This is a genomic window from Flavobacterium pectinovorum, from assembly GCF_022802975.1.
GTDB classification, from domain to species: Bacteria; Bacteroidota; Bacteroidia; order Flavobacteriales; family Flavobacteriaceae; genus Flavobacterium; species Flavobacterium pectinovorum_B.
On record NZ_JAFEVZ010000006.1, the window covers coordinates 115,343 to 173,013 of the forward strand.

46 protein-coding genes and 1 tRNA gene (2 of these 47 running past the window's edge) are annotated in these 57,671 nt (G+C 35.0%); 30 read left to right on the plus strand and 17 right to left on the minus strand.

Annotation, left to right across the window (positions count from 1 at the left end; all coding sequences use genetic code 11):
• The 4 genes from FLV_RS10545 to FLV_RS10560 all read left to right on the plus strand — a co-directional run.
• Positions 1-922, plus strand: the end of a protein-coding gene (locus FLV_RS10545) for a SusC/RagA family TonB-linked outer membrane protein (RefSeq protein ID WP_243233715.1). Its footprint begins 2,060 nt before the window's first position; 922 of the gene's 2,982 nt are visible here — the last part of the coding sequence; the start codon falls outside the window, past its left edge; it ends in the stop codon at positions 920-922.
• A 37-nt stretch (positions 923-959) separates the two neighbouring features.
• Positions 960-2,567, plus strand: a complete 1,608-nt coding sequence (locus FLV_RS10550) for a RagB/SusD family nutrient uptake outer membrane protein (RefSeq protein ID WP_243233717.1) — start codon at positions 960-962, stop codon at positions 2,565-2,567.
• Positions 2,568-2,589: 22 nt separating this feature from the next.
• Entirely contained in the window at positions 2,590-3,354 is a 765-nt protein-coding gene (locus FLV_RS10555; protein WP_243233722.1) for a SusE domain-containing protein, read from the plus strand.
• A 72-nt stretch (positions 3,355-3,426) separates the two neighbouring features.
• The gene (locus FLV_RS10560; RefSeq protein WP_243233726.1) at positions 3,427-6,300 is read left to right on the plus strand and encodes an alpha-amylase family glycosyl hydrolase; all 2,874 of its coding nucleotides are present in this window, start codon (positions 3,427-3,429) and stop codon (positions 6,298-6,300) included.
• Positions 6,301-6,375: 75 nt separating this feature from the next.
• Here FLV_RS10560 and FLV_RS10565 read toward each other — a convergent pair whose 3' ends face one another.
• From FLV_RS10565 to trxA, 6 genes are all read right to left on the minus strand, one after another.
• A complete protein-coding gene (locus tag FLV_RS10565; protein WP_243233730.1) occupies positions 6,376-6,597 on the minus strand; it encodes a DUF6814 family protein in 222 nt (73 codons plus the stop codon).
• A gap of 11 nt (positions 6,598-6,608) precedes the next feature.
• Entirely contained in the window at positions 6,609-8,105 is a 1,497-nt protein-coding gene (locus FLV_RS10570; RefSeq protein ID WP_243233731.1) for an MFS transporter, read from the minus strand.
• A gap of 451 nt (positions 8,106-8,556) precedes the next feature.
• A tRNA-Asp gene (locus FLV_RS10575) sits at positions 8,557-8,630 on the minus strand.
• 86 nt (positions 8,631-8,716) lie between these two features.
• Entirely contained in the window at positions 8,717-9,643 is a 927-nt protein-coding gene (locus tag FLV_RS10580; protein ID WP_243233734.1) for a DUF58 domain-containing protein, read from the minus strand.
• Positions 9,640-12,213, minus strand: coding sequence for a M1 family metallopeptidase (locus FLV_RS10585; RefSeq protein WP_243233735.1), 2,574 nt, complete (start codon positions 12,211-12,213; stop codon positions 9,640-9,642). Before FLV_RS10585 ends, FLV_RS10580 begins: the two co-directional genes overlap by 4 nt.
• Positions 12,214-12,528: 315 nt before the next feature.
• Positions 12,529-12,846, minus strand: a complete 318-nt coding sequence (gene trxA, locus FLV_RS10590) for a thioredoxin (RefSeq protein ID WP_007805142.1) — start codon at positions 12,844-12,846, stop codon at positions 12,529-12,531.
• A gap of 262 nt (positions 12,847-13,108) precedes the next feature.
• On the opposite strand from trxA, the gene FLV_RS10595 reads away from it, so the two are divergent.
• The 4 genes from FLV_RS10595 to FLV_RS10610 all read left to right on the plus strand — a co-directional run bounded on the left by FLV_RS10595 (position 13,109) and on the right by FLV_RS10610 (position 17,716).
• Positions 13,109-15,562, plus strand: coding sequence for an AsmA family protein (locus tag FLV_RS10595; RefSeq protein ID WP_243233736.1), 2,454 nt, complete (start codon positions 13,109-13,111; stop codon positions 15,560-15,562).
• A 398-nt stretch (positions 15,563-15,960) separates the two neighbouring features.
• Positions 15,961-16,434, plus strand: coding sequence for a hypothetical protein (locus tag FLV_RS10600; RefSeq protein WP_243233737.1), 474 nt, complete (start codon positions 15,961-15,963; stop codon positions 16,432-16,434).
• 68 nt (positions 16,435-16,502) lie between these two features.
• Complete coding sequence (locus FLV_RS10605) at positions 16,503-17,288, plus strand: HNH endonuclease (protein WP_243233738.1); 786 nt, start codon at positions 16,503-16,505, stop codon at positions 17,286-17,288.
• A 113-nt stretch (positions 17,289-17,401) separates the two neighbouring features.
• On the plus strand, positions 17,402-17,716 hold the full coding sequence (locus tag FLV_RS10610; protein ID WP_243233739.1) for an HPF/RaiA family ribosome-associated protein: 315 nt from the start codon (positions 17,402-17,404) through the stop codon (positions 17,714-17,716).
• A gap of 137 nt (positions 17,717-17,853) precedes the next feature.
• Here the strand turns inward: FLV_RS10610 and FLV_RS10615 are convergent, their stop codons facing one another.
• Positions 17,854-18,534 carry a hypothetical protein gene (locus tag FLV_RS10615; RefSeq protein ID WP_243233740.1) on the minus strand — a complete coding sequence of 227 codons (681 nt, stop codon included), beginning with the start codon at positions 18,532-18,534 and terminating at the stop codon, positions 17,854-17,856.
• Between the two features lie 485 nt (positions 18,535-19,019).
• On the opposite strand from FLV_RS10615, the gene FLV_RS10620 reads away from it, so the two are divergent.
• From FLV_RS10620 to FLV_RS10640, 5 genes are all read left to right on the plus strand, one after another.
• Positions 19,020-19,511, plus strand: a complete 492-nt coding sequence (locus tag FLV_RS10620; protein ID WP_243233741.1) for a nuclear transport factor 2 family protein — start codon at positions 19,020-19,022, stop codon at positions 19,509-19,511.
• A 262-nt stretch (positions 19,512-19,773) separates the two neighbouring features.
• Positions 19,774-21,153 carry an ammonium transporter gene (locus FLV_RS10625; RefSeq protein ID WP_243233742.1) on the plus strand — a complete coding sequence of 460 codons (1,380 nt, stop codon included), beginning with the start codon at positions 19,774-19,776 and terminating at the stop codon, positions 21,151-21,153.
• Positions 21,154-21,275: 122 nt separating this feature from the next.
• Positions 21,276-21,953, plus strand: coding sequence for a tRNA (guanosine(46)-N7)-methyltransferase TrmB (gene trmB / locus FLV_RS10630; protein ID WP_243233743.1), 678 nt, complete (start codon positions 21,276-21,278; stop codon positions 21,951-21,953).
• 40 nt (positions 21,954-21,993) lie between these two features.
• The gene (locus tag FLV_RS10635; protein ID WP_243233744.1) at positions 21,994-22,632 is read left to right on the plus strand and encodes a LysE family transporter; all 639 of its coding nucleotides are present in this window, start codon (positions 21,994-21,996) and stop codon (positions 22,630-22,632) included.
• Positions 22,633-22,749: 117 nt separating this feature from the next.
• Positions 22,750-23,076, plus strand: a complete 327-nt coding sequence (locus tag FLV_RS10640; RefSeq protein ID WP_243233745.1) for an MGMT family protein — start codon at positions 22,750-22,752, stop codon at positions 23,074-23,076.
• A gap of 1 nt (position 23,077) precedes the next feature.
• On the opposite strand, the gene FLV_RS10645 is transcribed toward FLV_RS10640, so the two are convergent.
• The 3 genes from FLV_RS10645 to FLV_RS10655 all read right to left on the minus strand — a co-directional run bounded on the left by FLV_RS10645 (position 23,078) and on the right by FLV_RS10655 (position 27,335).
• On the minus strand, positions 23,078-24,289 hold the full coding sequence (locus FLV_RS10645; RefSeq protein ID WP_243233746.1) for a L,D-transpeptidase family protein: 1,212 nt from the start codon (positions 24,287-24,289) through the stop codon (positions 23,078-23,080).
• A 245-nt stretch (positions 24,290-24,534) separates the two neighbouring features.
• A complete protein-coding gene (locus FLV_RS10650) occupies positions 24,535-25,860 on the minus strand; it encodes a sensor histidine kinase (protein ID WP_243233747.1) in 1,326 nt (441 codons plus the stop codon).
• A 131-nt stretch (positions 25,861-25,991) separates the two neighbouring features.
• Positions 25,992-27,335 (minus strand): sigma-54-dependent transcriptional regulator, encoded by a 1,344-nt coding sequence (locus FLV_RS10655; protein ID WP_243233748.1) that lies wholly within the window; start codon positions 27,333-27,335, stop codon positions 25,992-25,994.
• Between the two features lie 156 nt (positions 27,336-27,491).
• On the opposite strand from FLV_RS10655, the gene FLV_RS10660 reads away from it, so the two are divergent.
• The 7 genes from FLV_RS10660 to FLV_RS10690 all read left to right on the plus strand — a co-directional run bounded on the left by FLV_RS10660 (position 27,492) and on the right by FLV_RS10690 (position 34,950).
• Positions 27,492-28,736, plus strand: coding sequence for an efflux RND transporter periplasmic adaptor subunit (locus FLV_RS10660; protein WP_243233994.1), 1,245 nt, complete (start codon positions 27,492-27,494; stop codon positions 28,734-28,736).
• Positions 28,737-28,880: 144 nt separating this feature from the next.
• Entirely contained in the window at positions 28,881-29,588 is a 708-nt protein-coding gene (locus FLV_RS10665) for an ABC transporter ATP-binding protein (protein ID WP_243233749.1), read from the plus strand.
• Between the two features lie 121 nt (positions 29,589-29,709).
• Complete coding sequence (locus FLV_RS10670; RefSeq protein WP_243233750.1) at positions 29,710-32,142, plus strand: ABC transporter permease; 2,433 nt, start codon at positions 29,710-29,712, stop codon at positions 32,140-32,142.
• 258 nt (positions 32,143-32,400) lie between these two features.
• Entirely contained in the window at positions 32,401-33,531 is a 1,131-nt protein-coding gene (locus FLV_RS10675) for an Mrp/NBP35 family ATP-binding protein (protein ID WP_243233751.1), read from the plus strand.
• Positions 33,532-33,629: 98 nt separating this feature from the next.
• Positions 33,630-33,869, plus strand: a complete 240-nt coding sequence (locus tag FLV_RS10680; protein ID WP_017494691.1) for a NifU family protein — start codon at positions 33,630-33,632, stop codon at positions 33,867-33,869.
• A 215-nt stretch (positions 33,870-34,084) separates the two neighbouring features.
• Positions 34,085-34,567 carry a hypothetical protein gene (locus FLV_RS10685; protein ID WP_243233752.1) on the plus strand — a complete coding sequence of 161 codons (483 nt, stop codon included), beginning with the start codon at positions 34,085-34,087 and terminating at the stop codon, positions 34,565-34,567.
• A gap of 65 nt (positions 34,568-34,632) precedes the next feature.
• Entirely contained in the window at positions 34,633-34,950 is a 318-nt protein-coding gene (locus tag FLV_RS10690; protein WP_007805184.1) for a 2Fe-2S iron-sulfur cluster-binding protein, read from the plus strand.
• 52 nt (positions 34,951-35,002) lie between these two features.
• Here the strand turns inward: FLV_RS10690 and FLV_RS10695 are convergent, their stop codons facing one another.
• The 4 genes from FLV_RS10695 to FLV_RS10710 form a co-directional block, all read right to left on the minus strand.
• Positions 35,003-35,404 carry an SMI1/KNR4 family protein gene (locus FLV_RS10695; protein ID WP_243233753.1) on the minus strand — a complete coding sequence of 134 codons (402 nt, stop codon included), beginning with the start codon at positions 35,402-35,404 and terminating at the stop codon, positions 35,003-35,005.
• Between the two features lie 107 nt (positions 35,405-35,511).
• Positions 35,512-36,501: an aspartate-semialdehyde dehydrogenase gene (locus FLV_RS10700; protein ID WP_243233754.1), complete on the minus strand. Its 990-nt coding sequence runs from the start codon at positions 36,499-36,501 to the stop codon at positions 35,512-35,514.
• 174 nt (positions 36,502-36,675) lie between these two features.
• Positions 36,676-37,056, minus strand: a complete 381-nt coding sequence (gene mscL, locus FLV_RS10705) for a large conductance mechanosensitive channel protein MscL (RefSeq protein ID WP_243233755.1) — start codon at positions 37,054-37,056, stop codon at positions 36,676-36,678.
• Positions 37,057-37,137: 81 nt separating this feature from the next.
• Positions 37,138-39,606, minus strand: a complete 2,469-nt coding sequence (locus FLV_RS10710) for a bifunctional UDP-N-acetylmuramoyl-tripeptide:D-alanyl-D-alanine ligase/alanine racemase (RefSeq protein ID WP_243233756.1) — start codon at positions 39,604-39,606, stop codon at positions 37,138-37,140.
• A gap of 131 nt (positions 39,607-39,737) precedes the next feature.
• On the opposite strand from FLV_RS10710, the gene FLV_RS10715 reads away from it, so the two are divergent.
• Entirely contained in the window at positions 39,738-40,343 is a 606-nt protein-coding gene (locus tag FLV_RS10715) for a hypothetical protein (RefSeq protein WP_243233757.1), read from the plus strand.
• Here FLV_RS10715 and FLV_RS10720 read toward each other — a convergent pair.
• A complete protein-coding gene (locus FLV_RS10720; protein ID WP_243233758.1) occupies positions 40,338-41,039 on the minus strand; it encodes a porin family protein in 702 nt (233 codons plus the stop codon). The two genes, FLV_RS10715 and FLV_RS10720, sit on opposite strands and share 6 nt — an antisense overlap.
• Before the next feature lie 209 nt (positions 41,040-41,248).
• Between FLV_RS10720 and FLV_RS10725 the strand changes: the two genes are divergently transcribed.
• From FLV_RS10725 to FLV_RS10740, 4 genes are all read left to right on the plus strand, one after another.
• Entirely contained in the window at positions 41,249-41,602 is a 354-nt protein-coding gene (locus tag FLV_RS10725; protein ID WP_243233759.1) for a hypothetical protein, read from the plus strand.
• Between the two features lie 150 nt (positions 41,603-41,752).
• A complete protein-coding gene (locus FLV_RS10730; RefSeq protein WP_243233760.1) occupies positions 41,753-43,960 on the plus strand; it encodes a TonB-dependent receptor in 2,208 nt (735 codons plus the stop codon).
• Positions 43,961-44,086: 126 nt separating this feature from the next.
• Complete coding sequence (locus FLV_RS10735; RefSeq protein ID WP_410745958.1) at positions 44,087-46,174, plus strand: prolyl oligopeptidase family serine peptidase; 2,088 nt, start codon at positions 44,087-44,089, stop codon at positions 46,172-46,174.
• Between the two features lie 404 nt (positions 46,175-46,578).
• A complete protein-coding gene (locus tag FLV_RS10740; protein WP_243233762.1) occupies positions 46,579-47,571 on the plus strand; it encodes a Gfo/Idh/MocA family protein in 993 nt (330 codons plus the stop codon).
• A 187-nt stretch (positions 47,572-47,758) separates the two neighbouring features.
• On the opposite strand, the gene FLV_RS10745 is transcribed toward FLV_RS10740, so the two are convergent.
• Positions 47,759-48,709, minus strand: a complete 951-nt coding sequence (locus FLV_RS10745; RefSeq protein WP_243233763.1) for an outer membrane beta-barrel protein — start codon at positions 48,707-48,709, stop codon at positions 47,759-47,761.
• A 175-nt stretch (positions 48,710-48,884) separates the two neighbouring features.
• Entirely contained in the window at positions 48,885-53,423 is a 4,539-nt protein-coding gene (dnaE, locus tag FLV_RS10750) for a DNA polymerase III subunit alpha (RefSeq protein ID WP_243233764.1), read from the minus strand.
• A 659-nt stretch (positions 53,424-54,082) separates the two neighbouring features.
• On the opposite strand from dnaE, the gene leuC reads away from it, so the two are divergent.
• The 5 genes from leuC to FLV_RS10775 form a co-directional block, all read left to right on the plus strand.
• The gene (leuC, locus tag FLV_RS10755; protein WP_243233765.1) at positions 54,083-55,477 is read left to right on the plus strand and encodes a 3-isopropylmalate dehydratase large subunit; all 1,395 of its coding nucleotides are present in this window, start codon (positions 54,083-54,085) and stop codon (positions 55,475-55,477) included.
• Between the two features lie 74 nt (positions 55,478-55,551).
• Positions 55,552-55,911, plus strand: a complete 360-nt coding sequence (locus FLV_RS10760; protein WP_243233766.1) for a four helix bundle protein — start codon at positions 55,552-55,554, stop codon at positions 55,909-55,911.
• Between the two features lie 56 nt (positions 55,912-55,967).
• Positions 55,968-56,564 (plus strand): 3-isopropylmalate dehydratase small subunit, encoded by a 597-nt coding sequence (leuD, locus tag FLV_RS10765; protein WP_243233767.1) that lies wholly within the window; start codon positions 55,968-55,970, stop codon positions 56,562-56,564.
• 106 nt (positions 56,565-56,670) lie between these two features.
• On the plus strand, positions 56,671-57,462 hold the full coding sequence (locus FLV_RS10770; protein WP_243233768.1) for a methyltransferase domain-containing protein: 792 nt from the start codon (positions 56,671-56,673) through the stop codon (positions 57,460-57,462).
• A 51-nt stretch (positions 57,463-57,513) separates the two neighbouring features.
• A protein-coding gene (locus FLV_RS10775; RefSeq protein ID WP_243233769.1) for an alpha-isopropylmalate synthase regulatory domain-containing protein crosses the window boundary here: on the plus strand, positions 57,514-57,671 show its start. The gene runs 1,363 nt beyond the window's last position; only the first 158 of its 1,521 coding nucleotides appear in the window; it begins with the start codon at positions 57,514-57,516; its stop codon lies off the right edge, out of view.

Sequence of the window (57,671 nt, forward strand, 5' to 3'; positions counted from 1 at the left end):
AAACGACAGAATAACTGGAACAGTTAACTATTTTGACAAAAAATCAAGTGATCTTTTGGCAGAAATTCCGGTTCCTGACGGAGCAAATATTAGAAATCAGGGATACAATAATATTGGTAGTGTAAGAACAAGAGGTATTGAGTTTAATCTTCAATCTGATATTATTAAAAATGACAACTTAAACTGGAATCTTGCCGTGAATGCAACTTATATTGATCAGAAGATCGATGACTTAGGTGTTACTGTTCCGGGATTTCAAGGTTATATCGTTGGTGATGTAATTGCCGGAGGTACAGGGAATCAGGTATTAATAAATTCTGAGGGATTTACCCCAAACTCGTTTTTTGTATTTGAGCAGTTATATGATGCTAATAAAAAACCGATACAAGGTGCTTATGCAGATAGAAATGGAGACGGAGCTATTACAGATGCTGACCGTTATAAATTTCACAAACCTGCTGCAGATTATACATTCGGATTATTTTCTACTTTAAATTACAAAAAGTTTGATTTCACAATGAACTGGAGAGCTAGTTTAGGAAACTACATTTATGATAACGTAAGTTCTGACAAAGGATATGTAGAAGCAGGATTAAGAAGACAATCTGATTTATCTAACATTACTACTGATTACTACAACACAGGATTTACGACGGAAAGTAATTCAAATGGAACACAACGTAACTATTCAAATTATTATGTAAAAGATGCTTCATTCATCAAATTAGACAACATTGTCTTTGGATACACTTTTGATAAAACATTGCTAAAAGCTGCTTCATTAAGATTTACAGCAGGAGTTCAAAATGTTTTTGTTCTTACAAAATACAATGGTTTGGATCCTGAGAAATTCAATGGTATAGACAACAATGTTTATCCAAGAGCCCGAACTTTCTTGTTTGGAGTAAATGCAAATTTCTAATAGTACATTGAAAAACAAAATTTTAAAAACAAATAAAATGAAAATATCATTTAAATATATATCTTATTTTCTCCTATTGATTTTAGGATTAAATATGACACTTACTTCGTGTACCGACGATTTGAATGTGACTCCTACAGATGATGATGAATTCCTTTCTGAAACTTTCTTTAAAGATCCTCAATCATACAAACAGGTATTAGCAAAACTTTATGCGGGTTTGTATGTTGGAGGTAATGATGGAGATGGAGCGCCAGATATTTTTGGTCTTGGCGGTGATTTTAGCAGTTATTTACGATTACTATTTGTAACTCAGGAATTCCCGACTGATGAGGCTATTGTAGCCTGGAATGACGATGGACTGCCTGCTTTAAATGGTCAGACATGGAGCCCTAGTAATCAATTTCTATACGGAATTTTCTCAAGAGCTTTTTATCAGATTAGTGTTTCAAATGAATTCTTAAGACAAACTACAGATGAAAAATTAGCAGAAAGAGGAGTTGACGCAAATTTGAAAGCCGAGATTGCCGCTTTTAAAGCTGAAGCCCGTTTCTTAAGAGCATTTTCATATTATAATTTAATGGATTTATTTGGAAATGTGCCTATTACTACAGAAGCAGATCCTGTAGGTCTATTCTATCCTGTACAAAAATCAAGAGCTGAAGTTTTTGCCTTTATTGAGTCCGAATTGAAAGATATCGACAACACTCTGGTTGCTTCAAAAGCAAATGAATATGGGAGAGTTGATAAAACTGCAGCGAAATTTTTATTGGCACAGATTTATTTAAATTCAAAAGTTTATACAGGAACTGAAAGAAACAATGATGCTGCTACAGTCTGTAACGATATTATAACAGGCTCTGGATATACTTTTGCCGATGTTCCTTATCGCTATTTATTTTCTGCTGATAATGACAGGAATGGCGCTCAAAGCGAAGTTATTTTTCCAATTATTGGAGATGGCGTTGCAATCAGAGCTACTGGTGGTGGTATGAGTTTTATTTTGCATGCTTCTATTGGAGGAAAAATGAATGCCGGCGATCAGGGAATGAACGGAGGCTGGTCAGGTATCAGAACAAGACCAGAGTTTGTTAAATTATTTCCGGATGAAACAGCAACTGCTGATAAAAGAGGAACTTTCTTTACCGACGGGCAAACTTTAGATATTGCTAACTATGGAGTATTTAGTAACGGATATGCTGTTAGAAAATATACAAATGTAAATTCTGATGGTTCTGCCGCACAAAAAACAGATATTCCGGATACCGATTTTCCAATGTTCAGATTATCAGATGTGTATTTAATGTATGCCGAAGCAACTGTAAGAGGAGCAGCTTCAGGAAACTTAGCTACTGCGACTGGCTATATCAATAAAATTAGAACAAGAGCGGGAACAAGCACTATTTCATCTTCAGATCTAACCCTTAATTTTATTTTAGACGAAAGAGGAAGAGAATTATTTTGGGAATGCCACAGAAGAACAGATTTGATTCGTTTTGGCAAATTCACAGGAGGATCTAAAATATGGCAATGGAAAGGCGGCGTTAAAAATGGCAGTGGTACAGACTCATACAGAGATTTAATGCCTATTCCTTCACGAACTATTCAGGCAAACCCTACTTTAAAACAAAATACAGGATACTAACTAACCTTAAAAAAATAATAAAATGAAAAATCTAAATAAAATTTTAATTGCATTTATCAGCATTTTAGCTGTTTCATGTTCAGGCGACGATGTAGAAAGCAGACCAGTAGTCGAATCAGCAACTGCTCCGGTATTACTAAGCCCTAAATCAGATTTTAATATTGTCCTTGAACTGGCTAACGCAGCTGGTCTTGCTACTACCTTTGTCTGGGATGATGCACAATATGAAGGAAGTGCAACTGTTGTTAATTATAATATAGAAATAGCAAAAGCAGGAACTAACTTTGAATCACCAACTGTTGCAAGTACAACTACAGATAAATTTAAAAATTTTACTGTTGGAGAATTAAATGCCGCTGCTTTAAATATTGGTTTGGCACCTTTTGTTGAAGGTCAGATTGATGTTCGCATCAAATCCACTGTTGGAGCTGTTGGATCAATTCCTCAAATATCTAATTCTTATACAATCAAAGTTACTCCTTATCCAGCATGGGACAACTGGGGTATAATTGGTAGTGCAACAGCCGCAACAACAGGTGGTGACGGCTGGGCAACGGATGCGAATTTAGATTATAATACAGCTACTAAAAAATATTCAATCACGATGAACTTAGCTGTTGGTGAAATCAAATTTAGATTAGATGATGGATGGACAACAAATTACGGAGATAATGGAAATGATGGAACTTTAGATGCAGGCGGATCGAATATTCCAATTGCAACAGCAGGAAACTACACTATTGTTGTTGATTTCATTGCAAAAAATTACACCATTACAAAAAATTAGTAATTTTTGATTAAGGAAAAAGGCTATCTGCGGGTAGCCTTTTTTTAATTAAACTATCTAACCACAATCCTTATGACAAAAACTATACTATTTCTTTTCTTTTTACTTTCAGGCGTAGTTTTTGCACAACAGCAAACCGTAACCTCTTCAATAAGTCCTAATCCTTTTGAAGAAACAAACGCCATTACCATTACTATTAATGGAAAGAGTATTAATGAGACTACGTGGGGTATTGCCGCAACTCACGAATTATACATGTGGGCATGGGCTTTTGACATCAATGACACCACCGCAAAAGGAACACCAAATAATGGTTCATGGACAGCTTCAAGCGCTGCCAGTATGTTTACTTATGACGCCGGGACAGATACGTACACCAAAACTATAACTCCGGCCACTTATTACAATGCATCCGGAATTGGCAGAATTGGTTTTTTGGTAAAAACAAAAGACGGAACCGGAGATAAAAAATCGCAGGATATTTTGGTAGAAGTAGGTATTTTTCAGGTTACACTTACTGCGCCGTTAGAAAACAGTTCGACCATTGTAGCATCAGGGGCTAATTTTAACATTACTGCTACAAATACCAATGGTGTTGCGAGTTATGTATTAAAATCTAATGGAAATACGATTAACACCAATGCAAGTACATCCAGCTACTCATTTAATCACACCAATATTACTACAAATCAGAGTTATGAATTATTGGTAACACAGGGAGTAACAACAATTTCAAAAAAGTTTTCGGTTATTGTTAATCCTAATACAGTTTCAGAAACTATGCCTGCTGTTCTAGTTGATGGGATCAATTATAACACAGGCGATGCTACAAAAGCGACTTTAGTTCTGGATGCACCTTTAAAAGATTTTGTTTACGTTGCCGGAAGTTTTAACAACTGGCAGCCTTCATCGGCGTATGCCATGAAAAAAGACCCGACTTCCGGGAAATTTTGGCTTGAATTATCAGGACTGGTTTCGGGAGTGAATAATACGTTTCAATATTGGGTAGGAGATACTACACCATTGGCCAATTCGCCTTCATTGGTTAAAGTGGCAGATCCCTATTCTACCTTGGTCCTATCTCCTTATGATGACGGTTCGATTCCTATCCTAAATTATCCAAACATGCCGGCTTATCCATCAGGACAGCAATTTGAAGTAACTGTTTTAAAAACCGGACAAACACCATACAACTGGCAAGTAACCAATTTTACAAAGCCTGAAAAAGATAAATTGGTAGTGTATGAAGTTTTGGTTCGCGATTTTGATGCCAACAGAAATTATCAAAGCCTGATTGACAGAATTGATTATTTTAAAAATTTAAAGATAAACGCTATCGAATTAATGCCTGTAATGGAGTTTGAAGGAAATGAAAGCTGGGGTTACAACACTTCCTTCCATATGGCTCTGGATAAATTCTACGGAACTTCGGATAAGTTGAAAGAATTAATCGATTTATGTCACCAAAACGGAATCGCAGTTATTCTGGATATAGCCCTAAATCACGCTTTCGGAAGAAATCCGATGGTAAGAATGTGGATGAACGATCCTGACGGCGACGGTTTCGGATCACCAACTAACGAAAACCCTTATTTTAATACTACTGCAAGACACAGTTATAATGTTGGTGAAGATTTTAATCATCAGTCCATCAGAACTCAAAATTATGTGAAGCGTGTTGTAAAACAATGGGTTGAAGAATATAAAATTGATGGTTTACGTTGGGATTTAACCAAAGGGTTTACGCAAAATTGTACGGCTTCAGATGAAACCTGTACGAATGCTTATCAACAGGATAGGGTTGATGTTTTAAAATCATACGCAGATTATTCATGGAGTCTGGATCCTACACATTATACTATTTTCGAACATTTAGGAACTGATTTGGAAGAGCAGCAATGGGCAAATTACAAAATTGCAGAATCTCCAAGCAAAGGAATCATGATGTGGGGTAATCTGAATAATGCTTATAATGAATTATCTATGGGATATACAAGTAATATCTCAAGAATGACAAGTTCAAGCCGCGGATTTTCTGCAAATCGATTAATAGGTTACGCAGAAAGTCATGACGAAGAACGCCTGATGTATAAAAATATTCAATACGGAAATTCAACAAATTCAACACACAATGTAAAAACAGTTAGTACTGCTTTATCAAGAATGTCAGCTATTGGTGCCGTTTCATTATTAGTTCCGGGACCAAAAATGATCTGGCACTTTGGAGATCTGGGTTGGGATTCTTCTATTTTTACATGTAATAACGGAACTGTAAATGATGCTTCGGCTACTATTTCAGGAGACTGTAAATTAGATACGAAACCACAGCCTCAGTGGACCGGAAATTGGCTGGCAAATTCAGACAGAAGTAAAATTTACAATGACTGGGCAAAAATGATTACCTTAAAAACAAAAGAGCCTGTGTTCTCAGGGACTGCAACAATGGCAAATACGAGTTCTTTGTATCCAAACATTAAAATTACCAATACAGCTTTAAATTCTACTCAACTCAAAGATGTATTGATTATAGCCAATTTTAATGTAACGCCTCAAAATATTGCTACCGGTTTTTCATATCCGGGGACGTGGTATAATTTGATGGATAATTCTACAATAAATGTTACAGATGTAAATGCTATAATAAGTATTCCGGCAGGTGAATTCAGAATTTACGGAAATAAACAGGCTAGTTTAGCCATTGAAGATTTTGAAAAAGGGAATTCAGTGAGTTTGTATCCAAATCCTGTCTCAAATTATTTTACATTAAATATTATTTCTAAAAAAATTGAAATTTATACCATTACAGGTCAGCTGACAAAGAGCTTTACAAATAATGAAAATTTAGATTTTCAATATAATGTAAACGATTTAAAACCGGGCTTATATATTGTAAAAGCACTTGATAATAATAATGAAGTACAAATAATAAAGTTTATTAAAAAGTAATATTGGTAGATTAGTTAGTTAGTAAGACAAAAGGCTGTTCGTAATGAGCAGCCTTTTGTTGTATTGGTTAGATAGTTATTCTTTATCATATTCTCCCGTCAACGAAAAGTAACCGAAAACTCCCAGTCCCAAAACAATTAACGGAGTCAAAATAAACAGGATAATAATCCCAAAGACTAAATCTTCTTGCTGGTCGGATAAAAATTTTGGCAGACCAAATTCAAAAACACAAAAATAGGCAGCAGCAATTGCTAATACGATCCACAGAATTCCCAAGGCTCTTTTTATAAAATTCATTTTTCAGCAGATTAAAGGTGAGAGTTTTTATTTTTATTATCGATATAAATCATTCCAATTACAAAGCAAATCGAGGCAATAACTATCGGATACCAAAGTCCGTCAAGATAAAAATCGTTTTTGCCAGAATTCTTGGCGTGTGTTACAAAATAGGTTGAAATTGCGGGAAGCAAACCACCGAAAATTCCGTTTCCAACATGATACGGCAACGACATTGAAGTGTAACGAATTTTAACCGGAAACATTTCCACCAAAAAGGCAGCAATTGGACCATAAACCATCGTAACGAATAATACCTGAATAAATACTAAGAAAATCAGACTCCATTCATCACTCGAGTTAATAGTCACAGAGGTAGTAACCTGAGCGTCTTTTTTAGCAGCGAAATGCGTCTTTTTTTCAATTGAAACTGTCCCATCAGTAAATTCTTTATGAGTCGTGTAAACAGAATCTTTAGCAGTAGTTAATTCAACCGTAGTTCTTGTATTTTCTGTAATTTCAGTTTTTAGAGCAGTATCTGTTGTGGTGTACATTGCCTTATAAATAGGCCTGTAGAGCAAAATAGCAAGCAGCATTCCACCCATCATAATATATTTTCTTCCTATCTTATCACTTAGCCATCCAAATACAATAAAAAATGGAGTTCCTAATAAAAGTGCAATCCCTAATAAAGTATCAACCTGTGAAGAATCTATGTTCATTACCGTTTTCATGAAACTCATGGCGTAAAATTGTCCGGTATACCAAACAACACCCTGCCCCATTGTGGCACCAAATAAAGCAAGTAATACAAACTTTAAATTATACCGGTTTCCAAAACTTTCTTTTAACGGACTCGCACTTGTAGTTCCTTCTTTTTTTGCTTTTGCAAATTCAGGAGATTCGTCCATATTTTTTCGAATTAAATACGAAACGCCTACCATTACTATCGAAACCCAAAACGGAACACGCCATCCCCAGGTATCAAAATCTTCAGCTGAAAGAACTGTTTTTGTCGCCAGAATTACCATCAATGAAATAAATAGTCCAACCGTTGCAGTAGTCTGAATCCAGGAAGTCCAATAGCCTCGCTGTCCTTTCGGAGCATGTTCTGCAACGTATGTAGCTGCTCCTCCATATTCTCCACCTAATGCAAGTCCTTGTAATAAGCGTAAAATCAAAACCAATAAAGGCGCTAAAAAGCCAATTGTTTCATAACTCGGAATACAGCCTATTAAAAAAGTAGAACCACCCATTAATAACAAAGTAGCCATAAAAGTATATTTACGACCGATAATATCACCAAGTCTTCCAAAAAATAAAGCTCCAAAAGGACGAACTACAAATCCTGCGGCAAAAGTTGCCAATGTTGATAAAAATGCTGCGGTAGGATTGTCACTGGGGAAAAATTTTGTTGAAATCACAACGGCTAAACTTCCAAAAATATAGAAATCATACCATTCAATCATAGTTCCCATAGAAGAGGCCGAAATTACTTTCCAGATACCTTTTGTAGATGTTTTACTCATAAACTGCAAATAATGTAATTGATAATAAACAAATAATTAAAATATTTTTTTACGAATATAAAAGATATTTATTTATTCGACTGATACTTTTTTAACAAAAGCACATTAATTGTTTATTTTACACTTTTAGAGAATGTGAAGTCTCAAACAAAGGATATAAAAAAAGGATTAACCGCAAAGTTCGCAAGGCTAAAAACAAAAGGTTCGCAAAGTTATAATAAAACTCTGCGAACCTTTTGCCTAAATCTTAGCGTTCCTTGAGGTTAAAAAAAAATTGAATGCCGAATTGCTTTAAATCAAAAAAGCCATCCACAAAAGTGGAAAGCTTTTCATTGGTTTAACTACTAAACCAGCTACGAGTTACAAAGTCGTAGCAAACAACACAACTAATCTTAGATACCGTATTTGGGCAAAAAAGCCTTTCCGTTAAGAAAGGCTTCTCCCAATATTGCGGTCTGGACGGGACTCGAACCCGCGACCCCATGCGTGACAGGCATGTATTCTAACCAACTGAACTACCAAACCTCTGCGTTATTGCGGTTGCAAAGATAGTACAGAATTTCATTTCTGCAAGCGTTTTTATAAAAAAATTTTAATATAATTTAAAATTACTATCCAAAGTTTTGTTTTTCAACTAAATATGTAGTCAATATTTTTCCGAAATTATCGCCAACATTGACCGGAACGTACTTAATCTTGTTCTTTGCACACGTTAAAGCCAGATTTTTAAAGTAGGCTTCTGCCCTTTTTTCATATTCCAGCTTTACATTATCGGCAAAAATCGATACTTCTTCGCCTGATTCTAAATCGATAAACTTTCTTGGCGTGTTATCGAAGTCAAATTTCAGCTCGGTTTCGTGATCGACTACGTGAAATAAAACGACTTTATGTTTATTGTGTTTTAAATGCTGCAGCGCATTAAACAGCTTTTCATCATCTTCTGACTGAAACATATCGGTAAACAGAATAATCATCGAACGGCGGTGCATTTTCTCTGCGATCTGATGCAGATATGTAATCGTGTCCGTGCTTTTTTTGACTTTTGGCTGTTCTAATAATTGTTCCAGTTTATTCAAAAGCATTCTGTGGTGGCGATCACTTCCTTTTTCGGGAGCGTAATATTCATAACTGTTTGAAAAAACACTTAAACCTACGGCATCACGTTGTTTCTTTAAAATATTCATCAAAACCGCCGATGCCAAAACCGCAAAACCAATCTTTTTTTCATAAAATGGCTGATTCGATTTCAGTTCAGGATAATGCATCGACGAGGAATTATCGACAATAAGATGACAACGTAAATTGGTTTCTTCCTCAAAACGTTTCGTATACAGACGATCTGTTTTGGCAAATAATTTCCAATCGATATGTTTCGTGCTTTCTCCTGCGTTATAGACTTTATGCTCGGCAAATTCAGCCGAAAACCCATGAAAAGGACTTTTGTGCATTCCGGATATAAAACCTTCCACAACCTGATTCGCCAGCATTTCTAGATGCTGAAAACTGGAGACTTTCTCTATTTCCGATTCGATTTTCATTCGGTTTCTTTTTTAATATTTTGGGCTCGATATAAAGCGTCTGTTGCCTGAAATAATTTTCGTTTTAATATCGGACTAAAATTAGGGTTTTCTTTTAAGAAACGCTGCACTTCATCAAAAGCATATTTAGAAGAATATCTTCCAACTGTATTATTCAGCCAGTCTTTCGGAAAGAAAATATCCCCCGTTCGCTGAATTTCATCTGTCAAATCTAATGAAAACCGAATATATTTCTGCGCACTTTCCTGACGCAGCGGATGATGGATATTAGCCAAACCAACCGAAACCCAGGATTCTTTTTCGCGGTTTTTATCATCTTTCAAAGACTCCACAAAAGCATCACGAACCGATTCTTCCTGTGATAAGGACGGAAGCAAAAACTCAAATCGTTTTAGTTTATCGGGATTTGTTATCATGGTTCTGGTTTTTTCTAAAATTTCATTGGCAATATAAACTTTAAAAATAGCCAGATTCATAGCTATATTGGTGTAATCGTCTTCGTTTAACTTCAAATTTGGAATAATCTTTTCTTTCGCCCAAATTTCATATAATTTTTCTTTTCCGGAATCTGAGTATGCAATTGAACTGTATAAATTAAACAATGTCTTTTTAATATTGCTTGGCAAATCTGTTTGCAAACTGTAGTAAAGCACACCTTCTAGTTGTTCGTGAGCTTTTATTCGTTGTTTGTCTGTTAGAAACTTCCAAAAAACAGCACTGGTTTGATTAGCAATTATTTTTAAAACTAATTCATTTGTTTCAACTTGAACCCCATTCAAAAAAACAGCAAAAACATAACTTGGATGATGATTTCCTGCCAACATATTTTCGTATAAATTTACATAAGCAGAAGCTCTTGCTAAATCATCTTTTAAACTTGAAATTGTATTCAGATTATTTACCCCAACCGGAAACACACCGTATCCAAAACCATTATAATTATACATAATCTTCAATGGTTTTTTTAATCCTTCAAGTTGTTTCAAAAGAAGATTTTGATTTTTAAGATTAACTTCTACTACCTTAACTTCTTTAGCGTAAACCAAACCTATCTGAAAAGTCTGAGGCCATATATTTACCGATTTATCTTCGGCCTGTTGAAAGATTTCAAAGCTCTTAATTCGGTTCTTTTCGTCATATTCTATTTTATCTGTTATAATCGGTCTTCCGGATTGATTGACCCATACTTCGCTCCATTTTTTCATATCCAGAGGCGTTTCGGTATCAAGAATTTCTACCAGATTATTCCAGTCGGCATTGTCGTTGGCGTATTTTTTAATGTATTTTTCAATTCCCTTCCGAAAAGCTTCCTTCCCCATCGAAGCTTCCAGCTGACGCATCATTATAGGTGCTTTGTTATAAATAATACTTCCGTAAAGCGAGCCGGCGTCTTTCAAATTGGCCAGATGCTGTTTTATCGGATGTGTACCCAAAGAACGGTCTTCCGCGTAAGCGCTTGGATAATGCGCTGTAAAAAACTGCAGATTATGATTGACTTTCGGAAAAATCGGATTCATAATTTTGTCTGCCATAAAGTTGGCAAAAACCTCTTTCATCCAAACGTCGTCAAACCATTTCATCGTCACCAGATCGCCAAACCACATGTGCGAAGTTTCATGTGCAATCAGTTTTGCACGGTCTAATTTCTCGCTGTCGGTTGCGCTGTTATCCAGAAACAAAGTCGATTCGCGGTACTGAATTGCACCAACATGTTCCATTCCGCCATATTGAAAAACCGGAATTGAAGCAAAATCCAATTTCTGAAAAGGGAATTTATAGCTCGTATATTTTTCTAAAAAATTTAAAGACTGCTGGTGCAGATTGAAAATCGTATCCCTACTGCTCTCTAATTTACCTTTATCATTTTCACGGTATAAAAAAGTCATTTCCAAACCCGGTTTCTGTGTCACACTATTAAATTTCCCGGCTACGAACGAAAATAAATACGTACTCATTTTATCTGATTGTCCAAAAGTGTACGAAGTAAAATCGCCTTTTTCAACAGTCTCTTTTACATCGGCTCCAGCCAAAACCTTCCAGTCTTTTGGAACTGTCAAACTCAATTTGTAAGTCGCTTTTATATCCGGCTGATCAAAACACGGAAATAATGTACTTGCACGGTCCGGAACTAATAAAGTGTATAAAAAATCATCATTTCGGTTTAAAGATAAATTTCCGGCGATAAACGAAATTGCAATCGTGTTTTTCCCTGAAACCAAACTTTCAACAGGAATCACAATATGTCCTTTTTCATGAACAATGGCGATACTTTTTCCGTTTGCTGAAACTGATTTTATATTTGAATTTTTCTCTTTAAAATCTAAAAGCAAAGGCTGACTCAAATCAGACAAATTCAAATTTAAAGTCAATTGAGAATCGATGTTCTCTCTTTTCTGATTTGGGATTTCGAATAAAAGCTTATAATTCACATCAGAGATTTGATGTTTTCGAAAAATGGCCAGCTGTTCAGAAACACCATTTTCTAAAAGAACACTTTCCTTTTGTTTTGATTGGGAAAAACCGGATGTAAGAATTGTAAAAAAGCAGAGAAAGCAGTAGAAAATTTTCATTTTTAAAGGAATATTAAGATTCGTAAAAATAAAAAAAAGGATTGGTTTTAGGAGGTCTCTATACAAAAGTTTGTCACGATCCAAACGCTAGCGACAGGGTGAAACAAATCTATATGCTAAATTTTTCACGCAGATTTTAAAAAGATCTAAGCAGATGAACGCAGATTACTATAGCTGATATCTAAATTAAATCTGCTTTAATCTGCAAAATCTGCGTGAAACAAAATCATTTTAATCTGGAGCAAACTTAATCCATAGCAATAAAAAAGGTCTGACTTTCGTCAGACCTTTTTTATATAAATCATAATCTTACGATTACAACAAAGCGTCTAAGCTGTCTGCGTAGGTTTGTTTCGGAGCAACTCCTACTTGTTTTCCTACTACTTCACCGTTATGAAAGACCAAAACGGTTGGAATGTTACGCACACCATATTTTGCAGCGAATTCCTGGTTTGCATCAACATCAACTTTTCCAACAACTACTTTACCTTCGTATTCGCTGCTTAATTCATCAATGATTGGACCAACCATTCTACAAGGACCACACCATGCTGCCCAAAAATCTACCATTACCGGTTTATCTGATTTCAAAACTACTTCATCAAAAGTAGCATCTGTGATTGCTAATGCCATAATATTTTATTTTAAGATTATCCCTTTGTTTTTTGTTCAGGGAAACAATTTTTTAATAAGTTTTAAACTTGAGTACAAATTTAGAAATTTTAAATCAATCAAACGTCATCCGTAAATTAGTTTTGATTATAAATGTATTGCCAATAATTATATGAGTAGTAAAGCGCTTATTTACAAGCATTTATTATTTAATCAATTGAAAACCAATTTTTTAAATCGACTTATTTTTTTAACGTATCTTTAATAAATCAAAACCTTTCTGATGCAAAAAACGTTATATTCAGTCAAAACCTTTTTACAATCGGTTCGTTTTAAAAAGTTTGTCAAACGTCTTGGCTTCTTTATTTTAGGATGCATTACACTTATTGTAATCGCTTCCGGAGCGTTATCATTTTATTTCAACAGGAATAAAACCGAAATCATAGCGAAAATCAACACCAAAATTAATGAGAATGTCAACGGAAAATTTCATATTGGCGATTTTCAGTATAAGTTTTTAACCGGTTTCCCAAATTTTACTCTCGCCCTAAAAGATGTCGAATTAAAAGACAATCAGTGGAATCTCCACAAACACACTTTACTGAAAGCCACAGAAATCGTGGTGCGTTTAAACGTTTTGAGTTTACTGCAAAAGGAAATCAACATTCATAAAATCCTCATTAACGACGCACAGATTTATGTGTACAAAGCCGAAAACGGGTATTCGAACGCCAATATTTTTAAACCCAAAAAGAAAAAAACGCCCGAAAGCAAATCGGATACCGAAACCACTATCGATCAGATCAACCTCAACAATGTGCATTTTGTATTAGACAATCGCATTGGACATAAATTATTTGATTTTGATGTCGCCAATTTAAAATCAAAAGTAAAATACGATGACGAAAACTGGCAAACCGATGTTTTCCTGAAAACCAACATCAAAAGTCTGGCTTTTAATACCGTTCACGGAAGTTTCGCCAAACAAAAATTGCTTCAGGGCACTTTTGCCGTTTCCTATGTTGCCGAAAAAGACAAAATAGACGTGAAAACCGAGAATCTAAAAATCGGAAAAGATGCTTTTGATATTGTGGCTTTTTTCAATTTAGCCAAAGGCAATGCGCTTTTCGGAATCAATATTAGCACTACTATTTTATGGAAAGATGCTTCCAATTTACTTTCGGCAAACATCAGTTCTAAGCTCAATCGCTTCAATCTAAAGAAAGAAATCGATGTGAATTGCGACATCAAAGGCGATTTTAATGCCAAGGGTGATCCAAAAATTGTGGTTCAGGCCGAAGTCAAAAACAACGAACTCAGCATTCCCGACGGATCAATTACCGATTGCGGTTTCAAAGGCATTTTTACCAATAATTTCAGACCGACAGCAGGTTTCAACGATGCAAATTCGGCTGTGATTTTAACACGTCTTTCCGGAAAATACAAAAACATTCCGCTTACAATTCCGCAATTATCCATCAATAATCTGGACAAACCACTGGCAACCGGAATCGTAAAATCTGATTTTGACATCGAAAACCTCAACGAAGAAAACACCGAAAGATGGATTAATTTTACCGAAGGTCACGCCACCGCCAACTTAAAATTTCAGTTTGATATTGTCGATTTGTACATCACCAAACCTCGTTTTATTGGCAATGTAAATATCCAAAATGCCTCTTTTCATTTTATTCCGAAAAATGTGCATGCCGAAAAAATCAACGTACAGCTTGAATTTACACAAGAGGCTTTGCTGATCAAAAAGATCGCGTACAAAAACAAAAACAACACGATTTACATCGAAGGAAGAATCGATAACTTTCTGAATCTATATTATGACGCTCCCGAAAAAATGGTCGTAAACTGGAACATTTATTGTCCAAGCATCGATATCAGGCAATTTCTGGGCGTTTTAGCTTCTTCCCAAAAAAAGAAAATCACTGCCAAAAAACCTTCCATGTCAAATCAGCTTCGGACTGCGATTGAAAAATGCATTGTCGACATCAGCATCAAAGCCGATAAAATTACCTATAATAAATTGACCGCAACCAACACCAAAGCCCGAATCCAGATGATCGATTCCCGGCTGGTCATCAAAAACGGTTCACTGCAGACTTGTGGCGGAAGCATCAATTTTAGCACCACTGTTTCTCCAAAAGGCAAAAACTACAATTTCGCATCCAACGCGCAGGTCAATCAGGTTGATATTACGAGCTTTTTAAAGTCGTTCAACAACTTCGGAATCACATCTTTTTCTCCAAATAACATCCGCGGAAAACTCACCAGCAGCACCAATGTAACCGGTTTAATCAACAGCAACGGCGAACTGATCCCGAATTCGGCACACGGAAATCTGACCTTCAATGTCAGTCAGGGCGCTTTACGAAACTTTGAACCTATTATGAAAATCGGGAAATTTGCGTTTCCGTTTCGCGATGTCGAAAACATCACCTTTAGCGATTTATCCGGCAACTTCAAACTTCGTGGCGAGCAGGTCGATGTCAACAAACTCACCATCAGTTCCAGCATTCTCAACATGGATGCCACGGGTGTGTATTCATTTGGGCGTGGTACCAATTTAGCCCTTACCGTCCCGCTCCGAAACTCAAAAGACGATGCCAAACTCGCCACCAAAGCCGAGCGTGATGCTGTTCGCCAACGAGGAATCGTACTGCATTTACTCGCCGTAGATGATAATGGAAAGATGAAAATTAAATGGGGGAAGAAGGATAAGTAGTAAATAAATAAACCGCATTTTTTGTCATTCCGAGGTACGAGGAATCTTCATAAGAAACTCGACAAAGATTGGAATTTGGAATTTAAATTTTAGAAGCCAATTCCTGCTCTCCGCTGTATGCTTTATGCCTCCCGATAGCTATCGGGACCGCCACAAAAGGATGCCGCTTCGATCAGGGCTAGGGCACTTGGTTTCCATAAGACTTTTTAGAAATAGTATAAACGCCAGTCAGGAAATGATTGGCGTTTTTTTATGAGAAAAAAAATAAAAATTAAAGTTGAAAATTATTATCTAATGAGGTCAATTGTAAGCGGGTCGATTTTCATTTCAATGTTACATTTGAATTAATCTAGATTTAAAATATTTTAAAAAATAATAACTAAAATCCGTCACCAAAAATGAAATATGTAGCAGAAATAATTTTCGGAAAAGATCAAGTAGAGAAATTTTATAATAATGAGCCTTTAAATGATTTTGAAAAAGCCATCAACTTCAAAAAGTACAGTTTCAAAACTCGAACACAAAGAAAAGCTTTTTACAAAGGAATAGGAGAAGCAATGGGCTGGTTAGACTTTAAGATTATTAAAGAATTTAAAGAGAAAACCAATAAGAAAAAAGAAGAAGATGAAGATAAATTTGATTATTGGGCATTTATTTATAAGTATTACCCGAAATACCATCAATGCAACAGTGTTTTGTTAAGCGATATTTTAACTAGAAAACTTGACGGTGAAGAAATTTGCGAAGATGATGAAGAATACATAAAAGATTGGGATATTAGGAATGAATTATTTGAAGTAGACAAAGAATTGCTTTGCAAAGCATTTGAAAATTACTTTAATATTATGCATCCTTTAAATCACAATCTCTAAAATTAGTTTAAGGATAAAATCTTTGGAATTTACTTTCTATATTTGATATTAATATCAAATTAGAAATAATGCCATCACCAAGACTCTGGACAAAAGAAGAATTAATCGTTGCTTTTAATCTCTACTTAAAAATAGAATTTGGGAAAACACATTCAAGTAATCCTAAGATAATTAAATTAGCAAATCTTATTGATAGAACTCCAGCATCTGTAGTAATGAGATTAGGAAATTTTGCTAGTATTGATCCTTTTCACATTAATAGAGGAATTAGTGGCTTAAAAAATGGAATGAATCAGGTTCAACCTATTTGGGATGAGTTTTTTAACAATCAAGAAGAATTAATCTTTCTAAGTGAACAAATAATCGCTCAAAAAGAGAATACATCAATTGAAAAGAAATTTGAAGATATCCTTTTAGACACAAAAGATTTAAAAGGACAAGATATTATTAGAGCAGTAAAAACAAGAGTAAACCAATCTGTTTTTAGACAGATGGTATTATCTAACTACAATAATAAATGTGCAATCACAGGAATTGATATTCCAGAACTTTTATTAGCAAGTCATATAATACCATGGTCCAAAAATGAAGAACATAGATTAAATCCTGAAAATGGAATTTGTTTTTCTGCACTTTACGATAAAGCTTTTGACAAAGGAATAATTGGAATCAACACAAATCACGAAATAATATTTTCTGATAAAATTAGAAACAAAAGGCAAACCGAGTTTTACAGTAAATATTTTACCCCAATTGAAAATCAAAAAATTATTGTAGCCCAAAAATATTTACCACGAAAAGAATTTCTCGAATATCATTTAGATACAATTTTTAACAAGCAAATAATATTTTAGAACGAATTTATTGTTTTAAAATCATCAAAAATTTTCATAATCTTTCCTTAACTCCCTTGTCATTTCATCTAAAAAAAGATAGATTTGAGAATAATCATTAAATACAAACCGTTATGAAAATTCAAATCAATACCGACAAAAACATCGATGGACATGCAAGATTAGAAAACTATTTTTCTGAAGAATTAGAAAAAGGCTTAGCACGTTTTGAAGATAAAATTACCCGCATCGAAGTACATTTTGGAGATGAAAATGGAGACAAATTCAGCTTAAACGATAAAAAATGCGTTCTTGAAGTCCGTATCGCCAATTTACAGCCGCTTACCGTTACAGAACACGCTGATACATTGGAAAAAGCTTTTAACGGTGCTTTGGCAAAAGCCAAAAAATCATTGACTACGACTTTCGAAAAAATGAAAGCACATTAAAATATAGAATTCCCACTTTTTTAAACCATATAAGTGATGTAAGTTCATTTAGTTTAAGCTGTTTAAATGCTTATCTGAACTTACATCACTTATATGGTTTTTTACTTTCGACTTTTGACCTTCGCCTTTCGACTAATTTATGATTTTGGCAATGGCGCTCCCACAGCAATATCACAACGGTGACCCGGCTGTCCGTGTACCGGGTTTGTTCCGTCTTTTGTTGCTACTGGTTTTGCAGTTTCGGTACTTAATAAAGCTGGAACGGCATTGTTTGCTGGTGGTGTTACCGTAAAAGATTTTTCGACTGTTCCACTTTGTGGAGCAGCAGCGGTAGTGGTTGTAGTAGCGGGTTTTGTAACCGGAGAATTTAAAGGTGATCCAACCGGAATATCACAGCGGTGTCCCGGCTGACCATGCGACGGATTCATTCCTTTACCTACTTTTACAGGCTGTGCAACGGCTGTCGTAGTTACCACTTTTGGCTGACCAGGATTTACCTGAACCGTTTGCGGCGCCTGTGCTGTCGCCTGTCCTTGTTGCGTTGGTGCCGAGTTTAAAGGCGCTCCAACCGCAATATCACAACGATGTCCCGGCTGTCCGTGTGCAGGATTCAGTCCTTTTGTTTCTCCTAAAACCGTATTTGGGTTTGTGGTCGGAGCCTGTGCCACTGGAGCTGCTGTTTTAGAAGTGTCTTTTGCAAGTCCTAATCGGATCAATTCAGATGTTGAAGTGTTCTCCTGAGGTTCTAATTCTTTTTTGCAGGAAATAAAAACTAAAGAGGCAATAATGATCGAACTTATGTAGATTTTTGAATTCATGATTGAGGTATTTTAAGAGCACTCAAATATAAATTTTTTCCACCATATAAGTGATATAAGATAATTTAAGTTTTGAGTTACTTTGTTAATAGCCTTTGAAAGACATATAAGAAAATCAAAATGAACAAATCTCATCGCTTTGTAATTATTTAACACATAGAAACATAGTCTCGGAGCGCTAAAAAAAGGCGTTTCACTAATTTGAAAACACATAGCTATGTGTAAAGAAATGTATTTCTTTATTCAACTCTTTTTACTACATAAAACTATGTTTTTCTATGTGTTAGAATAAACTTCTGGAAACCACTGTCAGGCTGAGCGGAGTCGAAGCCCTTTCTAATTAAAAAGCCTTCGACTCCGCTCAGGATGACACCATTTTTAATAAGACCAACTATTTAAGCACAATACTAAAATGAACTTATATCACTTATATGGTGAAAAAAAATTTAGATATTCTTTACCTTTAAACTCAAATATTATCTCTCATGAAAAAATCAATTCTGCTCCTTTTATTAGTTGTTTCTTTTGCAAATGCCCAAAATGCCGAAAAAGACAAAATCAACCAAACACTTGATGCCTGGCACAAAGCAGCTGCTGATGTAAAATTTGAAGCCTACTTTAATGCCATGGCAGAAGATGCGATTTATATTGGAACCGATGCTACCGAAAACTGGATCAAACCTGATTTTAAAGCCTGGGCGAAACCGTATTTCGATAAAGGAACAACGTGGAATTTCACCGCTTTGGAACGCCATATCTTTTTTGACAAATCCGGAAAAATGGCGTGGTTCGATGAACTGTTAAATACACAGATGAAAATTTGCCGCGGTTCAGGAGTTTTGGTAAAAGTGGGGAAAGAATGGAAGATTCAGCATTATGTTTTATCCATGACTATTCCGAATGATGAAGTGGATGCGGTTGTGAAAGTAAAAGCACCTATTGAAGATATTCTGATTGCCAAACTTCAAAAAAAATAAGCAATATCTGTCATTCTTATAACAATCGCTAGCTTTCAGGAACTTTAGAACTCAGGATATCAATTCTATTATAATATATTTGACAATAATAGCGTAAATTTAGAAGCACAAAATAAGATACTCTCAAAAAAAGAAGCTGAATTTTATAAAATTTACTAAAATAAAAACCAAGCCTCTATTTTGTCAGACCTTAAATTTAAAATATTTATTTTTTTTTAACTTTGCCCCCAAAAAAAATAGGGTTAAATAAAGTATTTGAAAAATGAAAATAGAAAAACGCTGGATCATTTCCTTTATTATGATTAGTATTGTTTGTATCACGGGGGCTTTTTGGCCAACGGTTACAGAAAATGATTATGTATTGTCAAAGTTTGGTACCACAGATCACATTGTATCTGCCGACGTTGCCTGGATGCTTACCTCTTCTTGTCTGGTTTTAATCATGACACCTGGATTGTCTTTCTTTTATGGTGGAATGGTAGGCAAGAAAAATGTGATTTCAACCATGTTACAAAGTTTTATTTGTCTTGGGGTTGTGACACTTTTATGGGCTGTAGTCGCTTTTAGTCTTGCATTTGGAGAACCGGTTGGATTTAGTTCAGGAGATCATTTTTACAGTTTCTTTGGAAATCCAACCACTTTTGCTTTTATGGATTATGTGGGCGTTTTGCCTCATAAACAATTGGCTAATACGATTCCGTTTATGCTTTTTGCTTTGTTTCAGATGAAATTTGCGATTATCTGCCCTGCAATCATCACAGGATCTTTTGCAGAGCGTGTTCGTTTTATATCCTATTTAATTTTCATCAGCTTATTTACCATTTTTATATATGCTCCTTTATGTCACGCGGTTTGGTATCCAACGGGTATTTTAGGAAGCTATTTTGGAGTAAAAGATTTCGCCGGAGGAACCGTAGTACACATGAGTTCCGGATTTGCAGCTTTGGCCGGAGTTATCGTTTTAGGAAAAAGAAAAAACAGTCAGCATATTCCAACCAATATTCCGTTTGTATTATTAGGAACCGGAATGTTATGGTTTGGCTGGTTCGGATTCAATGCCGGTTCTGCACTTGCTGCCAACGGAACTGCTGCAATGGCTTTTGCCACTACCACAACTTCATCGGCTGCAGCCATGTTAACGTGGATTTTCTTTGACCGAATGAACGGAAGAAAAGTTTCTGCTCTTGGAGCCTGTATCGGAGCTGTTGTAGGTTTAGTAGCCATTACTCCTGCCGCAGGTTTTGTATCGGTCCCTGAAAGTATGTTTTTCGGATTCATAACAGCCTTGGTTTCAAACACAGCCGTAAACTGCAGTTTTTCAAAAAGATTCGATGATACTCTGGACGTTTTTGCCTGTCACGGTGTAGGTGGAATCATGGGAATGATCCTGACCGCTATTTTTGCTCATGGCGAAAATGCAAGTTTATTGCACGGTGGCTGGAGCGTTTTTGGACATCACATGATGGCATTGGTTCTGGTATCCATTTTTACCTTCTTTGGAGCTTATTTCTTGTTCAAAGTAACGAATTTCATTATTCCGTTACGAGTTTCAGAAGAATCAGAACACATCGGACTGGATTTGTCTCAACATGATGAAACACTGGATCCAAAATCATCACATATTACTGAACCACATTACTAACCAAAAATAGGCCGCAGATTTTCAAATATAAAACCTAAAAATCTGCGGCTAAAATTTAAACTTCAATTACGCCTCGCCTATTCGTTTATATTCCTTAATTTTGCGGAAAATTTTTGTAAACAGTGGGAAGTAAAAACAAACTAAAAAGATTCAGGGAAAACGAAACATTTCAAAACGTTTTTCAGCCAACCAGAGAAGAAGTTGTAGGCGATTTAATGCCTTTGAAAGGGAAATGGAATGCTGATTTCTTTAAAAATGACAATCCGTTAATTTTAGAATTAGGATGCGGAAAAGGTGAATATTCTGTTGGACTGGCAGAAAAATATCCGGACAAAAATTTTATCGGAATTGATATTAAAGGTGCCCGTTTTTGGAGAGGTGCCAAAACTGCTGTTGAAAACGGTCTTCATAACGTTGCTTTTATTAGAACTCAGATTGAGCTAATCAATCATATTTTTGCAGAAAATGAGGTAGACGAAATCTGGATTACTTTTCCGGATCCGCAAATCAAATACAAAAGAACCAAACACAGAATGACCAACTCTGAGTTTTTGAAATTGTATAAAAAAATACTCAAAAAAGACGGAGTTGTAAACCTGAAAACCGACAGCGAATTCATGCACGGTTATACTTTGGGATTACTGCATGGAGAAAGACACGAAGTTTTATATGCAAACCATAATGTGTATAAAAACGAAGGAAGTCCCGAAGTAGTAACTTCTATCCAGACTTTTTACGAAAAACAATATTTAGAAATAAACAAGGCAATTACGTATATTCGTTTTAAAATTAAAGACTAATTAATTTTAAAACAAATACACTAAACCTATCAACCAACGAATGGCCTTACTTACTCCTTTACTTTCAGGCTTTATTGCTGCTGTTATCGGAATTATTCCTCCGGGCTTACTGAACATGACAGCGGCCAAAATAAATTTGAAAGAAGGAAAAAAGAATGCTTTATGGTTTATTGTTGGTGCTGTTTTGGTTATTTTTTTTCAGGTCTATGTTGCGGTTTTGTTTGCACGCGTAATTGACAACCGGCCGGATATTGTAACATTATTACGGGAAATTGGTTTTGTAACCTTTTCTGTTTTGACCATTTATTTTTTGTTTATTGCCAAAAAACCAACAGGTAAAAAAAAATCAAAAATTAAAAAAAGCAGTAAAAAAAGCCGTTTTTTTCTGGGAATGCTGCTTTCCGGATTAAACTTTTTTCCGATTCCGTACTATGTTGTTGTAAGTGTTACATTGGCTTCTTATCATCTTTTTGCATTTGAAAACAATGTTATTTTCACCTTTGTTCTGGGATCAGTTTTGGGATCTTTCGCAGCTTTGTATAGCTATATTGCCTTCTTTGGAAAAATAGAACAAAAAACCGATTACTTAATGCGAAACATGAATACCATTATTGGAAGCATTACAGGTATGGTAGCTCTTGTGACACTTTTTAATATTTTGAATTATTATTTCGGATAAAATATAAACCACAAACTAAAAGATTAAATTGGTTTCTTTGGCAATAGGGCAAAAAAGGTGTTTCAATCGTTAATAAAAACCATATTTATCCTTTAATCTGTGGCAAACAACCAAACTATGGCTGAGGAAAATTTTTTCGAAAGAGTATATGCAATCGCAAGACAAATTCCATACGGAAAAGTAACTTCTTATGGCGCAATTGCAAAGGCATTAGGCACAGCTCGTTCTGCACGAATGGTTGGCTGGGCGATGAATGCCTGTCACAATATGGATGATGTTCCGGCACACAGAGTCGTAAACCGAAAAGGGCTTTTAACCGGAAAACACCATTTTGATGGCACCAATTTAATGCAGCAGCTTTTAGAAAACGAAGGCATTAAAGTGGTTAATAATCAGATTGTCGATTTTGACAAACATTTCTGGCAGCCCGAAATTACAAGCTGATTTAATCCATTACCAGACTTTTTGAATTCTCAGATTCTATTTCTTTATCTTTTTTATACACATCCGGAAGAAAATAAATTTCACCGGTTTCTTCGTTTACCCAGGCAGTAAAATAACCTATGTATATCGGAATTTTATTTTTCAACATGCAGGTTGTTTCATTTTCACCATTCATTGCATTATCTATCATTTCGTCTGTCCAGTCGGGGTCGTCTTTCAAAATTACATGTGCCAGTTTTTTGGCTTCTTTTATATTGATACAACCGTGACTAAATGTACGCTGTTCAAACTGAAACAAACTTTTAGCCGGAGTGTCGTGCATATAAATATCAAACGGATTTGGAAATAAAAACTTCACCAGTCCCAAAGAGTTTTTAGGCCCCGGTTTTTGTCTTACCTTCCCTCCGTTCCATTCCATATTATGTTCTTCCAAATAGTTTTTATTTGAAGCCATATTAAGTTTTAATTCATTATCAATGATACTCTGCGGAATATTCCAGTACGGACTGAATACTATTCGATCCATTGTACTGCTAAAAATTTCAGTTTCTGACCACGTAGTTCCCACAAAAACATCAGATACAAACTCACTGGCACCATTTTTAACATACAACAATCGGTAAGACGGAATATTGACCATGATGTAATCACTCGCATTTACTAAATTTTCGGGTATCAGCTGACAACGTTCCATGTTTAATTTTATACTTCTGATTCTTTCAGAAACAGGTTCATTCATTTGTTTGATATGTTCGAATGTCAGTTTATAATTTAATTTCAGTCCGTATCTTTTTTTATAATTTAAAACCCCGGCCATAAGCTCTTCATCGTATAAACTGCTTTTTGAATCCCTTTTCAAATCGCCGTCTACAAACAAACGCTCACGAATTTGCTTCACCACAACCCCACTGTCAAAAGGCTTTAAATCTTTATAAGTAGCACTGTCAATATCAATTTTTTTCCACAGTTTTTTTCTTTCAATTTTTTGGTATTTTTCTAAAGCTGCTTCAAGGCGATCATATTGTCTGGATAAAAGATAGACTTCCCTTGATGATTTAGAGGCCGTGCTGGTTGAATCTGAATTATTCTGAACTGCCGGATTTTCTTTTAAATACAAATTATTCGTTGGCTTTATATCTTTATTTTTAAAGCCAAATGAAGTGAAGACAAAACCTGTAGCTATAATTAGGATGAAGTGATTTAAACGTCTCATGATCTTATTTTTTTAAATATTTTTAACATTACTTTATTTAAAAAAAACAGCGAAACTGAATTAGAATTACCTTCAAGATGAGTTTTCGCTATATCTTTTAAATATTGAAAATCAAAAATTTAGGGTATTTCAAAGTTACATCGGCTTGTGAAAAATATTTTATAGAATATTACATACTTTTATTAAAATTCACACCAAACACCGGTTAAGACATTAAGCAACAAGGGAATAAAATTATTTCAAATCTAAATCAGGCAAATAACAAAGCTGGTTTTGTCTTCATCTGTTTGGTAGCTTAGATAACCGCCGTGCGCTTCGATGATATTTTTAGATAGTGTTAAACCAATTCCGGCACCGTCTTTTCGGGTAGTGAAAAACGGAAGAAATACTTTGTCCTGAATGGCAGCATCGATTCCTTTTCCATTGTCTGAAATCGTGATAAAAAAACGATTATTTTCAGTATAACTGGATACAAACAATTTTTTTTCAGTCTTTTCTTTTAGGGCATAAATACTATTGGTAATCAAATTGATGATTACCTGTTCCATTTGATTTCTGTCAATTAAAATAGAACGTGAACTGTGCACATCATTTATCAATTCTATACCTTCCGCCTTTAAAATCGGACTCATGATTCGGATGCAGTCTTCAAAAAGTGCATTTATCGGAGTCATTTGTTTGGTTGGCGTTGGCAACATCGCCAGTTTACGGTAATTTTCGACAAAAGCCTGCAAATGATCGCTTCTGTTTATAATGGTCGAAATACTGCCTTTTATATCTTCAAAATCATCTTCTTCCAGTTTTTCCTGATCGATAATGTGAAGTAAATTTTGTGAAAGCGCCCGAATAGGTGTTAGAGAATTCATTAATTCATGTGAAATAATTTTCATCAGATTGATCCATGCGTCTTTTTCCTTTTTTTCAATAACACGCTGGATACTGTCTAATAAAATGATAAAATATTCTTTATTATAGGTCTGTGTTCTGGAAGTCTGCAATATAAAAGTCTGCAAATCCTGATCTTCAATTTTAATCGAAATGGCTGATTTTAATTCGCTGAAATCTGTTTTTTCGATTTCGTAACAAAGTGATGGAATGTAATTTTTAAGATATCTCCAATGGCTTACTTTGGGGACTTTAAAAAGATCCGAAAAACAATCGTTCATTAAAAAAATATTCCAGTCATCGTTTTCTTTTTCAAGAATTAAAGCGGCACTGTCAATATTGTTCAAAAGCGAGCGATAAATCAGTTCTTTTGAAGTTTGTTCCTGCTGACGTTCTTTTAAAGTTTCATACAACAAATACAAACTTTTAAAATTATCCTTTTTGTTTTCTTCGGGAAAATTGGTTGTAAAATCGCTTTGTAATATGGAGAATATAGTTCTGTCATAAAACTGCAATTGGTTTTTTACATAAAAATACATTTCGGCCAGCATTATAAAACCAAAAAAGCCAACCAAAAGGGCATTATAGTAGAACATTTTATAAATCAGAAAAACGCAGAAAAAAAAGAGCATCATTACAAACAGTACCCTTACAAATAATGCATTATAAAACTTCCAGTTTTTCATTATAGTTTATTTTTTTCTGCCACAGATTTAACGGATTAAAAAGGATTAATTTTATCTGTGAAATCTGCGTGAAACTTAAATTTTAAAGACACTGATAAAATCTTTCTAATCCTTTAAATCTGTGGCAAAAATTAGTTTTTCAAATCGTATTTTTCAATTCTTCTGTACAAAGCAGCTCTGGATAAACCTAATTCTTCGGCGGTTTTACTGATATTGCCGTGATGTTTCAAAAGTGCTTTTTCTATTGCCGTTTTTTCCAGTTCAGACAACGGGTTCTCATCGTTTTCCTGAATTTCTTCAAAATCCAAAATATCTAAATCAGTTATAGAAATGGTGTTATTATCTCCCAGAATCAAAGCGCGCTCTATTTTGTTTTCCATTTCACGGACATTTCCTTTCCAGGGATAGCGTTCTAAATAAGGCGCCACATTTTCTTCAAAACGCCAGTTGTCCTGATTGTACTTTTCTGCAATCTGATCCAGAACAAAATTTGCCATCGGAACAATATCGTCTTTTCGCTCACGCAAAGGTGGCAAATTGATTTCCATCGTATTGATTCGATACAGCAAATCTTCTCTGAAAATCTTATTTTTTACCTCGGCTTTAATATCATTATTGGTTGCCGAAATAATTCTGACATTCAAAGGCCGTGCTTTACTTTCGCCCAAACGAGTTACTGTTTTGGTTTGTAAAACGTGTAATAATTTAGATTGTAGATGAAGCGGAATGTTACCAATTTCGTCCAGAAAAATAGTTCCGTTTTGCGCTGATTCAAATCTTCCGGGAGTATCGGTTTTGGCGTCTGTAAAAGCCCCTTTCGCATATCCGAAAAGTTCACTTTCGAATAAATTATCACTCAGAGAACCCAAATCGACATGTACAAAAGATTCGTTTTTTCGGGTGGAATTCTGATGAATGAACTCTGCAAAAACATATTTTCCGGTTCCGTTTTCGCCTAAAATCAAAACATTGGCATCTGTTCTGGCTACTTTTTCGGCAATTGAATAGGCTTGTTTTATTTTTTGGGAAGTTCCGACAAAATAACGTCTTTCCTGTTTTTCTATTACTGGTTTTTTACTGTTTTTTCGGCTTTCGGCAACAGCTTTGTCAATGGTTTCCAGTAATTTTTCGTTGTGCCAGGGTTTCAAAACATAATCAAAAGCTCCTATTTTTATTCCTTCAACAGCGGTGTCAATTTTTCCAAAAGCGGTCATTAAAATCACAATTGTATTTGGCGAGAGCGTTTTTATTTCTTTCAGCCAGTGAATTCCTTCGCGACCATCTTCAAAACCAATTCGATAATTCATATCCAGCAAAACCACATTAATTTCATTTTCACTCAAAACTGAAATGATTTTTTTGGGGTTATTGGTCGTAAAAATCGTTTCAAAATGTTTTTTGAGGATCATTTTTGCCGAAAAAAGAATTTCTTCCTGGTCGTCAACAATTAATATTTGGGCTTGTTTTTTTCTCATGCTGTATTTTTTGTCCGATTCTGAACGGTCAACTGTTCATTTTCGAACACTTAATTTTTGGATTGTTTTTAGCGTGTCTTTAAAATCAATGCTTTACAAAAAATAAATTTTATGGCACAGTATTTACCTATTGGTTATCAGCAAATTATTAAAAAAATGGACAAGGTAATTCCTCGTAAAAATAGAAAATTTAGATATCTCACAATAGCAATTGGAGTTTTTTTAGCTTTGGCTGTACTTATCTTTTTTTCTTTTAATTCAAAAAGAACTTTAAATGTAAAAGCCGAAGAAATTTCGATTCAAAAAGTTGAAAAAGCCTTTTTTGAAGATTTTGTTGTTTTTCAGGCCAAAGTTGAACCACTAAACGTAATGCTTGTAAACGTTACAGAAGGCGGATCTGTGAAAGAGATTTTTGTAGAAAACGGCGCCATGGTAACCAAAGGACAATCGTTGGCCCGTTTGTACAACCCAAACACAGAATTGAATTATCTGACGCAGGAAACCGCTATTATTGAGCAAATTAATAATCTGAACACAGGGAAACTGAACATCAGAAATCAGGAACTAAACCTGAACAAAGATTTGGTTTTGATTGAACATGATTATAATGACGCCAAAAGATTATATGACATGAATTCGAAATTGTTTGCCAAAGATGTAATTTCGAAAAACGACTGGAATACTTTTAAAGAAAGTTTGCGTTTTCAGGAAGAGCGCAAAAAAACAATTCAGCAAAGTATTCGAAAAGAAAAACAAACGAATCAGATTCAGATTTCTCAAATCAATCGTTCGATTCAAACGATGGAAAAAAGTCTGGAAATCCTTCGAAACAATAAAAAGAATTTCCTGATTACTGCTCCTGAATCCGGCCGACTGACTTCTTTTGAACCGGTTTTAGGGAAAACATTTCAGGCAGGAGAAAGCATCGGTAAAATTGATTCTAAACGAGGTTATAAACTGACTGCCGATGTAGATGAATTTTATCTGGAAAAAGTTCGGGAAGGCTTAAAAGGTCAGGTAGAGTTTAAAGGGAAAACGCTTGAAGTTTTAGTAACAAAGGTAATTCCGGAAGTAAAAAGCGGTCATTTTACAGTAGAACTGACTTTTACATCTAAAGAAAATATCGCATTGCAGGACGGATTAAGTTTTGGTGTAAAACTGATTTTATCTGAAAAAAGCAAAACATTGGTAGTACCAAAAGGAAGCTTTAATCAGGAAACGGCAGGAAAATGGATCTTTGTAGCAAAAGGAAATAAAGCCGAAAGAAGAAACATAAAATTAGGCAGAGAGAATCCTTCGTATTATGAAGTTCTTGAAGGATTAAAAGAAGGCGAATCTGTAATTACATCATCTTATTCAGATTATAAGGATATTGAGGAGCTTTCACTAAATAAGGAATAGTTTATTTTGTTTCAAGTTTCAGGTTTCAAGTTAACGGACTGAAACCTGAAACTTGAAACTTGAAACCTGAAACAATTAAAACAAAATCATCATTTCAATCATCAATCAAAAAACGCAGTTAACAACATTTAACACCTTTACAAAATGATAAAAATTCAAAATTTAACCAAAGTTTTCAGAACAGAAGAAGTAGAAACATCAGCATTGAGCGGTATTTCTTTAGAAATTAAAAAAGGGGATTTTTTAACGATCATGGGACCTTCAGGTTGTGGAAAATCTACTTTACTAAACATCATCGGGCTTCTGGACAGTGCTACTGATGGAAGCTATACCTTATTAGATCAGGAAATGATTGGCCTGAAAGAAAAAGGAAGATCTCAGGTTCGAAAAGAAAACATCGGTTTCATTTTTCAGAATTTCAACCTGATCGACGAACTTTCGGTGTATGACAATATCGAACTGCCTTTGCTGTACAACAATGTAAAAACATCCGAAAGAAAACAAAAAATTGAAGCGATTGCTGAGAAATTAAACATTTCGCATCGTTTGAAACATTTTCCACAACAGCTTTCAGGTGGTCAGCAGCAAAGAGTTGCGGTGGCAAGAGCTTTGGTAAATGACCCGAAAATTATTCTTGCCGATGAGCCAACCGGAAATCTGGACAGTAAAAACGGCAATGAGGTAATGGAACTTTTAACCAATCTGCACGCAAAAGGTTCTACAATTTTGATGGTAACCCACTCTGATTATGATGCTTCTTTTTCGCAAAGAACCATTCACATGAAAGACGGTGTAGTATTTTCTGAAAAATTAAATCAACGAAATGTTGATGTTTTTATGGACGCTAAATAACTAAAAGATGCTAAAATTTATTGTATCCGCAATCGTAATTCTGGTAGAATTTGTTTGCCAAATATTCGCAATTATTTAAAAATCGGTTTACCAAAACTAAAAAACCATAAACACATATACCATGATTTATAACTGGTTTAAAATATTTATTTATCATTTAAAGCAAAACAAACTGTTTTCTTTTTTAAATGTTCTGGGATTAAGCATCGGAATTGCTAGTGTAATTTTCTCAATTTTATATTGGAATAACGAACACGCCTACAATCAATGGAATCCTGAAAAAGAAACCACTTATCAGGTTTTTAATAAAATTAGCGCAACTGGAGATATTTGGTCTTCTTCTAGTGTGCCCTTTGGAAGAACCTGTAAAGCAACTATTCCTGAAATTGAATCGATATGTTTCTTTAATTCCTGGTACAGTACAGATATGATTAAATATAAAGGACAGAAATTTTTTCATAAAAAGATAAGCGTTTCTGACAATGGTTTTTTTGACATGTTTCCTTTTCCTATCGTAAAAGGGGCAAAAACCAATATTTTGAAAGAAAAAAACAGTGTTGCAATATCTGAAGAAACAGCACAATTACTTTTTAAAAATGAGAATCCAATTGGCAAATCAATCACTTATAATTATAAAGATTACACCGTAAAATCTGTCTTTAAAATTATAAGCCCGTCGTCTTTTGAGCCTAATTATGTTTTTAGCGGAATTTCAAGAGAAAGCGATGAACAACAATGGGGTAACTATAATTATGCCATGATGATTAAAGTTAAAAAAGGAGCAGATATTAATGCTGTTTTAAAGAAAATGCAAAACGTAAATTACGTAAACAGAACTTTGAAAGATGCAAAAGCAAACGGGCAAACTCCCGAACAATATACAAAAGAAAACGGAGAGATTTATGTGATGTTAGATCAATTGAGTACTTCTCGTTTGCATGGTATCAAATCTTCGCAAGGGCCAAGTTTTCCTGAAGGAAGAGGTAATCTTCAATTGCTTTATATTATGGTAGGCTTATCTATTTTGATTTTGGCTTTATCATTAGTAAACTATATCAATTTAGCCACTGCATCGGCAATTAAACGTGCAAAAGAAGTTGGTGTACGTAAAATCGTAGGTGCAACAAAAAAACAAATTATTATTCAGTTTATTTTCGAAACAGCTATTATGGTCGTCTTGGCTATTCTTTTTGCCTTAGCAATCGTAGAACTTTCACTGCCTTACTATAATACTTTTTTAAAGAAATCTTTGACTATAAATGGCAGCGAATTTTACCTGCAACTGATTTTTGTATTTGGATTAGTAATCATTCTAGCCGGCATTTTTCCTGCTATTTATATCTCAAATTTCGAAACATTAAAAGTTTTAAAAGGCAATTTCTCCAGAAGTAAAAGCGGTATCTGGATACGAAATTCGATGCTGATTTTCCAATTTGGGATTGCTGCCTTTTTTATCATCGGGGCTTTAATTGTAAACTCTCAGGTAGATTATATGATGAATAAAGACCTTGGTTTTTCAGGTAATCAAGTCATAAGAATTCAGTTTAACTATCAAGAACAAAGCAAAAAGACAGAAAAATATTTAATCGCCAAACAAGAATTGCAAAAAATATCAGGAGTTGAGGATGTTTCTACTTTTGCCGGCTCTTTTGGAAACAGTACCAATTCAAGTTCAGGATTAACACACAATGGTATTTTTGTACAGCCCCGAAATGTAGAAATGGACTTTGGTTTTCTGGAAATGATGAAAATTAAAATTGTTCAGGGGCGTGATTTATCTCCGAAATTTGCTTCAGATACTATCGACAACTGGCTCATAAACGAGACACTTGCGAAAACACTGAATCTCAAAAATCCTGTAAATACAATCATATCATCGGGTTGGGGAAGTGTTGAGAAAGGAAATTTAAAATTTAAGGTGATTGGTGTTGTTAAAGATTTTAATATTACAGGGTTGCAGGATAAAGTGCCACCAATGGTTTTTATTAATCTGAAAACTTTAAAGTGGAACAATTTTGATTATATTTATATAAAAGTATCTCCAAATAATTTAAGCGAAACACTGGCCAAATTAGAAGCCTATTGGCAAAAAAACATCAATCAGGATTACCCTTTTGATTATGAATTTGTAGACAAAGGTTTTGCCAAAACGTATCAGGAGCAGATAAAACAAAAAGATTTATTTTTTATTCTGAATTTAGTTGTAATCATTATTGCCATTTTTGGATTGTTTGCTCTGGCTTCCTTTTCGATGGAAAGAAGGCTTAAAGAAATTGCCATCAGAAAAACATTAGGCGCAGAAACCGATATTTTATTAAAGGAATTGTCCAGACAATATATTGTTTTCTGTCTGACAGGATTTGCCATTGGGATTGTACCGGCTTACATTTTATTACAGAAATGGCTTGAGAATTTTGCTTTCAGAATTAATGTTTCTACCATTCCGTTTATAATTGCCCTTATTTCATTATTGGCATTAACTTTGATAATAGTTTTGGCAAAAGCATATCAGGTTACTAAAATTGATATGCTTAAATATTTAAAATACGAATAAACTTGTAGACCATTTTTTTAAAACCCGTCGGAATCTTAATCTGACGGGTTTCTTTTTTTTTAATTTACAATCTTCTCTTTTTCTAATTTTCTTGTTCGCAAAATAGTTTAATGTTATTTTGAACCATCCTAATATCAACAAATACAATTCAAAACAACAAAAATCCGAACATAATGCGTTATCTTTGCAAACCGAAATTGCTTTAAATAAAATAAGATTTTAAATTAATTTCACTCATTAGAAAACATTATATCAAAAATGAAATTAGATAGAAAAGAAATTCTTAAAGCTTTAGAAACTATAACTATAGCCGGAGAAGGAAAAAATATGGTCGAAAGTGGTGCGGTTGCGAACGTACTTACTTTTGGTGACGAAGTTGTTGTAGATTTAGTATTGCACACACCTGCAATGCACATCAAAAAAAGAGCTGAAGACGATATCAAAAAAACAATTCACGAATTGGTATCGCCAGAAGCAAAAATTAAAGTAAACACAAAGGTAGAAACTCCGGAGAAAAACGAGATCAAAGGTCGTGCAATTCCCGGAATTAAAAATATTATAGCTGTTGCCTCAGGAAAAGGAGGTGTTGGAAAATCTACAGTTACAGCAAATTTAGCCGTAACACTGGCAAAAATGGGTTTTAAAGTTGGCGTTTTGGATGCCGATATTTACGGTCCTTCAATGCCAATTATGTTTGATGTTGAAAACGAAAAACCAATCTCAATTACCGTTGACGGAAAATCAAAAATGAAGCCCGTTGAAAGCTATGAAATCAAAATGCTTTCTATCGGATTTTTTACAGCCCCAAGCCAGGCTGTAATCTGGAGAGGTCCAATGGCTGCAAAAGCTTTGAACCAAATGATATTTGATGCAGATTGGGGAGAATTAGATTTCATGCTTCTTGATTTACCTCCGGGAACAGGAGACATTCATTTATCAATCATGCAATCATTACCCATTACGGGAGCTGTAGTAGTAAGTACTCCTCAGGCGGTAGCTTTGGCAGACGCCAAAAAAGGTGTTGCCATGTTTATGCAGGACAATATTAATGTTCCTGTTTTAGGAATCATCGAAAATATGGCGTACTTTACACCTGAAGAATTACCGGATAATAAATATTATATATTTGGACAAGCGGGAGCAAAAAATCTTGCAGAAGATTTAAATGTTCCTTTTTTAGGAGAAGTTCCAATTGTACAGTCTATTCGTGAAGCAGGAGATTATGGACGTCCGGCAGCTTTACAAACAGCATCAGCAATTGAAGCCGTTTTTGAAGAAATTACCAGAAATGTAGTTCAGGAAACTGTAAACAGAAACGAAAGCCTGCCTGCAACTGAGGCCATTAAAATTACAACAATGGCAGGATGTTCTGCAGTGAAAAAGAATTAATATAAATGAGACAATGAGATAATTAGAAAATTAGATAATTGTCAATCTAACTCATTATCTAATTTTCTAATTGACTAATTTTCTAATTGAAAAACATTATGACAACAGAAGAATTAACAAGCAACGTATTATTAGCACTTGACGAAATCAGACCTTTTTTAAATTCTGACGGTGGTGATATTACGCTGATTTCAATAGAAGACGATAAACATGTAAAAGTTCGTCTTGAAGGGGCATGCATCAGCTGCAGCGTAAATCAGATGACATTAAAAGCAGGCGTTGAAACAACCATCAAAAAGTATGCTCCACAAATAGAAACTGTGGTAAATATTATGTAATAAAATAAACGGTTTCGCTCTTGTTTTTAGATTAAAATAATTAACCAGAATAATAGCCTTTTGAGCTATTTTGATATAATTATTCATAAAAATCAGTCAAAAAAACTTTTTTTTTACGATTTTAATAAAAAACAATACGAAGATTTAAGACATTCTGTTAAGAAATTGTTACATTTTTAACTTAAATTTGCAACATAACCCCTAAATCTTAAATCATGAAGAAATATTACGTTCTGTTTTTACTATTGTTTTCAGTTAGTATAGATTATGCCCAGCAAAGCACACAAACATTAATTGTAGATAAAGCATGGCTTAATAATTCTGAAGAATGGACAGATTTTAATTATTCAGGAAAAATTGTATTTTCAATCAATTCCAATAGTGCAGAAGGAAGCTTTAGAGTTGGTAATTATGATTTTTTATATGATTTATGTGAAGGAAAGGCAAAGTTCTCAAATAAAGCGACTTACAGTGCAGCAGAATTCTCCCATCCGAGAAAATTATCTGCACAAACTGACAAACAGGGAGTTTTAAATTCAACCTATGAGGGAACTTTAATTTTTCAGTCCGGTACTGATTATTATTCCGTAATTACTATAATGACCTTACTTGAAAAAGGTGGAAATTATCTTGGTGTAAAAATACACCTTAAAGACAATAGCAGAAAAGAATACGCATTTAGTTTAAAATCAAGTTAATTAAAACAATTTTGGGATTTGTTCACGTTATCAAATTCTAAGTCATTAAAATTCCAATAATTAAAATGGATGTATTAATAAAGATTAAAGATCGAGAAGGAGTTATACACGAATTACAGGCTCCAACTGATATGGCAATGAATATAATGGAGTTATGCAAAGCATACGAACTTCCTGTTGAAGGAACCTGTGGCGGAATGGCCATGTGTGCTTCCTGCCAGTGTTATGTGCTAAACGATGTTGCATTACCTGAAATGGGAGATGATGAAGAAGCCATGCTTTCAGAAGCATTTTATGTGAAATCTAACAGTCGTTTAGGGTGTCAGATACCAATTACTACAGAATTAGAAGGCTTGGAACTTGAACTGGCTCCTGAATATTAAAATATAAAAAAGCGAGAATTTATCATTCTCGCTTTTTTGTATTCTCAAAAAATTACTCTTCGATAAGTTCGCTTATAGTTCTCGCCACTTCTTGTGTTCTTCCTGTTTCATGAAACCATAAAAATATTTTTTCACCTAACTTTCTTACATTACTATCCAATGGAAGAAGAACCAATTGATCGCCACAACCATTTGTTGCAATGGCAATTGCGCCTGGAGGGAAATTACTCCATTCTTTAGCTTGTTTTGTTTCTAAAACAATATGATTACAAGTTCTGCTTATTCTCTTTTTATCAGATTTATCGAAAAAGGGATATAGTTGCCAATCATCATCTTCCGTTATTAATTCACCTCCATTTTGGTTCATCATTTTTTGTTTGAATTCATATGGAAATTCTACCTCTAACTCAGTTTCCGTTTCAATTATGTATTTTATATCTATTGGAAATGCCATATATTGTCATAAATTTAAATTGCAAGTTATGCTAAATTACAAAGCAAAAAAACCGTAATCACATTTAGTAATTACGGTTTTTTCTATAAACAATTTTTAACCTCAGTTTATACCAAACCTGCCTGAATTAAATATTCTGCGATTTGAATTGTGTTTGTTGCAGCTCCCTTTCTTAAGTTATCAGCAACGATCCACATGTTTAATGTATTTGGCTGGCTTTCGTCACGACGGATTCTTCCAACAAAAACTTCATTTTTACCTTCTGCAAATAATGGCATTGGATAAGAAAACGCATCCAGATCATCCTGAACCACTACTCCATCTGTATTTTGTAAAATTTCTCGAACTTCATTTACTTCAAAATCGTTTGTAAACTCAACATTTACAGCCTCACTATGACCTCCAACAACAGGAACACGAACTGCAGTAGCCGTAACTCTGATGGTATTATCTGCAAGGATTTTTTGAGTTTCACGAACTAATTTCATTTCTTCTTTTGTGTATCCGTTTGCTTCGAAACTATCACATTGTGGAATTGCATTTCTGTGAATTGGGTATTTGTACGCCATATCACCTTCAACTCCTGCATACTCATTTTCTAATTGTCTTACCGCTTTTACACCAGTTCCGGTAATAGACTGGTAAGTCGAAACAATAATTCTTCTGATATTGTATTTTTTATGCAAAGGAGCCAAAGTCAATACCATCTGAATCGTAGAACAGTTTGGATTTGCAATAATTTTATCTTCTTTAGTCAAAGAGTCCGCGTTGATTTCAGGAACGATCAGTTTTTTTGTCGGATCCATTCTCCATGCAGATGAATTGTCAATTACCGTTGTACCGGCAGCAGCAAATTTTGGAGCCCACTCTAATGAAGTATCACCTCCGGCAGAGAAAACAGCAATATCAGCTTTTAAATCAACAGCAGCCTGTAAACCAACAACTTTATATTTCTGACCTTTATATTCGATTTCTTTACCTACAGATTTCTCTGAAGCAACTGGAATTAATTCTGTAACAGGAAAATTTCTTTCTGCTAAAACTTTTAACATTATCTCGCCAACCATACCGGTGGCGCCTACAACCGCTATTCTCATTTTTATATTTTTTATATGAATGTTCTAATTTAGATTGCAAAAGTAAGGATAATAAAAACGATTACAATCGTGTTCACAAAAAATAACAAATTGTTACAAAACAAACAAAATAAAAAAAACCGTCCCCAATTAAGGAACGGTTAAATTAGACTTAGTGTAGCGGTATATTATATCTTATTTATTTTTTAACAAATCTCTAATTTGTATAAGCAACTCTTCTTGTGTTGGTCCGGATGGTGCAGGAGTCTCTACAACTTCTTTCTTTTTAGCCGCATTTATTCCTTTTATGACTAAAAACAAGACAAAAGCCACAATTACAAAATTTATAACAGCCGAAATAAACAATCCGTACTGAACGCCTCCAAAGGCCGTTAATTCTTCAATTTTTGATAAATGTGCAGCATCTAAAGCAGGTTTTAACAATAAAGGAGTAATTACATTTTCAATAAATGAACTTACAATTTTTCCAAAAGCCGCTCCTATTATAACACCGACTGCCAAATCAACTACGTTGCCTTTTACAGCAAATTCCTTAAATTCAGTAAATATTCCCATGGTTATTATTTTTTTAAGTTTAAAATTTAGTACTATCGAAAGTAAGTATTTTTTTGGATATTTTAATAAAATGCTTTAAAATCATCTATAGAAAACTCTTTTTACACGTTGCGAAATACTGGTCAAAATTTCATACGGAATTGTTTTTAGAGCTTCTGCAATCTCTGTTACTGTTGGAGATTCTCCGAAAATAATAACCGAATCTCCTTCTTTGCAGTCAATTTCGCTGACATCAACCATCAGCATATCCATACAAACACTTCCCACAATAGAGGCTTTGTGATTTTTAATCGTAACATAACCCACCTGATTGCCCCACAATCTTGAAATTCCATCGGCATAACCAATCGGAATCGTAGCTATTTTGGTTTCTTTTTCTGCCATAAATCTTCTGCCATACCCTACGCTGTCACCTGCCGGAATGGTACGAACCTGCGAAATGACAGATTTTAAAGTCCCAACATTTTCCAGATATTTTTGTTCAGAAGAATCGTTTGAAACCCCGTAAAGACCAATTCCTAAGCGCACCATATTATATTGTGCATCCGGAAAATTACTGATTCCGGAAGTGTTCAGAATATGACGGATTGGATTTACACCTAATTCATTCATTAATTTTAAAGATAATCTCTCAAACAATCTGATCTGAGACATTGCAAATTCATAATGTTTCATATCATCACTCGTGGCCATGTGCGATAAAATACTCTGAATACGAACAGTTGAATTTCCTTTTAAAGCAGTAATCAATTCGTCTATTGTATTTTCCTCAAAACCCAGACGGTGCATACCGGTATCGAGTTTGATATGAATTGGAAAATCTTTTAAATTCTTTTCGCGTGCAATTTTCAAAAAAGCATTTAAGCCTTTTAAACTATAGATTTCGGGTTCCAACTGATACTGAATAATCGATGTAAAACTGGTCGACTCCGGATTTAAAACCATGATGGGTAATTTTATTCCGCCGTTTTTCAGCGAAATTCCTTCATCGGCGAAAGCCACTCCTAAATAATCAACTTTATGATGTTCCAGCAATTTTGCTATTTCCAATCCTCCGTTTCCATAACCAAAAGCTTTTACCATAACCATGATTTTAACCTCATCTGCTAACTTAGATTTAAAGAAATTTAAGTTGTGGCTGATCGAATTAAGGTTGATTTCGAGAATGGTTTCATGAGTTTTCTCTTCCAATAAAGATACGATTTCTTCAAATTGAAACGATCTGGCTCCTTTTATTAAAATGGTTTCATTGACAAAATTTAGGTTTTCAAAATCATTAATAAATTCAGCAGTATTCTGATACGTGATACAATTTGAAAATTTATGTTTAAACGAAGAAATAGTTGTGCCAATTCCAATAACACGATTAACTTTATTGTCGGTAATTAGCTGAGAAACTTTCGAATACAAGTCTTCGTTTGAAAATCCGCTTTGAAAAATATCCGATAAAATAACCGTTTTGGATGCATTCTTTTTTTGGCTTTCCAGGAAATCCAAAGCTATTTTTAGTGACTGAAAATCAGAACTGTAACTATCATCAATAATACTGCAATTATGAATTCCGTTTTTAACCTCCAGTCGCATTTCGACCGGATACAATCCCTCCATACGGTTTTGAATCGTTTCAGCATCATATTCAAAATAAAGCAAAACCAATAAACATGTTACAGCATTTTCTACAGATGCAGAATCGCTAAACGGAATTTTTAAATCGTAATTTTCTTTTTTATATCGATATTGAATCGTTGTTATTTCATTTTTGTTTCCTTTTTTCAAAATAAAAACATCTGCTGATTTATCTGTATAGCTCCATGAAAAAAGTTTTCGGGGATGCAGCATATATTCGGCAGCAAATTGGGACAAGCAGGAATCTACAGTTTCATTTTTCTGATAAATAATTACCGGAGATTCTTTAAACAAAAGCAGTTTTTCATCAATCTTCTGTACTAAGTTTAAAAATCCTTCATCATGCGCAGTTCCAATATTAGTAAGGACTCCAATTGTTGGGCTAATGATATTTTCGAGTTTATCCATTTCATTAACCGTTGAAATTCCGGCTTCAAAAATGCCTAAATTATGTTTTTCATTAATTGCAATAACCGAGAGTGGCACTCCAACCTGTGAATTATAACTTTTAGGACTTCGGATAATATTATAATCAGGACTCAGCAAAAAGTTAAGCCATTCTTTTACGATCGTTTTACCGTTGCTTCCCGTCAATCCGATGATCGGAAAATCAAAAAGATTTCGGTGATAAGCAGCAAAATTCTGTAGCGCTTCCAGCGTTGATTTTACAACTAAAAAATTAGCTTTCCCTTGGCAATTTTCAGGAATATATTCGACTACAAAATTCTGCACGCCTTTGTCTGTCAATTCTGAAATATAAGAATGTGCGTCATTGTTGACACCGGACAATGCAAAGAACAAGGTTTGCGAACCATTTTGCAGTGAACGGCTGTCTATCGAAATATGCTCAATAAAAATTGCTGTATCTGAGCCAATCCATTCGGCATGAAGAACCGAAACCAGGCTTTTTAAGTTTACGCTCATTAGAAAATTCTTTTTTTCAAATTTAAACATTAAAGCCTGAAAAGAGTTGTGATTTTCTTAAAAAATAAAGGGTTTACAACAACGTATTTATATTTCAATTATATTTGTTGAAGACCTCAAATTATAGCGTTTTGAAAAAAATTCTTCCTATATTTTCCTACCTGCTGCATCCGATTTTTATATCGATGTACGCCGCTTTATTCTATCTTTTTTATAAAGATGATGCGTTTACCATTCAGGAAAAATACTTTGTTTTATTTCAGATTCTGATTATTACTGTCATAGTTCCGATATTATTTTTTTTATTGTTAAAATCAACCGGAAATGTAAAATCAGTGATGATTCACGAAACATCTCAACGGATAATTCCCTTAGTTTTACAATGCTTTTTATTTATTTTACTGGTAAAAAGAAGTATTGTCATTACGCGTTATCCGGAGCTGCATTTCTTTTTTCTGGGCGGATTGTTCAGTACTATTATTGCGTTGATTTATTCGCTTTTTAAGGTAAAAGCGAGTTTACACATGATGGCAATTAGTGGTTTTGCCGTTTTTGTAATAGGCCTGAATATGCATTTGCAATTACATAATCCGTATTGGCCGGCTCTTTTAATTTTATTGACCGGAATTACAGCATCATCACGTTTAGAAATGAATGCACATACTAATAAAGAACTGCTTATTGGCTTTATAATTGGAATTCTTCCTCAGGTTTTATTTTTGTACTTGTGGTTATAAAATATAAAAAATAAGACCGAGGTTCATGGCTTTCATTTTAACCTCTTCTCCTGAAAGCGTTTTAACATTATTAAACAAAGGATTCAGTCCATAATAAAAATAAACATTCCAGGTGTTGTAACCCGCCGAAATATAAGCCCCATACTGAAACCTGTTGACGTCAGAATTATTATTGATTTTATACGTGTTCTCTCCATCATTCAAAACAGATTTGCTCGACAAAACATAACTGAATTTTAAACCCGTGTAAATTCTCCAAAACTTATAACTTTCATAAGTCGAATTTCGCCATCTGAACTCAATTGGAAGATCTACTAAATATTCCCTGAATCTATTTGAAACAAATTCATTATAATCGTTCACACCATATATCCGTGCTCCATCAGACCCCTCAGAAATAGTCAGGTTTTGAAAATAATTATGATACGTTAATCCTAAACCGGCTGCAATAGCTATTGTTCTTTTTTTATTGATAGGCATATCGCGCAGAAAACCCGCAGAAATTCCTGCAGAAAATTTATCACGTTTAAGGCCTTCTGGTGCGTCTGACAAAAGATTATAGGCAACCGAAACATAGAACTGATCTTCTCTATACAAAGAATCAATTTTTACCACAGGTTTAACTTCTGGTTTTTCTTCTTGTGAAAAAACATTGAAAAACGATACTAAAAATAAACAACTAAAAAATAATCGCATAGTGTGCTTGAGTTAAAGAAGATTTCAGATAAACGTTTTTTGGATTTATTTATTAGACTCACAAATATAATATAATGATAGTTGATGAGATGATTTTAATGCGATTATTCTGTTTTCAATCTTTATAAAAATATTTTGTTGCGCTATTTTCAACAAAAAGCACTAAAATCAAAGATTTTTATATTTACCTTTTATACCTTTGCCTGGTAATGAATAGAAGACAGCTCATAACCGGTTTTTCTTTGGGTCTGATGGTATTGTTCTCAATACTTTTTCAGTCCGCACACAGTTATGAACATATCTCGCAACAGCTTTCAGAAAAAAAATGCCATCATAATTATAATGATGCAAATGGCGAAATTACACATGAGCATCATAACGATGACTCCTGTTTTATTTGTCATTTTTCTTTTGGAAGTTACATTACACCTGAAAATTTTACCTTTCAGTTTTTCAGCAATCATCAGGAAATCCCTTATTTCTTTGGATTTTCTGAAAGTATTATTTCCTTTTCGGGAAGTTTATATGCGCTTCGGGGGCCTCCTTCATCTATAGTTTCATAAAGTTTCGCCCCAAGAAACAAAACCCTTTTAATTGAATTCAAAAACTCAGTTAGGTCTCCTGATTTTCATCCTTTGAAAATTCAGCAGACTTCACGTTTCTTTTGATTCTGTTTAAAAGAAAAATCCATTAACTATAGCAATCATTTTCAAATGAAAAAATTAATTATAGCCCTAATTTTGGGGTTTTCGGGCATACTTTCTGCCCAGAATTCGGTTTCAGGAACTGTAACCGATAATCAAAATCAGCCATTGGCGGGCGTTTCTGTTTATGCTCCCGAATTACACAAAGGAACAACCACAGACGAGAACGGAAAATACGATTTTAAAAATCTTCCAAACGGAAATTTACGCCTTTCTTTTTCTTATGTTGGATATGCGAATCAAAATAAAACCATTGTTAAATTATTAAAAGAAAACACATTAGACATTACGCTTTTAGAATCAATTCTGGAAATGGATGAAGTAGTGGTTTCTACTCCTTTTAATAAATTACAATCGCAAAATGTGATGAAAATTGATCACGAAAGCATTAAAACATTGCAGCAAAAAGGAACTTCAACCTTAATTGAAGGCTTGGCTACAATTCCGGGGGTTTCACAAATCTCGACAGGAACTTCTATTGGAAAACCCGTGATTCGCGGATTGAGCGGAAATCGTGTTTTGGTTTATTCTCAGGGCGTTCGTATCGAAAATCAGCAGTTTGGAGACGAACATGGTTTAGGTTTAAACGATGCCGGAATCGAAAGTGTAGAAGTAATCAAAGGACCAGCTTCATTATTGTATGGTTCTGATGCTTTGGGAGGTGTTTTATATTTCAATCCTGAAAAATTTGCCGATGCCGGTGATTTTAAAGCCAATTTCAGCCAAAAATATTTTACCAATACACAAGGAAGCAATTCATCAATTGGATTAAAAACTTCTACAGATAACTGGAAATTTTTAGCACGCGGAAGTTTCAACACCCATTCTGATTATAAAATTGCCGATGGCGACCGCGTAACCAATTCTCGTTATAACGAAACCGATTTTAAAACCGGAATAGGCTACAGCAACTCCACTTTTTCAAGCGTTTTGAGATACAATTACAACAAACTGGATATAGGAATTCCGGAAGATGGAATCGCAGAACAATCTTCAAGCAAAGACACCCAATTTCCGAGACAGGGAATTTTTAATCATTTGTTCAGTTTAAACAATGTGATCTTCTTTGAAAACTCAAAACTAGACGTTGATTTGGGGTACATCTCCAATGACAGAAGCGAATTTGAAGACAGCAACGACGCTGCACTTCGAATGAAACTGAACACTTTTAATTACAATGCAAAATACCATTTTCCTAAATTCGGTAAAATCGAAGCTATTTTAGGCCTTCAGGGAATGCATCAGACGAATAAAAATTCCGGTGAAGAATATTTAATTCCGAATGCAACAACCAACGATTTTGGTTTTTTTGGAACGGCCAATTACGAATGGGAGAACAGTGTTTTACAAGCCGGATTACGTTTTGATAACCGAAATGTTACTTCTGAAGCACATGGAATTGTGGGTGAAGAAGGCTCTTTTGAAGCTTTAGACCGATCATTTGACAGTTTTAATGCTTCTTTGGGATATAAAACAAAATTAGCAGAACCGCTAACCCTTAGATTAAATGTAGCTACCGGATTTAGAGCTCCAAACTTAGCCGAGCTGACTTCAAACGGTGTTCACGAAGGAACCAACCGTTATGAAATTGGAAACAGCAATTTGAAAACCGAACAAAACGTTCAGACCGATTTGAATTTAGAATATAAAAACTCCCATTTTGAATTTTTTGTAAACGGATTTTATAACCACATCAACAATTACATTTATACTTCACCAACAGGAGAAATCAGAGACAACAATAATGTTTTTGCCTACATTCAGGATAATGCAAAATTATTTGGTGGAGAAATTGGTCTGCATTTTCATCCGCATCCTTTAGACTGGCTGCATTTTGAAACCAGTTTTGAAACCGTAACCGGTAAAAAAGACAACGATGATTATTTGCCTTTAATTCCTGCCAATAACTGGAACAATACACTTAGAACCGAATTCAATATCAAAAACTGGTTCAAAGAAGGTTACGCTTCATTAAACGTTTCTTCGACTTTTGATCAGGATAATGTGAGTGGTTTTGAAACGGCATCAAAAGGATATACTTTAGTCAATTTAGGCTTTGGAGGAACCGTAAAACTAGGTAAAACTGCTTTTGACGTAAACCTGAACGGAAATAATTTATTCGATAAAAAATATATCGCACACCTTTCAAGACTAAAAACAGACGAAATCCCAAACATTGGACGAAATATTGTTTTGGGAGTTAATTTTAATTTATAATTTTTTTCTTAACCGCAAAGAGCGCAAAACTCCTTGCGCTCTTTGCGATTAAAAATTCATCATCTCACAAAAAACACTATTTTTGTTACAAACACAAAATTAACTATGAAAAAAACATTTTTATTAATGGCAATCACAACTGCAGGGATTTCATTTGCGCAAAATAAAATTCAGTATCCCCAAACTAAAAAAGGAGAAACTGTTGATGTCTATTTTGACACCAAAGTAAACGACCCTTACCGATGGCTGGAAGACGATAAATCTGCCGAAACAGGATCATGGGTAAAAACTGAAAATGAGGTAACTTACAGCTATTTAGACAAAATTCCGTTTAGAAACGAATTGAAAACCCGTATGGAGAAACTGTGGAATTATGAAAAAATAGGAGCCCCTTTTACCGAAGGAAAATTTACTTATTATTCTAAAAACAACGGACTTCAAAATCAGTCAGTGGTTTACAGAAAAGACGGAAAAGGTAAAGAAGAGATTTTCTTAGATCCGAATACATTTTCTAAAGACGGAACTACTTCACTTGGCGGACTGGATTTTTCTAAAGACGGCTCAAAAGCTGCTTATTCTATCTCTGAAGGAGGGAGCGACTGGAGAAAAGTAATTATCATTGATGCTATTTCTAAAAAAGTTTTAGAAGACACTTTAGTTGATGTAAAATTCAGTGGTGTTTCCTGGTTAGGAAATGAAGGTTTTTATTACTCTAGTTATGAAAAACCAAAAGGAAGTGAATTATCTGCCAAAACAGATCAGCATAAACTGTATTTTCATAAATTAGGTACTTCTCAAAAAGACGATAAAGTTATTTTTGGTGCCGATCAAAAAAGAAGATATGTAGGTGGTTATGTTACTGAAGACGATCGTTATTTGGTCATTACCGCAGCAAATTCTACTTATGGAAACGAACTTTATATTAAAGATTTAAAAACGCAAAATAGTCCAATTGTTACCATCGTTGACAACTTTAACAGTTCGAATTCTATTATTGAAAACCAAGGTACAAAACTGTTTATCGAAACTGATTTTAATGCACCAAACAGCCGTGTTGTTACTGTCGATGTAAGTAATCCGAAACCTGAAAACTGGAAAGATTTTATTAAAGAAACAAAAGATATTCTTTCGCCTTCAACAGGTGCAGGTTACTTTTTTGCTAATTACACCAAAGATGCCGTTTCGTTTGTACAACAGTACGATTACAACGGAAAATTAATTCGTGAAATTAAATTACCTGCGGTAGGAACAGCCGGAGGATTTGGAGGAAAAAAAAAGGAAAAGATTTTATACTACAGCTTTACAAATTATACAACTCCAGGAAGCATTTATTCTTTTGAACCAAAATCTGGTAAATCTGAAGTTTATCAAAAACCAAAAGTAGATTTTAAAAGTGACGATTACGAGTCAAAACAAGTTTTCTATACTTCAAAAGACGGAACCAAAATCCCGATGATTATTACCTATAAAAAAGGGACAAAATTAGACGGTAAAAACCCAACAATTCTTTATGGTTATGGCGGATTCAACATTAGTTTAACACCAAGTTTCAGCATTGCAAATGCGGTTTGGTTAGAAAACGGAGGCGCTTATGCCGTTGCCAATTTAAGAGGTGGTGGTGAATATGGAAAAAAATGGCACGATGCAGGAACCAAATTGCAAAAACAAAATGTATTTGACGATTTTATCGCCGCTGCCGAATATTTAATCGCTCAAAAATATACCTCATCAGATTATTTAGCGATTCGCGGAGGGTCTAACGGAGGTTTATTAGTTGGGGCAACTATGACACAGCGTCCAGATTTAATGAAGGTTGCTTTGCCAGCAGTTGGCGTTATGGATATGTTGCGTTACAATGCCTTTACAGCAGGTGCGGGATGGGCTTACGATTACGGAACGGCTCAGGATAATAAAGAAATGTTCGAATATTTAAAAGGATATTCTCCTGTTCACAACGTTAAAAAAGGAATACATTATCCAGCTACAATGGTAACTACAGGAGATCATGATGACCGTGTGGTTCCGGCACACAGTTTTAAATTTGCTGCTGAATTGCAGGAAAAGCAAACAGGAGACAATCCGGTTTTAATTCGTATTGACGTAAAAGCAGGTCACGGAGCAGGAAAATCTGTTGCGGCTACGATTCAGGAAAGCGTAGATATTCAGGCGTTCACGCTTTACAATATGGGTTTTAAAGCTTTGCCTAAAAAGTAAAAGTTTAATCTAAGATTTTTTAGCCACGACCCGAGCGATAGCGAATAGGCGAAGCAATTCACGAATTATTTTTGTGAATTCGTGGCTTTGTTTTTTATTGTTACCGCAGATTTTGCAGATATAACAGATTCTGTTTTTAAAAAATCTGTGCAATCCGCTAAATCTGCGAGAAAGAATGATTGATGACTTTTTATCGTACTAATTTTTACTCCCGCAGATCAAGCAGATTAAAAATAAAAAATCTGTGTGCATCTGCTTAAATCATTTTAAATCTGCGTGAAATAAATTCGTAATTCAGGCAATTCAGCACAGCATTTTTAGCCAATAGATTAAAATAAATTCGTGAATTCGTGGCTAACTTTTTCAAATAACCTTAAATTTGAAATAACTTAAAAAAACAACAAATGAAAATCATAAAATGGGGAATCATAGGCTGTGGAAACGTAACCGAAGTTAAAAGCGGTCCGGCATTTCAGAAAGCGCCAAACTCAGCTTTGGTAGCCGTAATGCGAAGAGACGCAACCCTTGCCGAAGATTACGCGAAACGTCATAATGTGCCAAAATGGTACTCCAACGCTGTAGATTTAATCAACGATCCCGAGGTTGATGCCGTGTATATCGCCACTCCTCCATCTTCACATAAAGAATACACCATTTTATGCGCCAAAGCAGGTAAACCCGTGTATGTTGAAAAACCAATGGCTTTGACCTTTGAAGAATGCAACGAAATGATCAGCGTTTGCAAAGAACACAATGTTCCTTTATTTGTTGCGTATTACAGAAGAAGCCTTCCTCGGTTTTTAAAAATCAAAGAAATAATAGACGAAGGAAAACTAGGCAACATCCGTCACGTAAACTGCGTTTTATACCATCCTTTTGAAGAACGTTATGACGACGAAATCAATCTTCCGTGGACGGTTTTACCACATCTTTCCGGTGGTGGAATCTTTGTCGATCTGGCCTGCCATACTTTAGACTTTTTAGATTTTGTTTTAGGCCCGATAAAATCTGTACGCGGACATGCCACTTCTCAGCTTAAAGCGTATCCTGCCGAAGATTCGGTTTCGATGTCCTTTCTTTTCGAAAACGGAATCCACGGATCCGGTCTATGGAATTTCGCCAGTTTTGAACGTTACGACAATACAGAGATTGTAGGCGATAAAGGCAAAATCTCATTTTCAACTTTTGGGGACGATCCAATTCATATTCAGTATGCAAATGGAGAAAAAGAAAGTGTTACAATCGAAAATCCGCTTCATATTCAGCAGCCATTTATCGAAACCGTTATTGCAGAACTTTTAGGAAACGAAGGAGCTTCTCCTTCAAAAGGAGTTTCCGGCGCAAGAACCACATGGGTCATTGATGAAGTTTTAAAAGAGTTTAGGGGATTGAAGTAACAATAATTCGATATTATTTGTCATCCGACAGACGAGAAATCACACTAGAGATTCCGTCTAGAAATTAGCCTATCTTTGTCGAGTTGCGAGTGTGATTTCTCCTTTCGTCGAAATGACAAAAAAGCACAAAAAAAGAGAATATTCAAATGAATATTCTCTTTTTTTGTAATATAAAATTTCTTTAGAATTACAGACTGTATCTAAGTCCAAAAGTCAAACCTACACCGGAAATCCCGACATAAGAACTAATATCGTCAGTAGCCTTTGTATTATCAAAACCAGTTGGATTAGTCACTCTAGTATTAGACTTTGTAGTCAATTTATCTACATAATTCGTATGAATTGCAGAATACGAAGGATCAGGTCTGAAAGTAGAAGCTGTGTGTAATTTATCTACCCCGTTTTCGGTAAACACAGTCGTTTCTTTTGTATCTCCGTGAACCGTAAAGTTTCTGTATTCAATTTCAGCAAATAATGCTATCTTTTTTCCTAATTTATAAGAACTTCCAATTGCAGCCATAAAACCAAGAGTTGGGTTAGGTTTTACAACATCTTCAGCATATGTTTTCGCTACTACAGTAGTTGCAGTTGGTGTTACAGCATAATACTCACGATTGGTTTCAATAGTTAAATCTCCATGTATCGGAACAATAACTCCCACTTTTGTGTAAGGTTCAAAACCTTTACTTTCTCCTAAAAATAATACTAATGAAGGTGATAAATCCCAGGCTCTGATTTTTCCTACAGCATCACCAGTAACAAAAACATTTGTAGTTCCAGGAACTAATCGATTTGTAGTTTCAACCATTAATTTATCAGCACTGGAATAATAGTTAATCCCCATTTCAACTCCTAAACGTGTTGAAATACGGTAACCTGCAGTTAATCCTGAACGAAAACCTTCTCCAAATGAACCATGATTTGTTTCTCTTGAAATTAAAGTAGTTCCATTAGCTGCATAAACATCCGTATTAGGTGCCTGACCATTTACGATTGGAAACTCCGTTGCAGCTGTCTGAATGAAGTAGGAACCTCCTAATTTAAAATACCAGCTTTCCGGTTTATCTGTACCTTCAGACTGCGCCATTGTGGCCATGGAGCAAATCATCAATCCGATTAAAAATAAATGCTTTTTCATAATTTTCTTTGTTAATTTATTACAAAATTATAACAATTAAATTTTCTTTCTTTACAGCATTCCCACGCTATTAAAAATAATTATTAATTTGAATAACAATATAAAAATAAATTACTATGCATGCATAATTTTAGCCAAAAAAACACATTATTGATTAAATTTTAACTGTTAAATTTTAGTTGAGTTTAAAGTTAATCTGCATCTTTTCTAATTCCTGCAGTAATTCTGTCGAAATTTTAACCTTTAGTCTTCTGCTTGGCATAGTCAGTTTAGTAACTACTTTTATTTCTTCAACCTCTGTTACTTCTTTTATTTTGGCATCCTCAAGAACTACATCTGCATCGTCATTTTCGTCTGTAAAAACTGCATTCTCAGATTCTTCAAACTCATTTGTCGTTTCTACTTCAACGAGACGTTTTATATTTTCTAATTCCATGATTTCAAAAGTTACAGAATCTTCGCCCTTATTTTCACTAAATAAATGACTTAGCTTATGAATAAATTCAGCGTGCAGATCTTTAATATTCAGTAATAAAATCAATTTTTTAGCAAACAACCCTAATACATCCTGTAATTGTTTTGCATCCACAAACTGCATTCTCGGCTCTGATTTTTTACCCGTATCCCTATTAACCCAGCCATCTTTTATCAATATTTTAAAGAAAACAAAATTATTAGGAAGTAAATATCGATGGAAACTCAAATATTCTTCTCCAAAAATCTTAAACTCAAAACTCTCATCATAGCCTTCCAAATTAAAAGAAGCCCATTCCTTACCATTTTTAGCAACACGTCTTTGTACATTGGAAACAATGCCGGCAAAATGTAAATTTTTACCAACATATTGATCCATACTTTTCAGTGCTTCTAATCGGGCGTTGCAGAAATATTTCATCTCAAACCTGAAATCATCAAGCGGATGACCTGAAATATAAATTCCGACAACTTCTTTTTCTTTTGCTAATTTTTCCATCGTACTCCAGTCTTCACATGGCGGCACAACCGGTTCTGCAATCTGCACTTCACTGGTTTCTCCAAACAAACTTACCTGTGATGAGTTTTCGTTTTCCTGAAACTTTGATCCGTAACGCATTGCTTTTTCGTAAAATGTAATTCCGTCTCCATCATCGTGGAAATATTGCGCTCTTGTTGTCCCTTCAAACGAATCAAAACCTCCGGCAAGAGCCAGATTTTCAATTGCTTTTTTATTGGCAGCACGCAAATCAATTCGTTTTGCCAAGTCAAAAATCGATTTATATCTTCCGTCTTTTCTGCTTTCCACTATAGTTGCTACAGCTCCGGAACCTACACCTTTAATCGCTCCCATACCGAAACGAACGGCATAATCATCATTTACCGTAAATTTATAGTAGGATTCATTAACACAAGGACCTAAAACCTGTAATCCCATACGTTTGCATTCTTCCATAAAAAACGATACTTGTTTAATATCATTCATGTTATTCGAAAGTACCGCCGCCATATATTCAGCAGGATAATGCGCTTTTAAATAAGCCGTTTGGTACGCAATCCAGGCATAACAAGTTGAGTGCGATTTGTTGAAGGCATAACTCGCAAAGGCCTCCCAGTCTTTCCAGATTTTCTCAAGCACTTTGGCATCGTGACCTTTTGCAGAAGCCTGTTCCACAAACTTCGGCTTCATTTTATCCAGTACATCCTTTTGTTTCTTACCCATCGCTTTACGCAAGACGTCGGCCTCACCCTTTGTAAATCCTGCCAAAGACTGAGACAAAAGCATTACCTGCTCCTGGTAAACTGTAATTCCGTAGGTTTCAGACAAATATTCCGCACAGGCATCTAAATCGTATTTGATTTCCTCGTCGCCGTTTTTTCTTCGAACGAAAGAAGGGATATATTCCAAAGGTCCCGGACGATACAAGGCATTCATCGCAATTAAATCCCCAAAAACCGTTGGTTTCAGATCTTTCATGTATTTCTGCATTCCCGGTGACTCATATTGGAAGATTCCAACGGTTTCACCTCTTTGGAAAAGCGCATACGTTTCTTCGTCATCAATCGGAAAAGTATCCGGATCCAGATCGATATTTGTTCTGTATTTTACCAGTTTTACGGTATCTTTTATCAGCGTAAGGGTCTTCAGGCCCAGGAAGTCCATTTTCAGCAATCCGGCACTTTCTGCAACCGAGTTATCAAACTGCGTTACATATAAATCAGAATCTTTTGCAGTTGTTACAGGAACATAATTCGTAATATCCGATGGCGTAATGATAACACCACAGGCGTGAATTCCCGTATTACGCATCGATCCTTCCAGGATTTTTGCCTGCTGAATGGTTTCTCCTGCCAAATCACCTTCATTGGCAATGGCGATTAATTCTTTTACATTATCAAATTCATCCGAACGAAGCGCTTTTTTAACTTCTTCCTCGCTCTCCGAAATAAAACGCGCCAAATTCCATTTTGAGGGCATCATCCCCGGAATCAGTTTTGCAATTCTATCAGCTTCAAACAATGGTAAATCCAGTACACGAGCCGTATCACGAATTGCTGATTTGGTTGCCATTTTACCATACGTGATAATCTGAGCCACCTGTTTTTGACCGTATTTATTGATTACGTAATCCATTACACGTCCACGACCCTCATCATCAAAATCGATATCAATATCAGGCATCGATACACGGTCAGGATTTAGGAAACGCTCAAAAAGTAAATCGTATTTAATGGGATCAATATTCGTAATTCCGAGACAGTACGCAACGGCAGAACCCGCTGCAGATCCACGTCCTGGTCCTACTGACACATCCATTTTTCTGGCTTCGGCAATAAAATCCTGTACAATCAAAAAGTAACCCGGATAACCTGAATTTGAAATCGTTAACAATTCAAAATCCAAACGTTCCTGAATCGATTCGGTAATTTCTCCGTATCTTCTTTTGGCACCTTCCATGGTAAGGTGTCTCAGGTATTTATTTTCTCCCCGAACGCCTCCATCAGCTTCATCTTCGGCAACAAAAAATTCTTCGGGAATGTCAAACTTCGGAAGCAATACATCTCGATAAAGTGAATATCCTTCGACCTTATCTATAATTTCCTGAATATTGATAATGGCTTCCGGCAGATCGGCAAAGAGTTTTTTCATCTCTTCTTCCGACTTGTAATAATATTCCTGATTTGGAAGTCCGTAGCGGTAACCACGGCCACGGCCAATTGGCGTTGCCTGTTTTTCACCGTCTTTTACACACAATAAAATATCGTGTGCATTAGCATCTTCTTTATTTAAATAATAGGTATTATTGGTCGCAATTAATTTTACTTTGTGTTTCTGCGAAAACTCAATCAGGGTTTTATTGACACGATTTTCGTCTTCCTGATTGTGACGCATTACTTCCAGATAGAAATCTTCTCCAAATTGTTCCTTCCACCAAATTAAAGCTTCTTCGGCCTGGTTTTCACCGATGTTCAGAATTTTACTCGGAATTTCTCCGTATAAATTCCCGGACAGAACCATAATGTCTTCTTTATATTTTTCGACAATATTTTTGTCAATCCTTGGTACATAATAGAAGCCTTCGGTGTAAGCAATCGAAGCCATTTTGGCCAGATTATGATAACCGGCTTTATTTTTAGCCAGTAAAACAACCTGATAACCGTTATCTTTTTTGCTTTTGTCTAAGTGATTTTCGCAGATATTAAATTCACAGCCTACAATTGGTTTTATTTCCGTCTCCGTTGGCTCCTCTCCTGCTTCAACCAAAGCTTTGTTTTTTCCGGAAGCGGCTTTATTATGATTCATCACGGCGCTCACAAAATGGAAAGCCCCCATCATGTTTCCGGTATCGGTCATGGCAACGGCCGGCATTCCGTTTTTGGCTGTGGCCGAAACAATATTCCCAATCCCGATAGTCGATTGAAGTACCGAAAACTGTGTATGATTGTGTAAATGTGCAAATTTTGCTGCTTTAAAATCAGCTTTGACAGATTCTGAAACTACAGACGGCGTTTCATCAACTTGTAAAGCTTTAAGCTGTTCTCTGATTTTATCAGAAGCTGCTTTTAAATTGATGTGTTTTAAACCAATTAAAGGAAATTCCTGTGGATTTCTTTCCTGAAATTCTTTAAAATACTCTTTCGGAACGTCTAATTCTTCTTTGGTAAAAACCTCTCTTCTAACCAGTTCCAGAAAACAACGTGTAGTGGCCTCAACGTCGGCAGTTGCGTTGTGCGCTTCCGCAAAAGGTTTATCGAATAAATAACTATGTAATTCGGTCAGCGTTGGAAGCTTGAATTTTCCTCCACGCCCTCCGGGAAGCTTTAATAAGGAAGCCGTCACTTCGGTACAGGTATCTAAAACAGGCATTGAACTCATTTGAGATTCTACTCCCATTCTATGAAATTCGGCACCCATAATATTAACGTCGAAACCTAAATTCTGACCAACGATAAATTTGGTTTTGCTTAAAGCGATATTGAATTTCTCCAAAACTTCGGCCAGCGTAATTCCATCTGCTTCTGCCAATTCAGTTGAGATTCCGTGAATACGCTCGGCGTCGTACGGAATATTAAATCCTTCGGGTTTTACCAAATAATCCTGATGTTCAACAAGCTGTCCCATTTCGTCATGAAGCTGCCATGCAATCTGTATACAGCGAGGCCAGTTATCAGAATCGGTAATTGGTGCATCCCAGCGTTTTGGTAACCCGGTTGTTTCGGTATCGAATATTAAATACATAGAGTTTAAATAGCAAAAATTAAATTCCAAATTCCAATTTTTTCAATACAAACACCTGATTATATGGAGTATAAAAAATTGCTTTGTAGAAAATGAAAGAAGTTCAAATTTACGCTTTTTTTGGAGAAAGAAAATGGATATTTTCCTAAAAAGGTATTCTTATTAAGTAATCAGTTTTTATCATAAAATCCATAAAATTTCATAAAATTTCACTTCTTGGATGTCGTAGTATTTATGCGCTTTATTGAATCTAAATAATGACTAAAAAACAACTCAAAAAACACCCATAAATTTAAAAAACAGGCTTTCTAAAAAGAAATCAAAACTAACAATTATTACTATTTTTATTTGATTTGTTACATTTTTTCAAATTAAACACGCTATTTTGTAGTGTTTTTGAAATAAATTTGCAAACTATTAAAATCAAAACCAATTAAGTAAAATTTAAGCAGAAAAAGGAATTCAAAATCAGTTTTCTTTTCATCATCCGATCAAAATTAAACGCATAAAAGCCTGTCGGCAATTTGTATTTTAGTTTGGGTATCGTATATAATGAAATATTGAAATTGACGTTTTTGTATCTTTTTTTACTTTTGTTTTGCTAATATAATGAACAGGATAACTGTGCTTATAGAAATTACAATTAAAAAAAAATAAAAATGAGTAAGACATTATTTGACAAAGTATGGGATTCACACGTTGTGCGTAAAATTGAAGATGGACCAGATGTGTTTTTTATTGACCGTCATTTCATTCATGAAGTTACAAGTCCTGTTGCTTTTTTAGGATTAAAATCAAGAGGCGTTAACGTTTTATACCCGGAACGTACTTTTGCAACTGCAGACCACAATACCCCAACTATAAACCAACATCTACCGGTAGCGGATGCTTTATCAGCAAACCAGCTGAAAGCACTTGAAGACAATGCGAACGAATACGGAATTTCGCACTGGGGATTAGGTCACCAAAAAAATGGAATTGTACACGTAGTTGGTCCTGAAAACGGAATTACTTTGCCAGGCGCTACTATTGTATGCGGGGATTCGCATACGTCTACTCACGGAGCCTTCGGAGCTATCGCTTTTGGTATCGGAACTTCTGAGGTTGAAATGGTGCTTTCTACTCAATGTATTATGCAGCCTAAACCAAAGAAAATGCGTATCAACGTAAACGGTCAATTAAGTAAAGGTGTTGGCCCAAAAGACGTTGCGCTTTATATTATTGCTCAATTGACTACTTCCGGAGGAACAGGATACTTTGCTGAATATGCAGGAAATGTATTCGAAGAAATGACTATGGAAGGCCGTATGACTGTGTGTAACCTTTCTATCGAAATGGGTGCTCGTGGAGGTATGATTGCTCCTGACCAGACTACTTTTGATTTTCTTGAAGGAAGACTTTATGCTCCAAAAGGAGACGTTTGGACTAAAGCAGTCGAATACTGGAAAACTTTAAAAACGGATGCAGATGCTGTTTTTGATGCTGAATTAAACATCAAAGCAGAAGATATCGAACCAATGATTACTTATGGTACTAACCCTGGTATGGGAATTGGTATCTCTAAACATATTCCAAGCGCCGATCAGGTTGAAGGCGGAGAAGAAACCTATAAAAAATCATTAGCCTATATGGGCTTTGAAGAAGACGACGTTATGATTGGAAAACCAATTGACTACGTTTTCTTAGGAAGCTGTACAAACGGCCGTATCGAAGATTTTAGAGCTTTCGCAGAAATTGTAAAAGGCCGTAAAAAAGCAGACAATGTTACTGCCTGGTTAGTTCCGGGTTCTCACGTTGTTGAAGCTCAGATTAAAGAAGAAGGAATTTTAGATATTTTGACTGAAGCTGGTTTTGTATTACGTCAGCCTGGATGTTCTGCTTGTTTAGCAATGAACGATGATAAAGTTCCTGCAGGAAAATATGCTGTAAGTACTTCAAACAGAAACTTTGAAGGACGTCAGGGTCCTGGTTCAAGAACTTTATTGGCAAGTCCAATTATGGCGGCGGCAGCTGCTGTTACAGGGAAACTGACAGATCCGAGAGAATTGTTTTAATAGCTGTGGGCTTTCGGTTATGAGCTTTCAGCCTACTGCCAAAAGCCCATGGCTGACAGCCGATAGTCGCAAAAATGAGAGATTTTAGAAAATATAATGTTTGGCAAGAAAGTCATTTGTTTACACTCGAAGTTTATCAGGTAACAAAAGAATTTCCAAAAGAAGAATTATTTGGATTAACAAGTCAATTGAGAAGAGCAGTTTCTTCTATTCCAACAAATTTCGCCGAAGGTTGTGGATCTAATTCTGAAAAAGAATTTGCAAGATATTTGAATATTACAATTGCTTCCTGCTCAGAAGTGGAGTATTTATTATTACTTACTTCTGACTTGAAATATTTAAAACCTGAATTTCATCAGACTTTAGAAAGCAAAGTAATTCAAATTAGAAAACAGATTTATCAATTAAGACTAAAATTAAATCAACAAAATTAACGCAGTATTTGCCAAAGCCCAAAGCCCAAAGCCGACTGCCAAAAAAACAAATAAAAATGGCATACGATAAATTTAATATACTTACCAGCAGTGCAGTGCCGCTGCCAATCGAGAACGTAGATACAGATCAGATCATCCCGGCTCGTTTCTTAAAAGCTACAAAACGTGAAGGTTTTGGAGACAACCTTTTTAGAGACTGGAGATACAACGGAGACGATACTCCAAAAGCAGATTTCGTCCTGAATGATTCAACTTACAGTGGAAAAATTCTTGTTGGAGGAAAAAACTTCGGTTCAGGATCTTCAAGAGAGCATGCTGCATGGGCGGTTTACGATTACGGTTTTAGAGCTGTAGTTTCCAGTTTCTTTGCTGATATCTTCAAAGGAAACTGTTTAAATATTGGTGTTTTACCGGTACAAATCAGCCCTGAGTTTTCTGAAACTATTTTCAAAGCTATCGAAGCTGATCCTAAAACAGAATTAGAAATCAATTTACCAAATCAAACCATTACTTTATTATCAACTGGTCAGCAAGAATCTTTTGCAATCAACGGATACAAAAAGAACAATATGATTAACGGCTTTGATGATATTGATTATTTACAAAATATTAAGGAAGATATTAAAGCTTTTGCTGACAAACTTCCTTACTAAACACAACCAACTCAAACGCAGTTACGCAAGTTTCAACCCTACAGTTGGACTTCGTAACTGCTTTTTACAATTTTATGAATTTCGATAGTTCAACAATTCTATTCAGATGAAAGGCAATAAACACATTGAAAGAGACGGACAAAATGCCACAAAAATATTTGACAGTAGAAGTTTAGTAAAAGATTATCGAAATTTAATTCAGGTTTTAAAACCGGGAATTACGGTATTGGATATTGGGTGCGGAACCGGTTCTATTTCTAAAGATATTGCAAATTACATTGGCAAAGACGGAAAAGTTATTGGCATAGATAACACAGAAACTACTATCAAAAGCGGAAAAGAGTCTTATCAGTCTATTACAAACTTAGAATTAATCAGCGTTGATTTATTTGAGTATAATCCGGAAGTAAAATTTGATTTGATTATTTCAGCCAGAACATTGCAATGGTTAAGCAATCCGAAGGAAGCCTTGATAAAAATGAAATCATTATTGAAGCCAAATGGACAAATTTCGATTCTTGATTATGATCATACAAATCTCGTTTGGAATCCGTCACCTCCGGAAAGCATGAAGGAATTTTATAAAACTTTTCTAAAGTGGAGACAAGACGCCGGAATGAATAATAAAATTGCTGAAGACTTACCAGAATTATTAAGAGAAGCAGGTTTTCATTCTATTGAGAAAATAAATTCGGATGAAATTTATAACCGGGAAGATCTGGATTTTAAATCAAAAGCAGGAATTTGGTCAAAAGTAGCCGGCTCAACACAAATGGTTGAAGAAGGTTATTTAGATAATGCTTTGAGATTAAAAGCCATTGAAGAATACAATAATTGGATTGAAAATTCAGCATTTTCAATGACAATGAAGTTAAATGAAGTAAGAGGAAAACTATAACAACAACACAACTAAAAATTTCACTTTTAAAAAGAAATTTAGAAAAGGAACATGGAAAAAAGAAAAATTGAAATAATGGATACAACACTCCGTGACGGCGAACAAACCTCAGGAGTATCTTTTTCTGCCGCAGAAAAACTAACCATTGCACAATTGTTGTTGGAAGAATTAAATATTGACAGAATCGAAATTGCCTCAGCACGTGTAAG

Excerpts from the sequence above, each read along its gene's own strand:
- FLV_RS10550 (WP_243233717.1), top strand. The coding sequence starts at position 960 with ATGAAAATATCATTTAAATATATATCTTATTTTCTCCTATTGATTTTA.
- FLV_RS10555 (WP_243233722.1), top strand. The coding sequence starts at position 2,590 with ATGAAAAATCTAAATAAAATTTTAATTGCATTTATCAGCATTTTAGCT.
- FLV_RS10560 (WP_243233726.1), top strand. The coding sequence starts at position 3,427 with ATGACAAAAACTATACTATTTCTTTTCTTTTTACTTTCAGGCGTAGTT.
- FLV_RS10565 (WP_243233730.1), bottom strand. The coding sequence starts at position 6,597 with ATGAATTTTATAAAAAGAGCCTTGGGAATTCTGTGGATCGTATTAGCA.
- FLV_RS10570 (WP_243233731.1), bottom strand. The coding sequence starts at position 8,105 with ATGAGTAAAACATCTACAAAAGGTATCTGGAAAGTAATTTCGGCCTCT.
- FLV_RS10580 (WP_243233734.1), bottom strand. The coding sequence starts at position 9,643 with ATGAAAATCGAATCGGAAATAGAGAAAGTCTCCAGTTTTCAGCATCTA.
- FLV_RS10585 (WP_243233735.1), bottom strand. The coding sequence starts at position 12,213 with ATGAAAATTTTCTACTGCTTTCTCTGCTTTTTTACAATTCTTACATCC.
- trxA (WP_007805142.1), bottom strand. The coding sequence starts at position 12,846 with ATGGCATTAGCAATCACAGATGCTACTTTTGATGAAGTAGTTTTGAAA.
- FLV_RS10595 (WP_243233736.1), top strand. The coding sequence starts at position 13,109 with ATGCAAAAAACGTTATATTCAGTCAAAACCTTTTTACAATCGGTTCGT.
- FLV_RS10600 (WP_243233737.1), top strand. The coding sequence starts at position 15,961 with ATGAAATATGTAGCAGAAATAATTTTCGGAAAAGATCAAGTAGAGAAA.
- FLV_RS10605 (WP_243233738.1), top strand. The coding sequence starts at position 16,503 with ATGCCATCACCAAGACTCTGGACAAAAGAAGAATTAATCGTTGCTTTT.
- FLV_RS10610 (WP_243233739.1), top strand. The coding sequence starts at position 17,402 with ATGAAAATTCAAATCAATACCGACAAAAACATCGATGGACATGCAAGA.
- FLV_RS10615 (WP_243233740.1), bottom strand. The coding sequence starts at position 18,534 with ATGAATTCAAAAATCTACATAAGTTCGATCATTATTGCCTCTTTAGTT.
- FLV_RS10620 (WP_243233741.1), top strand. The coding sequence starts at position 19,020 with ATGAAAAAATCAATTCTGCTCCTTTTATTAGTTGTTTCTTTTGCAAAT.
- FLV_RS10625 (WP_243233742.1), top strand. The coding sequence starts at position 19,774 with ATGAAAATAGAAAAACGCTGGATCATTTCCTTTATTATGATTAGTATT.
- FLV_RS10635 (WP_243233744.1), top strand. The coding sequence starts at position 21,994 with ATGGCCTTACTTACTCCTTTACTTTCAGGCTTTATTGCTGCTGTTATC.
- FLV_RS10640 (WP_243233745.1), top strand. The coding sequence starts at position 22,750 with ATGGCTGAGGAAAATTTTTTCGAAAGAGTATATGCAATCGCAAGACAA.
- FLV_RS10645 (WP_243233746.1), bottom strand. The coding sequence starts at position 24,289 with ATGAGACGTTTAAATCACTTCATCCTAATTATAGCTACAGGTTTTGTC.
- FLV_RS10650 (WP_243233747.1), bottom strand. The coding sequence starts at position 25,860 with ATGAAAAACTGGAAGTTTTATAATGCATTATTTGTAAGGGTACTGTTT.
- FLV_RS10655 (WP_243233748.1), bottom strand. The coding sequence starts at position 27,335 with ATGAGAAAAAAACAAGCCCAAATATTAATTGTTGACGACCAGGAAGAA.
- FLV_RS10660 (WP_243233994.1), top strand. The coding sequence starts at position 27,492 with ATGGACAAGGTAATTCCTCGTAAAAATAGAAAATTTAGATATCTCACA.
- FLV_RS10665 (WP_243233749.1), top strand. The coding sequence starts at position 28,881 with ATGATAAAAATTCAAAATTTAACCAAAGTTTTCAGAACAGAAGAAGTA.
- FLV_RS10670 (WP_243233750.1), top strand. The coding sequence starts at position 29,710 with ATGATTTATAACTGGTTTAAAATATTTATTTATCATTTAAAGCAAAAC.
- FLV_RS10675 (WP_243233751.1), top strand. The coding sequence starts at position 32,401 with ATGAAATTAGATAGAAAAGAAATTCTTAAAGCTTTAGAAACTATAACT.
- FLV_RS10680 (WP_017494691.1), top strand. The coding sequence starts at position 33,630 with ATGACAACAGAAGAATTAACAAGCAACGTATTATTAGCACTTGACGAA.
- FLV_RS10685 (WP_243233752.1), top strand. The coding sequence starts at position 34,085 with ATGAAGAAATATTACGTTCTGTTTTTACTATTGTTTTCAGTTAGTATA.
- FLV_RS10690 (WP_007805184.1), top strand. The coding sequence starts at position 34,633 with ATGGATGTATTAATAAAGATTAAAGATCGAGAAGGAGTTATACACGAA.
- FLV_RS10695 (WP_243233753.1), bottom strand. The coding sequence starts at position 35,404 with ATGGCATTTCCAATAGATATAAAATACATAATTGAAACGGAAACTGAG.
- FLV_RS10700 (WP_243233754.1), bottom strand. The coding sequence starts at position 36,501 with ATGAGAATAGCGGTTGTAGGCGCCACCGGTATGGTTGGCGAGATAATG.
- mscL (WP_243233755.1), bottom strand. The coding sequence starts at position 37,056 with ATGGGAATATTTACTGAATTTAAGGAATTTGCTGTAAAAGGCAACGTA.
- FLV_RS10710 (WP_243233756.1), bottom strand. The coding sequence starts at position 39,606 with ATGAGCGTAAACTTAAAAAGCCTGGTTTCGGTTCTTCATGCCGAATGG.
- FLV_RS10720 (WP_243233758.1), bottom strand. The coding sequence starts at position 41,039 with ATGCGATTATTTTTTAGTTGTTTATTTTTAGTATCGTTTTTCAATGTT.
- FLV_RS10725 (WP_243233759.1), top strand. The coding sequence starts at position 41,249 with ATGAATAGAAGACAGCTCATAACCGGTTTTTCTTTGGGTCTGATGGTA.
- FLV_RS10730 (WP_243233760.1), top strand. The coding sequence starts at position 41,753 with ATGAAAAAATTAATTATAGCCCTAATTTTGGGGTTTTCGGGCATACTT.
- FLV_RS10735 (WP_410745958.1), top strand. The coding sequence starts at position 44,087 with ATGGCAATCACAACTGCAGGGATTTCATTTGCGCAAAATAAAATTCAG.
- FLV_RS10740 (WP_243233762.1), top strand. The coding sequence starts at position 46,579 with ATGAAAATCATAAAATGGGGAATCATAGGCTGTGGAAACGTAACCGAA.
- FLV_RS10745 (WP_243233763.1), bottom strand. The coding sequence starts at position 48,709 with ATGAAAAAGCATTTATTTTTAATCGGATTGATGATTTGCTCCATGGCC.
- dnaE (WP_243233764.1), bottom strand. The coding sequence starts at position 53,423 with ATGTATTTAATATTCGATACCGAAACAACCGGGTTACCAAAACGCTGG.
- leuC (WP_243233765.1), top strand. The coding sequence starts at position 54,083 with ATGAGTAAGACATTATTTGACAAAGTATGGGATTCACACGTTGTGCGT.
- FLV_RS10760 (WP_243233766.1), top strand. The coding sequence starts at position 55,552 with ATGAGAGATTTTAGAAAATATAATGTTTGGCAAGAAAGTCATTTGTTT.
- leuD (WP_243233767.1), top strand. The coding sequence starts at position 55,968 with ATGGCATACGATAAATTTAATATACTTACCAGCAGTGCAGTGCCGCTG.
- FLV_RS10770 (WP_243233768.1), top strand. The coding sequence starts at position 56,671 with ATGAAAGGCAATAAACACATTGAAAGAGACGGACAAAATGCCACAAAA.